The organism is Pedobacter humicola (assembly GCF_056490705.1).
The window spans coordinates 461371-519041 of the sequence record NZ_JBWJIG010000002.1; the positions used below are offsets into that span (position 1 = coordinate 461371).

General features: G+C 40.9%; 37 protein-coding genes (2 of these 37 only partly in view). 7 read left to right on the forward strand and 30 right to left on the reverse strand.

Going from position 1 to position 57671, the window contains the following annotated elements; all coding sequences use genetic code 11:
* Both AC04Q1_RS05500 and AC04Q1_RS05505 read right to left on the reverse strand, forming a co-directional pair.
* Nucleotides 1-1126, reverse strand: the 5' portion of a protein-coding gene (locus AC04Q1_RS05500; RefSeq protein WP_478362592.1) for a sodium:solute symporter family protein. The gene continues 575 nt to the left of window position 1, outside the view; the window shows 1126 of its 1701 coding nt (coding positions 1-1126); it begins with the start codon at nucleotides 1124-1126; the stop codon falls past the left edge of the window.
* A gap of 100 nt (nucleotides 1127-1226) precedes the next feature.
* A complete protein-coding gene (locus AC04Q1_RS05505) occupies nucleotides 1227-3695 on the reverse strand; it encodes a PIG-L family deacetylase (protein WP_478362594.1) in 2469 nt (822 codons plus the stop codon).
* Nucleotides 3696-3987: 292 nt separating this feature from the next.
* Here AC04Q1_RS05505 and AC04Q1_RS05510 point away from each other — a divergent pair, with 292 nt between their 5' ends.
* Nucleotides 3988-5325, forward strand: a complete 1338-nt coding sequence (locus AC04Q1_RS05510; protein ID WP_478362596.1) for a sigma-54-dependent transcriptional regulator — start codon at nucleotides 3988-3990, stop codon at nucleotides 5323-5325.
* Nucleotides 5326-5560: 235 nt separating this feature from the next.
* Here AC04Q1_RS05510 and AC04Q1_RS05515 read toward each other — a convergent pair whose 3' ends face one another.
* Complete coding sequence (locus AC04Q1_RS05515; protein WP_478362598.1) at nucleotides 5561-6013, reverse strand: substrate-binding domain-containing protein; 453 nt, start codon at nucleotides 6011-6013, stop codon at nucleotides 5561-5563.
* 47 nt (nucleotides 6014-6060) lie between these two features.
* Here AC04Q1_RS05515 and AC04Q1_RS05520 point away from each other — a divergent pair, with 47 nt between their 5' ends.
* Nucleotides 6061-7695: an ABC transporter substrate-binding protein gene (locus AC04Q1_RS05520; protein ID WP_478362600.1), complete on the forward strand. Its 1635-nt coding sequence runs from the start codon at nucleotides 6061-6063 to the stop codon at nucleotides 7693-7695.
* Nucleotides 7696-7703: 8 nt separating this feature from the next.
* On the opposite strand, the gene AC04Q1_RS05525 is transcribed toward AC04Q1_RS05520, so the two are convergent.
* The 17 genes from AC04Q1_RS05525 to AC04Q1_RS05605 form a co-directional block, all read right to left on the reverse strand.
* Nucleotides 7704-9788: a S9 family peptidase gene (locus tag AC04Q1_RS05525; RefSeq protein ID WP_478362602.1), complete on the reverse strand. Its 2085-nt coding sequence runs from the start codon at nucleotides 9786-9788 to the stop codon at nucleotides 7704-7706.
* A 107-nt stretch (nucleotides 9789-9895) separates the two neighbouring features.
* Nucleotides 9896-11329: a SusD/RagB family nutrient-binding outer membrane lipoprotein gene (locus AC04Q1_RS05530; protein ID WP_478362604.1), complete on the reverse strand. Its 1434-nt coding sequence runs from the start codon at nucleotides 11327-11329 to the stop codon at nucleotides 9896-9898.
* An 11-nt stretch (nucleotides 11330-11340) separates the two neighbouring features.
* Nucleotides 11341-14475, reverse strand: a complete 3135-nt coding sequence (locus AC04Q1_RS05535; protein ID WP_478362606.1) for a SusC/RagA family TonB-linked outer membrane protein — start codon at nucleotides 14473-14475, stop codon at nucleotides 11341-11343.
* A 320-nt stretch (nucleotides 14476-14795) separates the two neighbouring features.
* Nucleotides 14796-17252 (reverse strand): TonB-dependent receptor, encoded by a 2457-nt coding sequence (locus tag AC04Q1_RS05540; protein ID WP_478362608.1) that lies wholly within the window; start codon nucleotides 17250-17252, stop codon nucleotides 14796-14798.
* A gap of 281 nt (nucleotides 17253-17533) precedes the next feature.
* Nucleotides 17534-18772, reverse strand: coding sequence for a class I SAM-dependent methyltransferase (locus tag AC04Q1_RS05545; protein WP_478362610.1), 1239 nt, complete (start codon nucleotides 18770-18772; stop codon nucleotides 17534-17536).
* An 11-nt stretch (nucleotides 18773-18783) separates the two neighbouring features.
* The gene (locus tag AC04Q1_RS05550; RefSeq protein WP_478362613.1) at nucleotides 18784-19617 is read right to left on the reverse strand and encodes a DUF1365 domain-containing protein; all 834 of its coding nucleotides are present in this window, start codon (nucleotides 19615-19617) and stop codon (nucleotides 18784-18786) included.
* 52 nt (nucleotides 19618-19669) lie between these two features.
* Nucleotides 19670-20029, reverse strand: coding sequence for a four helix bundle protein (locus AC04Q1_RS05555; protein ID WP_478362615.1), 360 nt, complete (start codon nucleotides 20027-20029; stop codon nucleotides 19670-19672).
* A gap of 150 nt (nucleotides 20030-20179) precedes the next feature.
* Nucleotides 20180-21457 (reverse strand): NAD(P)/FAD-dependent oxidoreductase, encoded by a 1278-nt coding sequence (locus tag AC04Q1_RS05560; RefSeq protein WP_478362617.1) that lies wholly within the window; start codon nucleotides 21455-21457, stop codon nucleotides 20180-20182.
* 106 nt (nucleotides 21458-21563) lie between these two features.
* Nucleotides 21564-22595: an SAM-dependent methyltransferase gene (locus tag AC04Q1_RS05565; protein WP_478362619.1), complete on the reverse strand. Its 1032-nt coding sequence runs from the start codon at nucleotides 22593-22595 to the stop codon at nucleotides 21564-21566.
* A gap of 98 nt (nucleotides 22596-22693) precedes the next feature.
* Nucleotides 22694-23509 (reverse strand): DUF1295 domain-containing protein, encoded by an 816-nt coding sequence (locus AC04Q1_RS05570; RefSeq protein ID WP_478362621.1) that lies wholly within the window; start codon nucleotides 23507-23509, stop codon nucleotides 22694-22696.
* A 95-nt stretch (nucleotides 23510-23604) separates the two neighbouring features.
* Nucleotides 23605-24039, reverse strand: coding sequence for a DUF1475 family protein (locus AC04Q1_RS05575; protein ID WP_478362623.1), 435 nt, complete (start codon nucleotides 24037-24039; stop codon nucleotides 23605-23607).
* A gap of 409 nt (nucleotides 24040-24448) precedes the next feature.
* Complete coding sequence (locus AC04Q1_RS05580; protein ID WP_478362625.1) at nucleotides 24449-25177, reverse strand: acyl-CoA desaturase; 729 nt, start codon at nucleotides 25175-25177, stop codon at nucleotides 24449-24451.
* Nucleotides 25178-25315: 138 nt separating this feature from the next.
* Nucleotides 25316-25813: a cupin domain-containing protein gene (locus AC04Q1_RS05585; protein ID WP_478362628.1), complete on the reverse strand. Its 498-nt coding sequence runs from the start codon at nucleotides 25811-25813 to the stop codon at nucleotides 25316-25318.
* Between the two features lie 456 nt (nucleotides 25814-26269).
* Nucleotides 26270-27145 carry a polysaccharide lyase gene (locus AC04Q1_RS05590; protein ID WP_478362630.1) on the reverse strand — a complete coding sequence of 292 codons (876 nt, stop codon included), beginning with the start codon at nucleotides 27143-27145 and terminating at the stop codon, nucleotides 26270-26272.
* Between the two features lie 270 nt (nucleotides 27146-27415).
* The gene (locus tag AC04Q1_RS05595) at nucleotides 27416-28438 is read right to left on the reverse strand and encodes a LacI family DNA-binding transcriptional regulator (RefSeq protein WP_478362633.1); all 1023 of its coding nucleotides are present in this window, start codon (nucleotides 28436-28438) and stop codon (nucleotides 27416-27418) included.
* Nucleotides 28439-28565: 127 nt separating this feature from the next.
* On the reverse strand, nucleotides 28566-30446 hold the full coding sequence (locus AC04Q1_RS05600; protein WP_478362635.1) for a RagB/SusD family nutrient uptake outer membrane protein: 1881 nt from the start codon (nucleotides 30444-30446) through the stop codon (nucleotides 28566-28568).
* Nucleotides 30447-30457: 11 nt separating this feature from the next.
* Nucleotides 30458-33601: a SusC/RagA family TonB-linked outer membrane protein gene (locus AC04Q1_RS05605; protein ID WP_478362637.1), complete on the reverse strand. Its 3144-nt coding sequence runs from the start codon at nucleotides 33599-33601 to the stop codon at nucleotides 30458-30460.
* A 606-nt stretch (nucleotides 33602-34207) separates the two neighbouring features.
* Here AC04Q1_RS05605 and AC04Q1_RS05610 point away from each other — a divergent pair.
* The gene (locus AC04Q1_RS05610) at nucleotides 34208-35191 is read left to right on the forward strand and encodes an aldo/keto reductase (RefSeq protein WP_478362639.1); all 984 of its coding nucleotides are present in this window, start codon (nucleotides 34208-34210) and stop codon (nucleotides 35189-35191) included.
* 291 nt (nucleotides 35192-35482) lie between these two features.
* Here the strand turns inward: AC04Q1_RS05610 and AC04Q1_RS05615 are convergent, their stop codons facing one another.
* The 3 genes from AC04Q1_RS05615 to AC04Q1_RS05625 form a co-directional block, all read right to left on the reverse strand.
* Complete coding sequence (locus AC04Q1_RS05615) at nucleotides 35483-37039, reverse strand: RagB/SusD family nutrient uptake outer membrane protein (RefSeq protein ID WP_478362640.1); 1557 nt, start codon at nucleotides 37037-37039, stop codon at nucleotides 35483-35485.
* A 26-nt stretch (nucleotides 37040-37065) separates the two neighbouring features.
* Complete coding sequence (locus AC04Q1_RS05620) at nucleotides 37066-40260, reverse strand: SusC/RagA family TonB-linked outer membrane protein (RefSeq protein ID WP_478362642.1); 3195 nt, start codon at nucleotides 40258-40260, stop codon at nucleotides 37066-37068.
* Nucleotides 40261-40853: 593 nt separating this feature from the next.
* Nucleotides 40854-41582 carry a hypothetical protein gene (locus AC04Q1_RS05625; RefSeq protein WP_478362644.1) on the reverse strand — a complete coding sequence of 243 codons (729 nt, stop codon included), beginning with the start codon at nucleotides 41580-41582 and terminating at the stop codon, nucleotides 40854-40856.
* 530 nt (nucleotides 41583-42112) lie between these two features.
* On the opposite strand from AC04Q1_RS05625, the gene AC04Q1_RS05630 reads away from it, so the two are divergent.
* Nucleotides 42113-43642: a serine hydrolase domain-containing protein gene (locus AC04Q1_RS05630; RefSeq protein WP_478362647.1), complete on the forward strand. Its 1530-nt coding sequence runs from the start codon at nucleotides 42113-42115 to the stop codon at nucleotides 43640-43642.
* 66 nt (nucleotides 43643-43708) lie between these two features.
* Here AC04Q1_RS05630 and katG read toward each other — a convergent pair whose 3' ends face one another.
* The 7 genes from katG to kaiC all read right to left on the reverse strand — a co-directional run bounded on the left by katG (nucleotide 43709) and on the right by kaiC (nucleotide 52330).
* Entirely contained in the window at nucleotides 43709-45976 is a 2268-nt protein-coding gene (katG, locus tag AC04Q1_RS05635) for a catalase/peroxidase HPI (RefSeq protein ID WP_478362648.1), read from the reverse strand.
* 247 nt (nucleotides 45977-46223) lie between these two features.
* Complete coding sequence (locus AC04Q1_RS05640) at nucleotides 46224-47525, reverse strand: M12 family metallopeptidase (protein ID WP_478362649.1); 1302 nt, start codon at nucleotides 47523-47525, stop codon at nucleotides 46224-46226.
* Between the two features lie 336 nt (nucleotides 47526-47861).
* On the reverse strand, nucleotides 47862-48221 hold the full coding sequence (locus AC04Q1_RS05645) for a response regulator transcription factor (RefSeq protein ID WP_478362651.1): 360 nt from the start codon (nucleotides 48219-48221) through the stop codon (nucleotides 47862-47864).
* A 28-nt stretch (nucleotides 48222-48249) separates the two neighbouring features.
* Nucleotides 48250-49971 (reverse strand): ATP-binding protein, encoded by a 1722-nt coding sequence (locus AC04Q1_RS05650; protein ID WP_478362653.1) that lies wholly within the window; start codon nucleotides 49969-49971, stop codon nucleotides 48250-48252.
* A gap of 1 nt (nucleotide 49972) precedes the next feature.
* Nucleotides 49973-50290, reverse strand: a complete 318-nt coding sequence (locus AC04Q1_RS05655) for a circadian clock KaiB family protein (RefSeq protein WP_478362655.1) — start codon at nucleotides 50288-50290, stop codon at nucleotides 49973-49975.
* A 1-nt stretch (nucleotide 50291) separates the two neighbouring features.
* Nucleotides 50292-50579 (reverse strand): circadian clock protein KaiB, encoded by a 288-nt coding sequence (gene kaiB, locus AC04Q1_RS05660; protein WP_478362656.1) that lies wholly within the window; start codon nucleotides 50577-50579, stop codon nucleotides 50292-50294.
* Nucleotides 50579-52330: a circadian clock protein KaiC gene (gene kaiC / locus AC04Q1_RS05665; protein WP_478362658.1), complete on the reverse strand. Its 1752-nt coding sequence runs from the start codon at nucleotides 52328-52330 to the stop codon at nucleotides 50579-50581. The genes kaiB and kaiC overlap by 1 nt, the downstream gene beginning before the upstream one ends.
* Before the next feature lie 386 nt (nucleotides 52331-52716).
* Between kaiC and AC04Q1_RS05670 the strand changes: the two genes are divergently transcribed.
* The 3 genes from AC04Q1_RS05670 to AC04Q1_RS05680 form a co-directional block, all read left to right on the forward strand.
* Entirely contained in the window at nucleotides 52717-53775 is a 1059-nt protein-coding gene (locus AC04Q1_RS05670) for a DUF5694 domain-containing protein (RefSeq protein WP_478362660.1), read from the forward strand.
* Between the two features lie 145 nt (nucleotides 53776-53920).
* Nucleotides 53921-54301 carry a hypothetical protein gene (locus AC04Q1_RS05675; RefSeq protein ID WP_478362661.1) on the forward strand — a complete coding sequence of 127 codons (381 nt, stop codon included), beginning with the start codon at nucleotides 53921-53923 and terminating at the stop codon, nucleotides 54299-54301.
* Nucleotides 54302-54378: 77 nt separating this feature from the next.
* Nucleotides 54379-57671, forward strand: the 5' portion of a protein-coding gene (locus tag AC04Q1_RS05680) for a CusA/CzcA family heavy metal efflux RND transporter (protein WP_478362662.1). It continues 1069 nt past the right edge of the window; only the first 3293 of its 4362 coding nucleotides appear in the window; its start codon is at nucleotides 54379-54381; its stop codon lies off the right edge, out of view.

Genomic DNA, 57671 nt, shown 5'->3' on the forward strand with positions numbered 1-57671 from the left:
CTTCTACCCTACCATGAAGTTCTTTAACTTGTTGCTGGGTAGACTTGAAATTTTCTATCGAAGCGTTTAACGACGGTGACTGCTGCTCCTTTTCTACGAGGATAGTTTTTGATTGCTGATTAAATTTATGCGCTAAAGCGTCATGTTCTTTTTCAAATTTTGCGGCTTGCTCCGGTTGTGTTTCTTTTAAATATTGATAGGAACGCTCATTGAAATAAATCGGTGCGGGTTTTAAGGAGAAAAAAGCAAACAGTAACGCACCAATCAACAGAATGGCAAACTGCATTGGAATTTTAACCAGTCCGTTTAACAGCAATCCCATTTTCGCATTGGTATTGTCTTTCGCGGTAATGTATCTTCCAACCTGACTTTGGTCTGTGCCGAAATAGGAAAGTGCCAGGAAAAAGCCACCTATCAAACCGCTCCAGATGTTGTATTTGTCCTTCCAATCGAATTCGGTAGTAATTACGTTTAACTTTCCTGATTTCCCGGCAAGATACAAGGCATCTTTAAAACCGATGCCATTGGGCATGTTCTGTACCAAAAGATAACCGGCAAAAGCCATTGTTCCCAAAATAATCAGAAACTGCAACTTTTGTGTATGCGCAATGGCTTTTGCACCACCTACATAGGTATAAATCAACAATATCCCACCAGTTAGGATATTGGTTAAATAAATATTCCAGTTTAAAACGCTCGACAGGATAATACTTGGCGCATAAATACTGATTCCTGTGGATAATCCACGAGAAAATAAGAACAATAGGGAAGTTAAAACCCGTGTTTTTTTATCGAAACGGTTTTCCAGGTATTCGTAAGCGGTATAAACATTCAACCTTTGAAAAATCGGGATGAAAGTAATACAGATCACAATCATCGCCAATGGCAGACCGAAATAATATTGAACGAAACGCATCCCATCGGTGTAGGCCTGCCCTGGTGCCGACAAAAAAGTAATGGCGCTGGCCTGCGTAGCCATAATACCCAGTAATACAATATACCAGGGCATTTTATTATCGGCCTTTAAATAAGAGGCATTACTTTTTTGCCCACGGCCGATAAAAACGCCATAGGTGACTACGGCAAGCAAGGTAAATATCAATACTGCCCAATCGATATTACTCATGCCCAGAACTTAGTAAACAGATAATAAAATACAATCTGAAATACCAGCGCCAAAGCGAGTAGTATATACCAGGTATTCCAGTTTTTGAATTGATTTTTCATCACTTCCCTGCTGATAAAAAATTAAAGAACAGCCTTGCTGCGCCAACATTTCCGGCAGGCAATTGTCTGAAAAAGGCTAAAGGCGTATAAATAAAATTCCCTTTACCATATTTAGCATAAAGTGTTGATCCTTGCAATGCTTCTTCACCGGTGTCGTGCATTTCGAAAAGCGGTTCATATTTGGCATCCCATTGATCAGGGAAATAAGCACCTCTTTCCTGCACCCAACCTTTAAAATCATCCGCAGTGATTTTATTCGGGTAGTTTAACAGTTTATGCTCGGGCTTTAAAAATTTAACCTCGGCGTTTTCTTCAGTTACCCTTTTGCCCCCGATAGAGAATGGATAAATTCCGAAGTCCTGTAATGCCATATCCTGCGTGGTATTGTACTGCATCACAATGGTCCCGCCATTTTCTACATAGCTACGCAAAGCAGTTTGCCAGTTTTTAATTCTTTTCTCGGTATTGATTACCCTTACGCCAGTTACTATGGCATCGTAGCTGGCTAATTTTGTGGCATTGAGGATATCCGCTTCAGTCAAAACATCCACCTGTAAACCGGCCTGTCTTAAAAATTCAGGAATCAGATCTCCTGCGCCTTCTATATACCCAATTTTTTTCGCCAGTACTTTTACATCTCCTTTGATCAACCAGGTGGTGGCCGGCACAAAATATTGTAAGGTGGGCAAATGAGGGTATTGAATCAATACCTGGCCTCTTGAATACTCATTTGCTTCTGATGAGAAAACGGCTTCCAGTTTATTTTGGCTGCTTTTAATTTTAGCTAAATCTTCAATAGGAATCAGGAAGTTCATGGTATTGATCGTATTCTCGGCTAAATTGATGCCCTGAAAAGTTTTCACAATCTGGCTACCGATTTTAAAACTCACTTTTCCATAATTAATATTTTTATTTGCCCTTAAACGAAGGCTAACGTTCAAGGCTTCTTTTTCTTTGGCGAAATAAACCGGTTCGGTAAAGCTTAAATCGAGCGCCGTGATAATACGCAGGCCCTCTACAACGTCACCTTTAACCGGGTCTAATTTTTTATAAGAAAGCGGAAGTTTAATCTCAAATCTTTCATTTTCTATTTTTAAAGACAATAACACATTGAGCGGCGATTGCATTTCCGGCAATCCGATCAAGGTATCGTTGGCGACTCTAAAAGTTGCCGCATCTTTTGCCGGTTTGGCCAACCAGTAAGGTTCTGTTGGCACAGCATTGGCAGGAATCTGTATTTTTCGCTCAATGGTAATCAACGAATCGTTATCGAGCTTTCGGTTTAAGTTATCCGTTTGATTTAACCAATTTACACTTTCAACCGTAACCGGGGTAGCCGACCTCGAAATTAAGTTTAAACGGAAATTATATCCGTTACCCGCAATGGCTTCAGGCTGGTTGGTTACCACCTCCCCCATAAAACCTGCGCAACTTAAAATAATATTATCTATCGCAGCAAGTTTGTCTTTTCTCAGGTCTACATCCTGCAGTGCGGCAATTTTCGTTCTCAGCATCAATAGCCCATGCAGGCTCTTATCAGGTTGATTGTAATTAAAAGATAAGAGGATGATATCGATCAGTTCATCAATATCGGCAATACCTCTATCCGACCAATTAAGGCTTAAACCATCGAATAGAGTTCTTTTTGCAGGATCGCCCAAAACCGGAGTAAAATATTCGGAACGGACGCCAGCCACCGACTGCGTTCCTGCCCCCTGGCTTTTGTGCAAACTTCGGCTTAAGCCCGCCAGTTCACCATAACCCATTCCCAATTGTGCATCGTACTGACCAACGGTAGCTTTAAATTGATTTTCGGCGGTTGTGTTAACTGATCCAAACCTAAAGGTATTCCATAACAGTCTTTTTGGTTGCCAAACCGAAACATATTTAAGTTGGTTAGGGAACATATTTTTATCGGCGGCAGCTTTAAAAGCCTTCTCGGCCACCACAGCAGAAGCAGCATGTTGCCCATGACCGGCGGCGGCAGTAGGCGGAAAACGGCAGATCATTACATCTGGCCTGAATTTTCTGATCACCCAAACCACATCGGCCGTAATGCTATCATCATCCCATTGGTTAAAAGTATCATTGGTATTTTTAGAGAAACCAAAATCAATTGCCCTGGTAAAAAATTGTTGTGCCCCGTCTAATCTGCGGGCTTCTAAAAGTTCGTGCGTTCTGATCAATCCCAAAGCAGCACCCTGTTCGGTCCCCAAAAGGTTTTGTCCTCCATCACCTCTGGTTAAGGATAGATAAGCCGTTTCTACATTCTGTTCGTTAATCAACCAGGATAATAAACCCGTATTTTCATCATCGGGATGCGCAGCTAAGTATAAAACCTTTGGCAGGTGTTTTAAGGTTTTGAGTTCTCTATAAATCTCTGAAGATTTTGCCGGGCGTACCTGTTGGGCAAAGCAAAAAACAGCCGGAAAGCAAAATATGAATATTGCGGTTAGTCTCTTAAACATAGAATTTGTTTTGCAAAAATCAAATATGCTCAAAAAGCTTTTAATTAACGCCTCGGAAACGAAAAAGGTACAAAATAAGTCCCGAGTCTGAAGTCCATAGTCCTTACTCTAAACCCCTGCCCCATCCACGGTATGTATTCTCACAGACCATTCATTTCTCTATTCTTTCGTTCCGCGAGGACACAAACGGGAAGAAAATCCCAAAACCGGTTAATTAAAAAACATGTTTTTTTATCCAAATTTTATCTGCCTCGGTATTTTTATACTTAATATTGCAGCATAAATTCTACCTATGAATGGCATGGTGCTCATTATCGACGATGAAAAGAAAATCTGCAGTTTACTTTCCAGGATTATAGAGCTTGAAGGCTTTAAAACCCTACAGGCCAATACCGGAAAAGATGGACTTAAATTACTTAAAAACAATGATGTCAGTATCGTAATCAGCGATGTTAAGCTACCCGACGTTAACGGTGTTGCATTGGTTAAAGAGATTAAAGCCATAAAACCTTACATAGAAATCATTAACCTAACCGCTTATGGAACCATTGCAGACGGTGTTTTGGCTATTAAAAACGGTGCATTTGATTATCTGGTAAAAGGTGATGATAACGATAAAATTATTCCGCTTTTATATAAGGCGATGGATAAATCGAATCTGCAGCGCAGGGTTACAGATCTGGAAAACAAAATCGCAAAGAAACATAGCTTCGAAACCATTATCGGTCAATCGAAAGCATTAAAGGAAGCGATTGATCTGGCCAAAAAAGTAAGTGCAACCGACACCACCGTATTGTTACTCGGCGAAACCGGGACAGGTAAAGAAGTTTTTGCACAATCTATCCATTATGAAAGTCCGAGAGCGGCAAAACCTTTTGTGGCTTTAAACTGTAGCGGCTTTAGTCCGGATTTGCTGGAAAGTGAACTGTTCGGCTATAAGGCCGGGGCTTTTACAGGCGCGAATAAAGATAAAAAGGGCTTATTGGAAGAAGCCAATGGCGGTACTTTGCTATTAGACGAAATCGGGGAGATGAACCTCGATTTGCAGGCCAAACTATTACGCGTGCTAGAAAGCCAGACCTTTATAAAAGTGGGTGATACTTTAACCCAACAGGTAAATGTAAGGATTTTAGCAGCTACCAATAAAGATTTAAAAGCAGATGCGGCCTCTGGGAAATTCAGATCAGATCTCTATTACCGGCTTTCCGTTTTTACCATCATCCTCCCTCCACTTCGCGAACGAAAGGCAGACATCCCGGCTTTGGCTAAACATTACCTAAAGGAATTTGCCGATAAGGTAAACCGTTCGACACCAAAAATGGATGATAAAATACTGTCAATATTAGCCGATCATAGCTGGAAAGGAAATATCCGCGAGCTTAAAAATGTAATTGAACGTTTGGTTATTTTGTCGGATGGAGATACTTTGAGTGCAACGGCCTTACCTCCTGAATTTTTCGAATTTGCACCGATAGAAAATGATTATAATCTACAACAGATCGAAAAACAGCACATTCAAAAAGTGCTTATTCATACCAAAGGAAATAAAACGGAGACTTCGAGGCTGCTGGGGATCGGCTTAACTACTCTTTACCGTAAGATAGAGGAATATCAGATAAAAGAGGTATAGAGGGGGTAAAGCCGAAAAATAGAGGGTTCTAAAGTTTTAGGTTGAAAAGCAGGAAAGTTTTGGGCCTTCCCGTGCTGTCAGATATTATCATCTGACAGAAAGGCTTTTTTTGAAAGAAGTTGGAAGCTTTAAACTTTGCTGCATACCCACCGAGCAGGTTAAAATTTAGCTGGAGCTATTTCTAAGGAGAAAGCAGGGTTATCATCTTTGCATTCTTCTCAGGCTTCAAATCTCCTTAAGCGCCAAACCTGATCCACTTATCGCCCTCATGTCCAAAAATAAAAGACCCAGGGTGCAACATTTCTGCAATATCTTCTACAAGTGATACTGCGTTTTCGGCAGTTCTTTCTCGGTTTACATCATCATTCAATAAAATAATGCGGTTGTTTTGTACCGCTTGCCAATCCGTATCCAATGCCGCAGGCACCTCTCTCATTAAATCAGTCAGGCTTTTGCCCGGCTGGTAATAAATGATGAAAACCGCGCTCAGCATATCAGCTTCCACCATTCCGCCAGCTACCGAAATTTCTTCCGATAAAAGATACACCGGATTATTCCCTGTATCCAGACAAGCTACAGGCATTTTATCCATAAATTTAATCTTGTGCTCTACTAAATCTAAACGTTCCTGTAATTCTTCCTGCTTAGCAGCATCAAGGCCAATAAATAAATCGTTTAAAAAAGACATCTGCATTAAATTTTATTAATTTGTGCAAAAATAACATTCCTGATCGCATGCAAGGCTCATTTAAGTATATATTTTGGATTTTTTGTGTCACCTTATCTTTTTCATGCAAGGAAAATACCGCTCATCGAGACAAAAAAGTCTTCAATATCAATCTTGATCAGGGCTTAACTTCTATCGATCCTGCCTTTGCACGCAACCAGAATGCCATTTGGATGACCAACCAGATTTTTAACGGTTTGGTACAGATCGATTCCTCTTTACAAACCGTTCCATGTATTGCCAAAAGCTGGCAGGTTTCTAAGGATGCGCGCACCTATACTTTCAATCTGCGTAATGATGTTTACTTTCATGACGACCCGATTTTTAAAAACGGAAAGGGAAGAAAAGTTGTTGCCCGGGATTTTGTGTATAGCTTTTATCGCTTGATCGACCCAAAGGTAGCCTCATCCGGAGGATGGATTTTTAGCGATAAGGTAAAGGACGAACATAATTTCATTGCATTAAATGATTCCACCTTCCAGATTAAACTGGTGCGCCCTTTTCCACCTTTTATGAGTTTGCTCACTACACAATACTGCTCCGTGGTACCTATGGAAGTGGTAGAGCATTATGGCAAGGACTTTAGAAGTCACCCCATAGGTACAGGCCCTTTCAGGTTCAAGTATTGGAAAGAAGGCGAAATCCTTGTGCTATTGAAAAATGAACATTATTTTGAAAAAGATGCCAAGGGAACAGCCCTGCCTTATCTTGATGCGGTTAAGGCCAGTTTTATTACCGATAAACAAAGTGGATTTATGAGTTTCCTAAAAAAAGATCTGGACTTCTATTACAACGTAGACGGGAGTTACCGTGATGATATCCTGACGAAAAGCGGAAAGATGACCTCAAAATATAAAGGGAAGTTTACGCTGACCAAAAGCCCTTACTTGTGCACGGAATATGTTGGAATATTGGTCGATACCAACCTTACGATTGTTAAAAATTCGCCTTTACGGTTAAAAAAAATCCGGCAGGCAATCAATTACGCCATCGATCGCGACCGCTTGATCAAATATTTAAGAAACGGGATCGGCGTTGCCGCAACATCAGGTTTCATTCCGAAGGGAATGCCGGGTTTTGATAGCCTGGCTGTTCGTGGATATGCGTATAATCCAAAACTTGCTACTAAACTTTTGGAGGAAGCCGGTTTCCCTGAAGGCAAAGGCCTGGCAGAAGTAACGCTGAACACCACCACTACCTATAAAGACCTCATTGAGTTTATTCAGGGGGAGCTTACCGCGATTGGCATTAAAACCAAAATTGATGTAAGTCCAAGTGCCAGTTTAAGAGATTTAATGTCGAAAAACAATGTCAATTTTTTCCGTGGTTCCTGGCTGGCAGATTATGGTGACGGCGAAAATTTCCTTTCCATGTTTTACTCTAATAACAAAGTACCATATGGACCAAATTATACTGCATTTTACAATAAGGACTTTGATCAGCTCTTTGAAAAAAGTTATTACGAAACCAATAATGAAAAACGGTTTGAACTATACCGCAAAATGGATCAGATGGTGATGGATTACGCCCCAGTTGTTCCATTATTCTACGATCAATCGGTTGTAATGCTGCAGAATAACATTTCTGGCTATTCCTTTAATCCATTAAGTCTGATGATTTTAAAACGGATTAAAAAGAAATAGAAGTGATGTTATTTTTTATCCATTAATTTCCGTTTAAGAAACTCAGCTGTTGCTTCGCTCACCTTTAAACCATTTGAAAATTTCATCCAGTGGTGGGTATCATCCGGGATGGCCAGAAACTCAAAATCAAATTTTTTATCTTCAAAACGTTTGGCCAGATCAACACTCTGGTTAAAGGCGACATTCCGGTCATCATCCGCGTGGATAATCAGCGTTGGGGAAGTCCATGTGGCGATATAACTTACCGGTGAGGATTCATCAGCAACCTTTGAAGCGAGTTGTGCGTCTGGTGCGGGTTTTCTGTTTTCCTGATCCTGACTTGAAAATCTATTGTTTACCCCATGAATATCCACACCAGCGGCAAATAGTTTAGAATCCTTTCCAAGCGCCAATGCGGTTAAATACCCACCATAAGAGCCGCCATAAATCCCTATTTTTTCTTTATTTATGTTGGTCTGTGCAGCAAGCCATTCGCCAGCAGCTTTAATATCCTGATATTCAGAAGCGCCCTGTGCCCCTGCATTTAAAGGTTTATGAAATTCATAACCATAACCTATTCCTAATCGGTAATTTACGGACAGCACAGTAAAACCCAGGTTCACCAGATATTGGTTTAAGGCATAATCGATCGAATAATAATCCATCGGGTTCCAGCCCAAAAACATCTGCCTTTGTGGCCCGCCATGCACATAAACAATTGCGGGATGATTTTTAACGGTCTTTTTTGGAGAGAACAACTGGCCGTAAACAGTCTTTCCATCTGGGGCTTTGAAGCGAACGTGCTTGGGTGTCACCATTTCTTTAAGCGGGAAATCCTGGGGAATAAGCGATTCACCAATCAGTTTTAATGGTTTTTTACCGTTGATGATTACCGGCAATAACGGTCTTTCTGCAGTAGAGCTTAAACAGAAAAAGGTTTGGTTATCACCAGCAATTACCGGATAAGCTTCTATGCCCTTGCCAAAACTCAAAGCCTGCATATTTGCCTGATTAACTGAAACTTTGTAAATATGCCTCCTGTCCAGGTCATCTGTATCATCACCAGTATTGGCTGCAAAAACCAATGTTTTTTTATCACTGCTCAATTTGACGTTTTCCACAGCAAAATTTCCCGGCGTAAGCAACAAATGTTTTGATCCATCTGCATTGATGGCGTACAGGTGCGGCCAGCCGTCTTCGTAAGAAGTAAAAATAATTTTTCCATCAGCCCATAACAAATTTGCCCCTCCATCAACCGAAGGAAAAGAACCCCTCAGTGTTTCGGGAGCTTTCCAGATCTGTTTCCCGGCGCCGGTATTGACATTAACCGTCCAGATTGCCCAGGGCTGATGCTTTTTTGCTAAGATAGAATCTGTTTCGCCACCCGTCCCAGCTGTTCTAATAAATGCAATATCATTGCCATCCGGCGACCATACCGGCGCATTGTCTTTTGAAAAAGAAGGCAATAGCCATTTTATCGGCGTTTGCTGATCGGTATAAACACCCAAAAAAGCATGATCTGTACGGTTGGAAATAAAAGCCACTTTCTTTCCATCTGGCGACCACTTATAGCCCCCATTAATCCCCTTGGCATAAAATAAGCTTTTCGCTGCTGATGATCCATCAATAGTTGCGACCATGACCTGGCCAGCTTTGGCAAAAAGCACTTGTTCACCATTCGGCGAAATTACAGGGTTATCGCCCTCTCCTATTGTTATTAACTTCCCACCATCGAATGGAATAGCAAACACCTGAACTTTTGGCGCAATCGGAGAAGAGTTTGCATTAACCGGACCGCCATCCCGGCCGCCATGATCTCCACCACGCACAAATACAATCCATTTACCGTCGGGAGAAATAGATAAACTGCTCAGTTCCTGCCCGTCATCTTCGTTATAATCGGTTATTTTGATTGCCTGATAATCGGGTGCCTGCGCCGTGTAAATGTTTCTTTTCCCTTGTTCATTTGCCGCCCAGGCAACTTTAGCACCAACAGGCGACGCCACCAATTGAGTTGGAAAGGGATAAGAAAGAACCGATTTTAAGCTAAAAGACTGCGCAAATATATAGGAAGTAGAAAGTAAAATAAAAAGGATAAACAATAATTTTTTCATTCATTAAGTGTTTGGCGGTTAGCAAATAGCGTTTGACGAAAGGTATATAAACACTTTCCGCCAAACGCTATTCGCTTTGCTATATTTTTAACTTCTTACCAAGACTGTTACTGATCCCACCACAATTTAGTGGTTCTTAACACATCTGCCGGAACATTTGCTCCATTTTTACTTCTTTCGCCCTGTGGATAATCTAAGCGGCGGATAAAATCCGGAAGTGCTTTATTAACAGGCAGGGTAAAATCCTTGTACTTGTAATCGAAACGACGCGCATCGTTCCAGGCTTCAGGATTTAAGTAGGTTGCAATATATTTTTCTTTAAAAATCAGATCTTTTGTCAATGCCGCAGCGCCAACATTAACCACAGGGTTTGCCAGATAAGCATCTCTTGCTGTAGTCGAAACCGTTAATTTATCCATATTGGCACTAATACCAGCCAAATACGCTGCATAAGCCTTGGTTTTATCGGTATCGAAATAAGCTTCAGCTTCAATAAACTTCAGCTCAGCAAAAGTAACAATCAGTAGAGGGGCAGTATTGCTTGTCCATGGGGAGTTACTCGAAATATAACATTCATCTTTAGTGGTATTGGCTCCAGGCGCCCTGTTACCAGCACCATTTACGGTTCCGATGTAAATATTATTCACGGTTTTATCGGTAATCTTATCTAAACGCGGATCTACCACTCCAGAAAAAGTTGTACCGTTCAATGCATCGATCAACTGCTCAGAAAGCCATCCGCCCAGCGATTGCTGCGAATTAGCCAAAGCCACATTTGCCCATGGATTCCGCTCTTTAAAGGTAGCCATGCCTGCATCATCACCATTTCCGGTAAAGGAATTGCTTAATGCGGCGATTACTGTTGTTGGATTATAAGATGCCGTTTTACTTACCTTGATCAATAACCTGGCTTTTAGTGCGTAGGCCATTTTTAACCAGTTTGCCCTTTCGGTGGTCGATTTTCCATAAATTAAATCGCTGGTTGCTGCCAATTTAACTGTTGCATTGGTCTTTCCCAGTTCAACAATGGCTTCATCTAAAAGTGCGATGGCCTGTGTATAAACTTCCTGCTGTTTATCATATTTAGGATTCAGGTTATTGATATTGAAGGCTTGCGAAAAGGGGGCATCTCCCCATAAATCATTTACCAGGCTAAGGTTATACGCAATTATAACATCGGCCACACCTTTGTATTCGCTCGAACCTTGTGCCACAGCCAGTTTTTTCATTTCGTTGGCATCTGCCATTGCAAAATAAAGTGCATCCCAGGTTGCTGTAAAATCAATTGCCTGATAAGTATCACCTGCACCATTTGCTGCCGGGTTGGCGGTATATTGCACGTAAGGGGCCACTATACTGCCAATCAGATAATTGTTATTTCCAATCTTATAAGTGGATGTAGCCAACAGGGTACTGAGGGTGGGCACAGGAACCTGATTCGGATTATCAGACAACTTATCAAAGTAATCGTCTTTACAGCTTTGCAAACCTAGTGTTGCAATTAAAGCTGCGCACAATGTAATTTTTATATTTTTTTGCATCGTAATTCTTTTTAAAAACCAACATTAAGGGTGAACATGATTGTACGGGCAGATGGATAGGTAAATCCGGCTGAACCATCATTATTACTACCCGAATCGTAAGAACTCGATTCCGGATCCACACCATAATATTTCGTCCACAACCATAAATTATTTCCGGTAACAGATAGTGAAGCATTTTTGATCGATTTTGCAGGCAACCAGTTCGCTGGTAAATTATACGTTAAACTTGCAGAACGTAAACGTACCCAAGAAGCATCACTTACAAAAGGCTCAGAAACGTTACGGTAATAGATACGGTAATATCCTTCACCATAATCAACACCATCCGGGCCTAGTTTTTGCCCCATATAAACGGGTTTAGTATTCGGTTGTCCATTAGCCAATACCCCATCAAATACTTTCACTGTTCTTCTATCAACGGTATAATCAGGTAATCCGAAAGCCGAATAGAAATCTTCTAACCAGTTGTATTTTTCAAAGCCTAAACGGGCATCAAACAATACGTTTAAACTGAAATTTTTATACCTGAAAGTATTGCCCATACCAATGATATAGTTTGGCTGAGAATTACCGAGTAACTTTTGTTTTCCGCCGGAAATGCTTGGAAATCCGTTTGCACTGATGAGCAAAGGCAGATTTTTATCGAGAACAATTGGATCTTCAGGTGTGGTTCCATAATAACGGTTAAAATAACTGCCATAAATATTGCCATAAGGTTGCCCCTGGATCAGTTTCATGGTTACACCAGCATTGCCATAACCTCTTGCCGCACCATATACAATTTCAGATATTCCGTTAGGCATACTCAGCACCATGTTTCTATTGGCAGAAAGGTTCACATTTACATCCCATTTGAAATCCTTTGACACAATAGGCTTACCATTCAACACCAATTCGACGCCTCTGTTGCGGATATCGCCGGCATTGATCGATTTGGTTACATAACCCACAGCTGAAGAAATCTGGGTTTGGATAATCTGATCCTTGCTTAATGAATAGTAGTAGGTAAAATCGAAACCTAAACGGTTTTTAAAGAACGACATTTCCAAACCAGCCTCATAGGTATTGGTAAACTCTGGACGAAGATCGGGATTACCCAGGTTTGGCGCAATTGTTAAACCGCCAGTTCCAGTTGGCAGTGAAGTATATGGCGAATATCCGGTAAATGTTGAATACTCAGATGCATCTTTTCCGATCCTGGCATAAGACAAACGCAACTTGGCCTGACTGATCACGGTAGGCAATTTAAACTGATCAGAGAACACATAACTTAAACTTGCTGAAGGATAGAAAAACGACCTGCTTGCTTTTGGAAGCGTTGAAGTGATGTCATTTCTACCTGTTAAGGTTAAGAAAAGGTAGTTTTTATAATCAAAAGTCGCTTCTCCAAAATAACCGATCAATCTTTTTTGTTTCAGCGTCTGCGTTGGTGTAAGTACCCCTGCATTGGCTAAATTGAAGAAATCATAAACACCGAGGATACTGCCCAAAGTACCGATTTCCTTAGACTTACGGTCGTAAAGTTCTTGTCCGAGCCTTAAGGTACCGGTAATGTCGTCTGTTAGTTTAGAGGTAAGCGTGGCAACTAAAGTACTGTTGATGGTTCTAAATTTGGTATTGTACTCACCATAAAAACCCTGCGCATTATCGTACATGGCTTCAGTAGCGTACATTGGACCGCGGGCGGTACGTACCCGGTTATCATTATAGGTATCTATACCTAAGCGATAAGAGAAATTAAGCCATTTGGCAGGATCATAACTTAAGCTTGCTCCACCGATAAAACGGTTCACATCACCTTTAAACCTGTTGTTTGCTGTACCCCATATTGGATTATTGGTGCCAAAATATTTTTGTGAGCCATCAGCATTCTGATAATCTGCTACATCGTAGCGTGGCGACCAATAGGCCAAACTTTCGCCAAAACGGTCTGCACTATAACTATATCCGCCTGAATTGGTGAAATTCATATTCACTGAGGCCTTAAACTTTGGACTGATGGTAAAGTCCGTATTTAAACGGCCCGAGAAGTTTTTGTTATCGGTATTCGGCATCATTCCTTTTTGGTAAAGCTGCGAAATAGAAGAGAAAAATTTAATTGCCTCACTTCCACCGGTAACCGTCAACGAATTTTTAACCTGTTGGCCAGTACCAAAAGCACGGTCATAGTTATTGAACAATTGATCTGGATGTGTCGGATCGATCAGTTTCGCTTCGGCAATGGTTGGTCCCCATGCCGGACCGATACCCCCTGGCGGATTGGTATAAACACCCAATACGCCCTGAGTATATTCTGTTTGTACATCTGGCGATTTCAACACTTGGTCAAAACCATAACTGCTGTTAAAATTAACACTAACGCCATTCTGCTTACCTCTTTTTGTAGTAATCACCACTACACCATTAGCACCTCTTAATCCGTAAAGAGCAGTAGCGGCACCTCCTTTTAAAATATTGATGGTTTCGATATCTTCCGGATTAATGTCTGAAGCCCTGTTGGTTACCCCTCTCGAACCAAAAGCGCTTCCATCGGGATTGGCCCCAAGGGTAGAGGTTGAGTTGTCAATCTGCACCCCATCAATCACATATAATGGATCGCCAGAAATATTCGGATCGATAGAGTTAACCCCTCTGATCCGGATACTTGCACCCTGGCCAGGGCCTCCACCCGTACTTGAGATGGTAGCACCGGCGATTTTACCTTGTAAGGCATTAAGCAGGTTAGGCTGGTGATTATAATTAAGATCTTCAGATTTTACTGATTGCGCGGCATAACCTAAAGATTTGGCCTGACGGGTAATCCCCAATGCAGTTGAAATGGTAACTTCCTGAAGTTCCTGAGCATCTGAAGCGAGCACTGCATTAACGGTTGTTTTATTACCCACGGTAATTTCTTGTGTTTTATATCCCAAAAGGCTAAATACAAGTACTGCATTTGGTGATGGCACCTGAATGGTAAAATTGCCATTCCCATCGGTAGAAGTACCTGTTGTGGTCCCCTTAATTTTTACACTTGCACCAGGCAATGGGCCTCCATCATCAGAGGAGGTTATTTTTCCCGTCATTGTTTTTACCTGGGCCAGAGCTGAAAGGCCAGTGAGTAAAATACACAGAAAAAAAAGTGAGGTAAAGATTTTTCTCATATCTTAATTATTTAGGTTAAAGATTTGTTAGTTATTGCAATATAAGTTTTTTACGCACAAGAAGACGCATAAAACAGAACTAATAGTGCTAAATTTCGTACAATTTTTGATACAAAAAGACTCAGTCCCGCAAAAACACGCAAAATTGAGGATAAAAAAATGCAAAATAACAACTAAGCTACTTATACTCACCAAAACAAGAAGGCTACATCCCAACTTATTGTACACTTTACACCATATACAAATAGCAACCCTCTTAAAACAAAAAAGTCTTCCCAAATTAATGGAAAGACTTATACTATATATATAAATTGGGTTTTTTATTGCTGAACGCCACCGCCCATACCACCACCTTGCTGCTGTTGATCTTGTTTTACATCGTCATTTTTGATCTTTTTCTTTTCTGTAAACTTAAGCTTACCAAAAGAATAGCTGAAGTTAACACCGAAAGAACGTAAAGGGTAATAAATATTAGTGCTTTGGTAAAGTGTACTTACCTTATCACCAAGCGTTGTAACAGAGTTGTTTACGGTTCTGATGTGTAAATCGCGGGTAAATGGATTTAAGGTATTGATACCGATTGAACCTTTTTTATTCAGAATATCTTTTTTGAATGATGCGCCATAAAATACCATCGCATCTGTTTTACCCTGATAAGTTCTTCTAGGCGAATTTACTACACCAAACAGCTCGAAATTGTACCCTTTACCGAATCCGTATGCAGAACGGCCAAAGATGTTATAATTCAAATAAGTACCTGTACTAATATTGGTTAACGAGTTGCTCACCTCGTAGGTATTAACCCCAAGATTGGTCATTAAAGTCCATTTTGGTTTCGGATTGTATGATGCAAAAATATTAGCACCATAAGTTTGAGCTACCCCCACATTAATGTATGTAGATAATGTTTTTTCAAATCCATTTTCTTTTAACGGAGTGATTGAACTTTCAATTACACCACCAGTACGGCGGTAAAATACCGATGCATTAATCACAGATCCTTTAATAAAAGTTGAATAACCAAGTTCCAGATTATCGCTTAACTCCGGACTTAACGTTGGCTCTCCTTGTCGGATATTAAACTGATCGCTCTCATTACGGAAAGGATTTAAATACGCTAAACTTGGTCTTTGCACCCTGCGGTTGTAGCTTAATTTTAAAGTCGCATTCCCTTTAAGGGTTTGCGAAATAATGGCACTTGGGAATAAATTGAAATAATTATTCTTTTGGATACCCGGTGTTACCGTATTAAAATCGATACTGGTATATTCTGATCTCAGGCCGCCTTTAAAGTTCAATTTTTTACTCAATTTAAAGCTGATTACCCCATAAGCAGATGCTACATCCTGGTTGTATTCAAAATCCTGGTTTGCATTATTAGAAAATTCACTATTAATGTTTCTGAAAATTCCTTTTGCCCCAACTTCTAAAATGGTCGATTTGCTAAATGGATAAGTATAGTCAGTTTGAATGGTATACTCTTTATTTTTACCGGTATTGTTATTATTTACAGCAGGAAATGAACTGCCAATAATTTCGTTCTGAAAGTCTGTTGTATTCCGTCCTGATGATAACTGACCCGAAATCGTAAACTCCTCGCCTTCTTTTTTGCTGGTGCGCTTATAATCTACGTTCCAATCGAAGTTATTGAAGCCCATATCCATATCACTGATATTTTTAAATGGGACACCATTTAAAACATAATCTGCACTGCCAGGCCCACCATTGGAGAAATTATTATATTTCAGGTTTGAGCTTAAGTTATTGTAAGCGTTAAAATCATAATCTACACCTACACTACCATTATAACCATTACGGCTCCACTTAGAAACCCCATCCTGCATGATATTGGTAATGGTGGTTTTGGTAAGCGAATCCGTACGTGTGCTGTTTTCAAATAAAACCCTCGAATCCTGAGCATAAGCCAGGTTTGTACCCAAACTTGCATTTACACTTAAACGTCCGGTTTTTGCGGTTAAGTTGAAAGCTCCGTTGTTTTGACGGGTACCAACCGCTGCGTTTACCGTACCACTTACCCCTTGTGCATTTGATTTTTTAGTAATGATATTGATGATACCTCCAGAGCCTTCAGCATCATATTTAGCCGATGGACTTGTGATCACCTCAACACTTTTAATCTGCTCTGCAGGGATCATTTTTAAAGCATCCGAAACACTGCTGGCCATCGTACCAGAAGGTTTACCATTGATCAAAACACGAACAGCACCACCGCGGAGCTGAACATTTCCATCAACATCTACGGATAGCATGGGTACTTTACGCATCACGTCTGTAGCATCACCCCCGGCATTTGTACCATCAGCTTCAGCATTATAAACCATTCTATCGATTTTATTTTCGATAACCGCTTTTGTTCCCTGAACCTGAACATCGGCCAAAGTATTTTCCGATCCTGAGATATAAATGGTGCCAATATTGTTATCCGGTTTTGAAGGTGTTGTGGTAACCAGAACAGATTTTGTTTTGTAACCCATAAAACCGATCATCAGCTTATAAGAATCTGGTGATACATTTTGTAGGTTTAGTTTCCCTTTTTCGTCGGTTACACCACCATTTACAGATTTATTGTCCTTAGCTGTAACCAACGATACGGTTGCATAATCAATAGGCTTTTTTGTTAATGAATCGAGTATAGTGGCAGTAATACGTCCGGTAACAGTAGATTTTTTTGGCCCTCCGCCAAAGCCACCAGGAAATTGAGCCTGTGCGGTAAAAAATAATCCAAGGGTGAAGGTCAATAGTAAAAGTTTTTTCATGTTAAGAGTTAGTCTTTTGTAATTAGTCTACGCAAATTGCATTTTGTTACAAAGATACGCTATACTTTTTACGCTAACCCCTATCAATTGATCGGCAAACAACGTAGATTGATCGGTGAATGAAAAGTTCATTGATTCATTAGCCATTCGTTCATTGGTCAAATGGTTCATAGCCGATGGTTTATGGTTAAGTGGTTAATTGACGCCAAACGCTCAATCCCAGGTTCCGCCACTCATTAACTCGACTCCGGACTAAAGACTACAGACTTAAGACTATATCTCTATCTCGAAATATTGTTTGGTCGCGAATAAACCATCTGCATCACATTAATGTTCCGCATAGCAAAGGCTGCCTCACAATAGTTTAAATAATAGTTCCATTTACGGATAAAGGTATCGTCAAATCCAAGGGATTTAACCTTATCGAGGTTTTTATTAAATTCTATAAACCATAAATGTAATGTTCGGGCATAATCTAAACCCATATCCTTTAAATCAACCAGGGTTAAATCGCCTGTTTCATTTATGGCTCTGTTCATCGCTGCAACCGAAGGTAAAAGCGAACCCGGGAAAATGTGTTTCTGGATCCAGTCTACGCCGTTTCTCAGTTTATCATATCTGCAATCGGGCGAGGTAATTACCTGAAAGGCAAAGATCCCATCAGGTTTTAAAAGATCCTGACATTTTTCGAAATAAGTTTCCAAATATTGGTGACCAACAGCCTCTAACATTTCAATAGAAACAATTTTATCAAAAGTACCTTCAATTTTACGGTAATCCTGAATGATGACAGAAACTTTATCTGCCAACCCTTCGGCCTGTACGCGCTCCACCGCCAGCTTCTGTTGTTCTTTCGAAATGGTAACCGAAGTTACTTTACAGCCATAATTTTTTGCTAAAAAAATGGCATTACCGCCCCAACCGCTGCCGATTTCCAATACATGATCGCTGGCTTTGATTTTTAACTGTTTTGCTAGTCGGTCGTATTTGGCATATTGGGATTCTTCTAAACTTAAATCTTCAGGATTAAAATAACCGCTCGAATAGGTCATGGTTTTATCCAGGAAAGTAGCAAAGAAATCGTTATTCAGATCGTAATGTGCTGAAATATTTTTTTGCGATCCGGCCAGGGTATTGGCCCTGCGTACATGGTAAATCTTATTTACCCATTTAAAAACATTTAAAGCAATAGATTTTACCTTGCTTCCTGTTATTGAGGGTGCATTTTCGATGTTGAGGATTACCCATTTGATCACATTGGTAATGTTTGTGGTATCCCATAAACCTGCAGTATAACCCTCGCCAAAACCGATATCACCGTAAAGTGCTATCGATTTAAAAAAATCCGGATGGTTCACCTGTATGTGCGCTTCTATTTTATGTTCACCGTTTCCAAAAACTAAAGTTTCGCCACTTGGCAGTGAAAGTTCTAATTTCCCCAATGTCATTTTAGAAAGTGCATTAAGCACAACTCTTTCGAAAAAACCTGTTGATGTTCTGGTAGCGGTAAGCGTATTCATAATCGTTTGATCTATTTGATTTGTGGTTTATAGGGTTTATATACGTTGCGTTGCAGCGCAGGGTTTTCGGCTTTTGGATGAAAAGGTATTTTTTTTATCCAGAGTTTAAAAGCCTGCCAATGGATCATGCCCATAATCTGCAGCGGAATAAAGGGTATAGAGAAAAAATACCGTAGCATATTGCCGTTAGTTAAAGGCTTCTTCTCTCCCTTTAAGGTACTGATAAAAAACAATTTGCCGTTTTTATCCAGATCATCAATTTTAATATCAAGTGTATCTGCAGGCACTTTAAGTTTAAAATCGAATGAATCATCATGGTCTATAAATGGCGAAACATAAAAATATTTTGTGGTGATTTTTTTAAAGGTATCGCCATCCAATTCGTCTTTTCCGAAGAAAAAAAGTTTCATTTCGCGGTAAGTATTGCTGATTTCGGCGATACAGCAAACCGGATTTTCCTGCTGGTCGAAACAGTAATAGAACGAAACCGGATTAAAATTATAGCCTAAAACATTAAGGTTGGTAAGCAGTCTAATTTTAAGCTGGGTTCCATCTACACCATTTTCCTTTAAATAATCTTCTACATGCTGACGGGTATTTTTGCTTTGATCGGGATTTTCCTTTGGCAACTGAAGATGTTCTGCATCCCTAAAAGAAAAGAGGTTAAATTTATTCCTGCTGAACCAGCGTAATTTTTGGCTGAGCAAATCCAACTCATCCAGATCGATATAGAACATATACACCCTATACCAAAAATAATGTTTTTTGGGCGCCAGGCGATGGTGCATCACCTTTGCCGTGTAGATGTTTGATGTAAGATGTAAAATGGATGATGGACTTTTCATGTATGGTGTAAAATGGCAAATGAAATACTTAAATCATATCATTACATACGAATTATTTGCTGGATGAAATCTTAATAGAGGTAAATATCTTTTTTAGCTCAACATCTTCTGCTTTAAATTTTTCAAAATCTAGCTGGTATTTTTCATCCTGATATAATTCGTTCAATGTACGTAACCAATAAATACTTTCTCTGGCCTCTCTGTAAGAAATTCCTATTTTGTGACTAAAATCCCTTTTACTCGCCGCCCCCTGTGCTTCTTCGTAATTGGCACCAATAGAGGCCGCACTCCTACTTAACTGTAACATTGGAACCTTATATATGAAATTATAAGGTAATGTGCTTAAAAATTTTAAAACATCTACGCCAAAGCGAAACGTTCTTTCCAGCAAATGAATTGTTTTTTCGTTCATCTTAAAAAGTTTAATCCGTAAAGTTTCTAAGGATGATCTAGTTAAAATTAATAAAAAAAACACAAAATCTTTAATGAAAGCAAAGTTTGAAAATATATAATCTTACATTGGATATGCTTGATAAGTCTTCATCAACGCCTCTAGTACATCTTACATAACATTATCCATCTTACCTCTAACATTTTCCATCATGGAGCATAGCTCCACCGCACTTTTATACGCGTCTTCATGGAAACCATACTTAAAATAGCTTCCGCAGTAATAAATTGGCCCTGTTTCGTTCAATCTGTGCAATTGCTCCTGTGCCTGCATGGCTGGAACATCGAACAAAGGGTGATGGTAATCGATTTCCTTTACAATTTTTTCAGCGTTTAAAGAATCTGTCGGGTTAATGGAAACAAAATAATTCTGCTTTTTAGAAACGCCCTGCAAACTGTTCATCCAATAAATGGTGCTTGGCAATAATTTTTCGCCCTGTTTTTCAACGCGGTAATTCCAGCTGCTCCAGGCCAATCTGGCTTCAGGCATTTGCTTTTCATCGGTATGTACCACGGCTTTGTTTAGCTGGTATTTGAATTTAGAAAGCAATTCGGTTTCGAGGGCCGTTTTATCTTTTACGATTTCGAAAGTCTGATCAGCATGACTCGCCATAATCACCTTATCAAATTCAAATTTCTCTCCCTTTTGATTTTCTACTTCAACCCTACCGTTTTCCAAACGCTTTACAGAGATGATTTTAGTATTGATTTTAATCCTGTCGCGAAAAGGGGCAATTAGTTTTTCTCGGTAAGCCTGACTCCCATTTTGCAGGGTGTACCATTGATGCTGGGTATCTAAACCTAAAAAACCATGATTTTTGAAGAAACGGATCAGGGTAACGGCAGGAAAATCGAGGATCTGTTCCATCGGTGCGCTCCAAACCGCAGCACTCATCGGAATGAGGTATTGCCAGAGCATCTCGTCGCTATAACCAAACTCCTTAAAAAACCTGCCAATAGAATAATCCTGATACTCCGGTTGATCCAAAATTTCGATACTCTGCTTGTTAAAACGGTTAATCTGCATCAACATTTTTAAATAAGATATATTGAACAGGTTTTTTCTTTGCGCAAAAAGGTGATTTAAGCTCGAGCCGCTGTATTCCAATTTTTTAGGCAAAAACTGAACGCTGAAAGACATATCCGTTTTAATTACAGGTGCATCAATCTCTGCAAACATTTCAGTCAAATTCGGATAAGTTTGATAGTTAAAAACCATAAAACCGCTATCCAGATAAATGGGTTTACCATCTTCTTCAAGCGTAATGGTATTGGTATGGCCACCAATATAATCTAATTCTTCGAATAGGGTAATATCGTATTGATGCTGCAGTTTATGGGCACAACCCATGCCTGCTATTCCGGTGCCGATGATGGCGAGAGTTTTCATAATGGAAAATGTGATATGGATGATGGAAAATGTGATATGGAAAACAGAGGATGGATGATGGGCACTTCGCAGCCCCAATTATCCATCTTCCATTCTAACCTCTTAATTATTTGTTCTTTTCGAACAAATAATGACATACCATCCATTCGTTTCCTTTATTATAATTAAACAGTTCGGCGCACGACATATAAAATAATCTCCAGTACACCCACCATTTCACGGCCTGATCTTTACCATATGTACTTTCCAAAATGGGCATAATTTCTTTTTTATGTTTGTCCATATTGCTTAACCAGGCTTCGGAGGTTTTGCCATAATGGGTTCCGTTTACCACCCAGTGTTTATCGATTTTAAGATCATCATTGAAATAGAAAAACAAGTGATTAGAAGGCATAATTCCACCGGTAAAAAAGTATTTGCTCATCCAATCCGTTTCATCAATTACCTCAAATTTATAGGCTAAGGTTTTGTGCGTAAAAATGTGCACAAACAATTTGCCATCCGGTTTCATAAACGAAGCTACCTTATTCAGCAGAAATTTATAGTTGCGCATATGCTCAAACATCTCTACCGAAACCACCCGATCAAATGTATCGGCAATGGTAAACGTGTTCATGTCGGCCGTTAAAACCGTTAGGTTTTGTATTCCCCTTTGTTTTGCCGTTTCATCGATAAAGATCTTTTGGGTAGCTGAATTAGACACTACGGTAAAAGTACTTTCCGGAAATCTTGCCGACATATAAAGTGAAAGCGAGCCCCAGCCGCAGCCCAGTTCCAAAACATTCTGACCGTTCTGCAAATCAGCTCTTTTGCAGGTCAAGGCCAACATATCATCTTCTGAGGTATCAATATCCTTAACGCCGGGTTTCCAGTAGCCACTGCTATACTTTAAATTTTTCCCCAGGCAGTACTGAAAAAATGCTGTAGGCAATTCATAATGTTGTTCGTTGGCATCGGCAGTATTTACCGCAATCGGCGATTGCTTCAATTCGGCAACCAGGTTCATAAATTTTTCCTGTTGTAATTCTTCATCGCCCAATGTTTCATCATCTAAACGCTGTTTACATAGTTTTCTAATGCCGATACGCAAGGCGGTATCCGGAAGTTTGTCGTTTTCTAAAAGTTTATCGTACCACATAATATGGAAAATGTAAGATGGTTAATGTATAATGGAAATGGATGATGTACGATGTAAATGGGATGATGGATTTGCGAATGGCATAGTCTATCTTCCATTTACATTTTCCCTCTCCCCTCCTTTTTTCCCCAGGGAAAAAAGGCGCTTGTTGTTTGTTGATATTTTTTATAAGCTACAGGCTTGCTCCTTAAATTCTGCTCTTCGTTGTTCGGAACACCAGTAACTTTGGTTAATAGATATAAAATAATAACCGGACTGATAATGGCCAAAATACCCCAGGGCGAGGCCAGTGCGAAAATAAAGTAAGCCATCCAGGTTAACCATTCGAAGAAATAGTTTGGATGGCGGCTGTAATACCATAATCCGGTATCACATACTTTGCCTTTATTACTGGGGTCACTTTTAAAAGCTGCAAGCTGCCGGTCAGCAATCATTTCTCCGAAAAATGCAATTGCCCAAACCAAGGCACCAGCAAACTCTAAAAGAGAGATAGACTGCGAAGGATTTGCCGTAATGATAAAAAACGGGATGGCCAGAATCACATTGGATAGGGCCTGAAACTGAAAAAACACGAAGAAATTGCGGTCGGCTTTATCGCCCCATTCTTTACGGAGTTGTTCATACCGGCCTTCTTCTTCATCCAAATGACCAATAACGCGTTGCCAAAGGTGGATACCCAATCTCAGTTCAGCCAGCAAAAACATCCCGCAGATTAAAATTTTTCGGGGATCAAACCCATCCGACAGAAAAAAAGTAATCAACGTAATTACAGGGAAATTCAATGCCCAGAACACGTCGACCACACCTGCGTTTTTGATTTTCTTTGCCCAGAGCCAAACCATGGCCATGATAAAGCAGCAGGCAATTAATGAAATGAGGGCGATGAAAAGTAGATGTCCTGTTTGGAGCGGCATAAGGTTTAAGGTAAAAGGTTTAAGGCCAAAAAGCCAATTTAGCTTAGCTTCAAATAAACACTCAGTAAAACACCCTACACCTTAAACCCTACGCCCTATGCCTTACTAAGTAGTTCCTTAACACCCTCGCCATCTTTTAGTTTGAATAAATGCACTAAAACATAAGCTAAGGTTGCTATGCTTCCTAAACATACGAACAAAATCACAATAGAGATTTTAAGAATAATGCTTTTTTCTTTATAAAGCATCCAAAGGGTGATAATGAAGATGTTAGCATAAAAATCCCATAATGTGGCCTGCATCCACGGAATGCTGCCCAGAAAATCCCATTGTTCAAACAAGTTGCTTTCGAGAGAAGTGCTGATAACCTTATAACACATAAACACAAGCAGGGCAGAGAAAACAATTTTAAGGAAGTTGATCATGAAATGAGAATTATTTTTGAAAAGCTTTCTACAATATACGCTTTTACGCAAAAGAAAGATTTTAGGGGAAAGAAATTCTGTGTCTGTAATGTTATCGCCCTTCAACTATGCCAAGGGTAACAAACTCCAATTGAATCTTTCGCGCGCTACAGATAGCACCTCATACATTTTGGGTCACAAGCAATCCGTGATTTCCGAGGCAAAAGAGATAAACAATTATTTTATTAATTTGGAAAGCAGGTTCCTATCCGTTTAGGTGGCGACAGTCCTGCCATTCGCTTTACTTCACCCGATGAAATATCGGGTTCCGTGCCCGCTCCTGTCAGGTTTAACCAACATAAAAAGTGCAGTGAACAAATATATTTCACCGCTGCACAAAAAAACAATATGATTATAACTAAAACGGCCTGTGGAGACACAGACCATGGAATAATATGGCAACCCTTCAACTACGCTAAGGGTACAATTAATCGGAACAGAAAAACTATAAAATTTTAATCTTTAAACCTTAGCCTTATACTTTCCTGATTTTAATAATCCTCATCCAATGCAAAACCTTCATTACCGGATAGGTTGGATCAAATTCCCACCATTTGCTCGCAAAATTGGGACTGTTCGGTTTTTTGTGGTGATTGTTCTGAAAAAGCTCGCCCATCAATAAAAAATCCCAGGGCAAGGAGTTTTTACTATGGTCATCATTGTCGTGATTTGAGTAACCATATTTATGACCACACCAGTTTACGATCGCACCGTGTAAAGGTCCCATTAAAAAATGGATTGGCAATAAAATAAACAACCACCAATGATTGGCAAAAGCAACATAAAAACCAATGTAAAACAATCCACATGCGATTCTCCAGGCCCACGAATTACCAATTTTATCTACAATAGGCCATTCGGGATAATTTCCCTGAAAAGCTGGCTCAGGTTGTATCTTAAACTGCAGATAATTCATGTACATATTCTTTGTCGCAATCATCATCCCGAAAACATCCTTAAAAAAATGTGGCGAATGCGGATCTTTTTCAGTGTCGCTGTAAGCATGGTGCATCCGGTGCAGAATGGCATATGCTCTTGGGTTAAGAAATGATGAACCCTGCGAAATCAGTAATATTAAATAGAAAACCCGCTCCCAAAAAAGCTCCATTTTAAACATCTTGTGTGATGAGTAACGGTGAAGGAAAAAGGTTTGACTAAAGAGAGATAAAAACCAATGGCAAAGAAAAAAAATGAAGATGATCATGTATGATGTGTATACTTTATAAACGGAATTTGAGGGCGTTTAGTTTTTAGGAGAATAGAAAAACGCTTTGAATTAAGCATTTAGACAAAAAGAATCCTGTTCCAAGGTAATAGAACAGGATTCCATTTTAATTATTTATTATCTACCGAAGTCGTCCTGAACACGCACGATATCACTTTCGTCTGATGGGTTCGAAGCATCGGTATGTTGCCAGATTTCGGCCACCACGCCCCAATCTTCCAAGCCAATTAAACGGTGGCGTTCGCCCTGTTGTAATTTAATCTGGTCTTTTGGCCCATATGTTTTCACCTCACCTTCTTCGTCGGTTTGGCTGGTTTTAATTCCAACGGTACCCGTTACCACTTGCCATATTTCAGCTCTGCGGTGGTGATATTGCCACGAAAGACGTGTATTAGGTGAAACGATTAAAATTTTCGGACTTAATTTACCACCAATTTTAAGGTCTTCTACATTTAAGCCATCAAAATAAGTATCAGCAAATTGTTGTGCCTGTGCTTCGTCTATTACAAAGAAACCACCCCAAGGACGGGTTTCATCGCGGTTTACTACATTAAAACCTTCAATTTTTAAACGTTGTGCTACGCTTTCGAATATTTCTTTTTTGTCGTTTGTCATTGATAAAATTTGTTTTCTAATGATTGTCGAGGTTCATAAACATGATCAAATCGCGCTTATGTGGTTCTATAATTGCCGCAAAAATAAGCCTAATAAATTAAAAAAGCCCCTTCGGGCCTTTTATTTTTTCAATAACCAGTAAAATAAAATACAGATATTTAGTTTTGGCACATTGAAGCTAAGACAAAGTTCTCAAGCTAGTTTCTAATGATAACGTTTGCTGTACCGATCGCGTTAGAAGGGCCATCATTTCGACCCTAGCGTAGAAATCTTTGAATTTAAAGATTTCTCTCCCGACCAACTTCGGGACTGGGCTTCATCCGAGCCATTGGATTTAAAGGTCTTCATAGGAGGAAAGATGCTGAAATGAATTCAGCATGACGGCAAGAATAAAAAACACCATGAAATAGACAAAAATCTAGCTCATGATGTTCTTTTCAAGCAAATCCTTTCTGATTAATTGATCTTATTTACTACTAAATCATCAAAATAGATGTAACTGGTTTGACTCGAGCCCCATACCGCAACATCTTTTCCGCCTCTAAAATTATGGAACGACAACCTGTTGATCAATCGCTGTGCATCGTTGGTGGTCCAGCGGATAGCCTGATCTAACACCGTTGTTCCATTGATGATTACCTGTACCTGACCGTTTTTATTCGAACCGGTATTGCTTTTAACATACAGGTGAACGGTGTAGGTATTGCCTTTTACCAGACTACCAGAAGAAGGGTAAGATTTACCGAAAGTATCGCCACAAGGGCCGGCCATATCCCTATGGTAAACATAAGGTTGAAAAAACACACGGCTACCGGTATTGTACCACATTAAACGCAAGCTACCACCATTACCATCGCTGGCGATATCGCATCCGGTATTTCCTTCCCCGATCAGGAAGCCGAAACCAACTTTTCCGCCCCTGCTCCAATCAAACTGACTGTGGAAACGTACTTTGAAGGTGGCCTCATAGGCCGAACCGTCTGATATATCTGCCCCGGCAATTAAACCGTTCGAAACGGAATTGGGTGCAAGCGTAGCCCTAGCCCAGTTGCCAGAAATATAGGCCCTGCTTTCGTTCCAACCGGTTAGGTTTGCACCGCCAAAATCGGCACTGGCCTCGCCATAGGTATAAGTACCATCGGCTTGTGTAAAACCGGTATTGATGTTGCTTGGATAAGCCTCTGTAGTTGCTTTGGCATATGATTGTTCTACAGCATTAATGTTTTCGGGGATTGGTTCTGCTGTTTTGTCTTTCTTACAACCATAAAAGCTAAGGGAAAGTACCAGCACTACGGACGCAATAAAATGCGTTGGATTCATTTTTTGACTCATGTTAATTTTAGTTTAGATTTAAATTTGGTTAGCTGTTTTGAAACGCAATTCACTATCCTTGATGGCGCATTGCAGGTTTTAGATTAGAAGCTTTTTTTATTATTTTGGTTAGCAATTATCTGATATACTAACCTAATAAAAATTGTAGATCAAAACATACATCAACCACATTAAAAACAGCAAAACGCGGCCCGTTTGTTGTTACAACGATTGAAATAATGATTGTTAAACCTACTAAATACATAGTCGATAATACTATCTTACAGGAACTTATGGATGATCATGAATTTTCAGGTTACAATTTACGATCACTTTTTTATAATCCTTTGCATCAATGTCTCCGTTGATGAGCTTAACCAATAAAGTAACAGCCTGCTCGCCCAGAGATTCGGGATTTTCTTCAATTGATGCAACGGGAGGTGAACTGAGATAACTAATAATCGGGTCGTTACCAAAGCCGATACATTCGAGTTTTTTATAGTCAGGATGTTGGATTGACCTTAGGAATTTGATGGTATCGAAAAGTAATTTTTCCTTAAAAGCCACCAGTGCAGTTGGTCCGTTTTCTGGGTCTCTAAAGAGATTTTTAATCGCAAAGAGTGTATTTTCATCATCAAAATCGGTATAAGCTACGTGCTCGGCGTTAAAAGGGATATTGTTATCCTTCAATGCATTGATGTATCCCGAAAAGCGGTCGTGACTAAAATTCACCATTTTCGGCCCTCCAAGATAGGCAACACGTTTATGCCCTCTATTAATGAGGTACTCGGTAGCCATATAACAGCCTTGATGGGTATTTCCTAAAACCTTGTGGCAATTAAGGTTAAAACTGGGGTTACGGGTATAATATACGACCGGGATGCCGATTTTCTCGAACTGATCGAGATGCGAAAAATCGGAGGTGTGTTTCGAAATGGCCACAATTAATCCATCTACCCTTGAGCCTAAAAGCGTTGCCGCGGCACTTACTTCCATTGCAAAATTATCATGCGACTGGCTGATGATGATATTGTAACCATTGGCCGTAGCCAATTGTTCCATTCCATAAATGCTTCGGGTAAAAAAATGATCGGAGAGGTTGGGTAATATGATGCCAATAATGCGGGATTTTCGGTCTCTTAGCCGTAATGCAGAAATATCAGGTGTAAAATTTAACCGTGCGGCCAGTTCTTTTACCCGAAGTTTCGTACTCTCTTTAATCCGTGGGTAATCTTTCAGCGATTTGGAAACAGTAGATATAGATAATTTAAGTTCTCTGGCAATTAGTTTTAATGTAACAGGTTTATTTTCCATAGGTGAAGGATGTTAAGCGTTACAATGTGGTGGGCGGTTGGCGTTTAATATCCCGCAACCTTTTTATAGGTTAGAGATTAGGGGTTAGCGTTTATAAGAAACCGCTAACCCGCTAAACAAATAATGGCTATGGAATCTTATCCAATGCCGGAACATTGGTTTCGTATCCTGTATAACCTTTATTCTGGTTTATATGCCCTCCGGTATTGAAACGCTGTGCAGCAGCAGGCACAGGCCAAAGTACATGGTATGGTGAAATTTTAAAATTCACCCCTGATATTGTTGGCACTTTATTTCTGTAGAAATCATTTTTTTCAATAATCCGGTCGTAGAAGAAATTATTATCTGAAAAAGCTGCAAGGGTATAGGTTTTACCATTGTAGGCCGTTTTTCCCGTTTGCGCAAAAATATAGGCAATACGGGTCAATTCTGTTTTACGGGGTTCTTCATAGTAAAGTTCTCTTGCTCTTTCGTCTAATATCGTACCAATGGTAATTGCCGAAGCATCGGTTAACAAAGCTGCATTGGCCCTCGACCGTACCTGATTTAAATCGGCCATTGCCAGGGCTAAATCCCCTTTCCAATAATAGGCTTCTGCCCTCAGCAAATAAGTTTCCGCCAAACGGAAGATGTACCAATCGGTATTGGTTCCTCTTGGTGGTGTCCAGTATTTATCAACGGCCAATGCATTGGTAGAGTTAATAAATGTTTTATAATGCGGCCAGCCAAAGAAATGGCGGATGGTATCCAATCCTTTGTTCAGGAACATATTGTTCACATTGGCAGGCGTCATATCAACCAGTGGTTTACCATATAGTGCTTTTTCGGTTGGATTAGTAGAGGTTTTAAGTGCCGGATTGTTATATACCAGGTCGGTCATGTTCATCCACATGCCGGGCGCATGGCGATAATCGGTATTATCTGTCCAGATGTTTTTGGTGCTATAGGCTGTACCACGGTAACGGCCAATTCCTCTTCCGTACATTAAAGTTAAAGGTATTTCCACGTTTACCCCATCAACAATCGCCTGCGTAGTACCAGAGGGTGTTTTTAAATTGGCGAAATGCCAGGCCGGCACGCAGTTACGCATCACCTGTGAGCCCAGATCGGTAGCGCCCTGTAAAGTTTCTCTATCAATGGTTAAAAACAATGCCTCCCGGTTGGCTGCAATGGCTTTATTGTCCATGCGGTGAAGGTCCCAAATTACGTTTTTGGTGGCATCGCCGGCAGTGCTGCCAAAACGGTTGCGCATTAAGCTATAGGTACCACTGTTAATCACATTGCTAGCAGAGGTAATGGCTGCATCAAAATCCCCAAGCGCAAGGTTAACCTTGGTCAATAAATGGCTACAGGCCCCTTTGGTTACATCTCCACGGTCTACTCCATCCTTTAGCCACTTTTCGGCAAACAGAAGGTCTTCCTGCATTTTTTTCAAAATCACTTCACGTTTGGTCGAATAATAATCCAGTTTTGGTGCAGTAATATCTTTTAAGTTCAAGGGTACATCTCCAAACTGGTGTACCAAACGATAATAGTAATAGGCACGGTAAAAATAAGCCGCACTTAGAATGGCATTTCTTTCGGCTTCATCTTTAAAGGTTACGTTGTCGATATAGGTAATCACCGTATTTGCCATACGCACCCCTCTAAAACCTTCCGTCCAATAAAATCCGATCCTGTTAAAATCCGGATTATCGAGGTTGGCATCCGGTGTTACCCGGGTATCCATATCCTGCGCCTGTGTACTTTTATCGGTTGTTCCATCAACAGCCACCTCCGAAAATATAGATTCGGTAACAATGGGGGCCATATCGCCTGTAAATTCTTTTCTTACATTGGCTCCAATACCGGCAATGGCTGCCTTCATCGCCGCTACACTCGTTAAAGCGGTTTGAGGTTCCAACTTCGATAGTAATTCTGAATCGAGGTCTGATTTTTTACATCCATTTGCCGATAACAGAATGGCTATAGCCACAAATGGAATTATTCTTTTATATGTGATATTCATCTTCATCATTTTTAAAGGGTAACATTCAGTCCGAAAGTGTAAACTCTTGGTGTTGGCACGGGGTTTCCGTTGCCATCTGCGGTTTGGGGATCCCACTGGTTCCAATCTGGCGCATACACCCCCAAATTGCTTACATTGGTATATATTTTTGCACTCTGTATCCTCAGTTTGCCAAGAAAATCTTTTGGCAAACTATAGGCAAGAGCAATGGTATTTAGCCTGATGAAAGAACTTTTGCGGTAGGAATTAAAGCTTACACCACTTAAGCCAGAGTTTAGACGGGCATAATCGTTAATTGGATTACCAGGGGTCCAATAAGGCACCACATAAGAGCTCGAACGGCCGAAACCTACACTTCCAGGCTGATTTTTGGTCTGGTTGTCGGCCCTAAGCTGCCCCCAGCTCGAGATCAGCTGAAAGGAGAAATCGAAGTTTTTGTAAATATTAAAATCATTACGGACCGACCAATTGAACCGTGGACTTCTATAACCGATAAACTGTTTATCCAGATCATTATACACATAATTGCCATCTACATCCAATAATTTAAAATCACCGGGTTTAATGCCTTTGTTAAATTTATTGGCTTCTGCTACTTCATTTTCCTGCCATACCCCTAAAATTTTATATTCCCAGATCACATCGATGTCTTTACCGATAAACCATCCGTTTCCAGGATCATCATTCGGTGTTGCCAGGGCTACAATCTTATTCCGGTTAAGTGAAAGGTTCGCTGTAGTACTCCAGGTGATGTTTCCACCGGTAAAATTTTTACTGTTAATGCTAAATTCAAAACCCTTATTATTTACACGGCCCAAATTGGCAATTACATTTACATAGCCCGAAACATTAGGTAAGGTTTGACCAATTAACAGATCTGAAGTTTTCTTGTCATAAAGTTCAAGCGATCCACTGATGCGGTTATTCAAAAATCCAAAATCTAAACCAAGGTTTAAAGATTTGGTCTTTTCCCATTCGAGGTTCGGGTTCCCCAACCGTGAATTATTTACCACAGTATTTACTTCACCAGGGGTACCACTGCCATTAACAGACTGGTATTTACCGCCATCTAAAGTTTGAATGGATACATAAGGATCGATTACGTTGTTATTATCACGAATCTCCCTGTTTCCGTTGATACCGTATGACAAGCGCAGCTTTAAAAAGTCGATCCATTTAGCTTGTTTTAAAAAGCTTTCCTCGCTCACCGTCCAGGCTACTGCAGCAGCCGGAAAATTGGCGCGTTTTTTTGAGGCACCAAATGCAGAATAACCATCTCTGCGGATAGACCCCGTTATTGCATACCTACCTTTATATGAATAATTTACCCTGGCCAATAATGCATCGCCCGTGTACACTTTATCATCGCTGCTTACCGTTGGTTTATTACCACTTTGTATATTGTGGTAACCCAATACATCTGTTGGTGCAAAACCTTCATTACCTGCTATAGTATACCAGGTAGAATATTTTTCGCCATTTACCAATAAGGTTACATCTAGGTTATGGTCGGTAGCAAAAGTTTTGTTCCATTTCAGGAGGTTATCCAGCTGCCAGTTGTACCTCGTTTCGGTTGCCCTCGTTGCCGAACCGCCCGGAGTAGCCACATTTGGGTTTTTGGAAGACAGGTGGTTAAAGGTACGGTACTGATCTAAACCCGGACTAAAATTGGCCTGATAGGTAATACCGAACGGCAATTGCACTTTAGCGTAAATACTACCGAATAGGGTGCTCTGTTTTTGTAACCTCGAATTATACGTTTGATCCAGGAATGGATTACGGGCATTAAGGCCATTGTCATCTGTTGGGATCCTCCGTAAAGATCCATCTGCATTGTAAAAATCGCCATAAGGAGATAAATCAGGCAGTTGCGAAAACTGTGCTTCAATAGCACCTTCATCACGGTCGGCAAATTGAAGGTTCATGCCCAGAGTTAAAAACTTAGCGGCCTTACCTTCCAGGTTCAATCTGGTACGGAAAGTACTGAACCCGCCACCGGCAATAATGCTTTCGTTTTTAAGATATCCTAAAGACATATAATACGAAACCTCTTCTTTTTTCCCGCTGATGCTTAAGGTATGGTCCTGACGCTGTCCGGTAACAAAAAGCATATCGTACCAGTCAGTTGTTTTTCCATTAAGATAGTTGGCCTTCTCGTTGGCCAATAAGCCTAAACGGCTTAACCAAAGATCAGTTGGGTTGGTGGTGGTTTGTCCGTTTAGCCATTGGGTTAAGGTTACCCCCTCCGGCAGGTTATTTGGATCATTATAAATATATGGGGGATTAACACCGCCACTGCGCTGTACATCGGCACGCCAGTTTAAAAACCCCGGACCGTCATATACAGGCTGATCCTGTGCCAATGTAGCCATCCCAAAGTTTGTATTTACAGTAATGGTTGGCGCACCGCTTTTACCCTTCTTAGTCGTGATGGCCACCACGCCTGTTGCCGCTTTTGCACCATAAACAGCAAGCGAACTCGCGTCTTTTAATACATCTACCGATTCGATATCGTTGGGATTAATGTCAGATAACTGGCCGATAAAAATAACACCATCCAATACGATCAATGGCGTGGTGGTACCTGTAAGGGTTGTTTTACCCCGTACCAGGAGATCTCCACCACCTTTGGCACTGTTGTTAAAACCCACAGTTAAACCTGGGATATTGCCACGGAGTATATCGGTAACACTATTCGGATTTTCATTTTCCAATTGAGTAGCCTTGATACTGGAAACAGCACCTGTTACGTCTTTTTTCTGTGCAGTACCATAGCCAATTACCACCACATCGTTAAGCCCTTGCGAGCCATCTTCCATGGTAATGTTGATGGTAGTACGCCCGTTTAATGCAACTTCTTGCGTGGTAAAGCCGATAAAGGTGAATACCAAAGTCTGATTGGCTTCGCTTGTTTTGATGCTATATTTACCTGCTGCATCTGTTAAGGTTCCAATCTGTGTGTTTTTTACCCTTACGCTTACCCCTGGAAGGGTTAAACCTTTATTGTCTTTAATGGTACCCACAACGGTAGTTTGGGCATAGGCGCTAAAACTCCCGAAAAATGCCAGGAGCGAAACCGCTAAAATCTTTGCTTTCCTCACACTCATGTGCTTGAGGCATAACAATACTCCTCTTTGGTTGTAAATTCTACTCATAAATTATAGTTTAGTTAATGATTGTCTGTTTAAAAGGTCTTATCAACTCAGAACTGACCGAATGCTCTTTTTCAACGGTGCATAACACTTAAATAAAGAGCTAAGGCAGAAAGAATAAGGATAAAAGGATATCGGAATAATTGGAGTTATCAGCCAGAAAAAAAATGAATAATACCACTGCGGGAATACATGGGTTTAGGTTTGTACATAGGATAATTTGGTTAGGCTTATTTTATCTAATATAAAAACCAGTAGCACCAGATGTAAAAAACTATAATCGGAAAACGGCCAAAATGCGCCTCAGGGTGGATTTCCAACGATGTAATTAATTTCAGGATTTAACCTGATTCGCATTCTTTGCTATACCTACCTGGCCTGTCAGGGCGGGGATGCCCTCAGATAAACATCAGTTTTATTGAAGTCTTTTTGATAGTTAACTGCATATGCAGCACCGACTATCAGGATAAGCATCTACACCAAGATCATATAACTACAGTTCCACTAGATCTTCTACTATCATTTTTCTGATACCAACACCCAATTTAACTTATTTTGATAATAGCAGCTATTTGTGAAATTTTGTACCGGTAAACAATAATACATATCATGGAATACAGAAAATTAGGAAATACAGACCTCAGATTATCCACAATTGCATATGGAGCCTTTGCCATCGGTGGCAACATGTGGGGAGGAAATGAAAAAAAGGATTCAATAGAAGCAGTTAAAGCATCAATAGAAAATGGCATTACAACGATCGATACCGCACCATTTTACGGTTTTGGCTTAAGTGAAGAAATTATTGGTGAAGCCATTAAGGGTTACGACAGAAGCAAAATACAGCTGCTCACCAAATTTGGTTTAGTTTGGGACGGAAGCAATAAAGGGGCAGGAGAACATTTTTTTGATGCAGAACATGATGGAAAAAATGTGCCTGTTTACCGTTATTCTACCAAAGCATCCATCATTAAAGAGGTGGAAGAAAGTCTTAAACGACTTGGCACCGATTACATTGATCTTTTACAGCAACACTGGCCCGATCCCACTACGGCTATAGATGAAGCCATGGAAGCCATAACGCAACTGATCAAGGATGGAAAAATCCTTGCTGCCGGCCTTTCGAATGCAGACATTCAACTGATGGAGAAAGCTAGTGCGATACATCAACCCGCATCCAATCAGGTATCTTTCAGCATGCTCAACAGAGGTATCGAAGAGGACCTGATCCCTTATGCACTGGAAAAAAACATTGGAATTATTGCCTACAGTCCGATGGAAAGAGGACTTTTATCTGGTAAATACTTCAGCAACGAAAAACTTAAAGCGGATGATCACCGCAACGGCTATTTCAATCAGTTTGACCTTGAAGCCGTGAAAACATTTTTGGATAACATTACACCGTTGGCAAAAGAAAAAAATGCGAGTATTTCACAACTGGTTTTGCGTTGGACAACCCTGCAACAAGGTATTACCGTTGTATTGGCAGGCGCCAGAAATACCGAGCAGGCCATCTCAAATGCAGCAGCAATGACTCTGAAAATCAGTAAAGAGGAACTTGATTTTATTAATGGCAAACTGGGAAAACTATAGTATTTATTAAAGTCGGTGAGATGGCAACCATAAGTAGAAAAAACATGAATACATCCATTTTCCCTTCAACAATATGCGACAAATAGAGGTTTAGGAAATGAACGGACAGTTTTCCATAGGTACTGTACTCCCGCCATAGGCTTTATCCCGATTGAAAATAATCGGGATGCCCGTTGCCGCCGGGTTTATAAACAAAGTAAAATAAAATAAAATGGGGTGCCTGATCAGGCACCCCATTTTTGGTAAAATAGTACTTATAGTCGGTGAGCCACCGATCATTAGAAATACCTGCTAATAGCCCGGATTTTGGGTCAAATTAGGATTATTCTTGATTTCTGGAGTAGGAATCGGGAACAATAAGTTTTTGTTTTGCAAAGCCTGGTTTACGCTTTTATTGATATGACCAACAAAATTATCAAAACCGTTGGTGGTTTCATTGTATACTTTACGCAAACGCACCATATCAAACCAGGTTACACCCTCGTAACATAGTTCGTGCCAGCGCTCTCTCCAAACGGCTTCTTCAAACTGTGTTTGGTTTAGGCCTGCGAGATCGGCCAATACGGCCCTTTTCCTTATTGCATTTACCGCAGCATAGGCTGCAACATTTGGACTACCGTCTGCCCTGTTCTGGGCTTCAGCATAAATCAATAAAGTTTCAGCATACCTGATTTGTGGAATATTCAGGTCACTTCTGCTGGTACCTTCTACCCCTAATGTGCCATTGGCAATTACATCAAAGTGTTTAAGAATATAAGGTTTACCACGGTTAATCAAAGGCAGTTTAAAGCCATCGGTATAATAATCGGTAAAGAAATAACCCTCTCTATTTTTTGCCCTTAAATCTCCTGCCTCGTAAGAAGCATAAAAACTTGCTGTAGGAATGGAGGTTCCGATCCCATCAATTTTAGAAACCAAAGGCTGGTGCAAAGGCAGATACGAAGATTGCAATGGGTTACCAAATCCTGCAGCATCATTATATTGGATCTCAAATAAATGCTCCGTTTTATTATCATTCTTTGCATCGCGTATGGCAGCATAAGTTGGGAATAAACCTAGCGTTGTTGGATTTGCAGTCGAATAATCGATCACTTCTTTCGCCTTATCAGCAGCCAACCTGTAATAAGCCGCTCCTTTATTTAAGGGCTGACCGGCCATGGTTAAATAAACTTTTGCCAATTCTGATTTAATGGCGGCCGTAGAAACGCGTCCACTGGCATCCATATAAGGTAATCCTGCAGCTTCTGCCAAAACCAGGTCATCCACAATCTGTTTATAAACCTGTTCTTGTGAAGCACGTGGAGGTGAAAAATTAGGATCGTTAGGACTTGTAATCGGTTTGGTGATCAAAGGCACATCGCCCCATAAACGTACCAGATAAAAATAGGCCCATGCCCTGATAAAGGAAGCTTCGCCCAAAATCCTTTTTTTCTGTGCAGCATCCATCGGGTTAATGCCCGGAACCTTATCCAGCACCAGATTGGTTTGGGCAATTACCTTATAAAAACCATTCCAGTTTTGGTTGACATGAAGATTTGATCCATCATAAATAAGTGAATACAAGTTGTTTAAATCAGAGTTCTGTGCGGTTTCGGTAGATTGTATCCCTGTTGGCGCATCAAGCATCTGAAAGTTGTTTGAAAAAATCCCGGCACCTCCGCCGATAAACCTGATCTCTGCATACACAGCGGCAATACCGGCTTCGGCATGCTCTGGCAAAGTGTAAAAACTGTTGGGTGCAAGATTGGTGGGATCTGTTTCATCCAAAAACTTCTTACATCCCGAATTCCCGATGATGGCACCACCCAGCAATAACAGGGCAGCGATATTTTTTATATTTATTTTCATTTTGATATCCTTTCTTTAGTTAATGTTTACAATCCAATATTTAAGCCTACCATAAAAGTTGTTGGCTTTGGATAATCGAAAAATGTTTGTCCCTGTGCAAATACATTACCATAAGTGGTTACTTCCGGATCGTTACCGGTGTATTTGGTGGCCAGGAAGAAATTCTGAACAGATGCATAAACACGGAGCTTGCTTAAGCGCAGTTTTTCTACAAGCGATTTATTAAAGGTATAACCCAGCAACAGGTTTTTGCCACGGATAAACGAGCCGTCTTCTAACCAGTGCGTATCTACATTGGTTACATATCCGGCTGATTGATCCCTGATGGCCGCTATCGGCGTATCCTGGTTTTGAGGCGTCCAGGCATCTAATACGCTGGCAAAACTGTTGGCCTGTACCTGTCTGTCTTCGCCCGAATGGTGCGTCATATTCAACACATCGTTCCCATAAGAATACTGAAGTTCTACAATCAGATCTAAGTTTTTATAACGGAAGGAGTTGGAAAATGATCCCCAGCCTTTTGGCGAACCACTACCGATAATCTGGCGGTCGGCATCTGTAATGGCATGGTCGCCGTTTACATCTAGATATTTAATATCACCAGGAAGCAAGGTTTTACCACCACGGTAACTTACATATTTGGCTGCTTCGGCCCTTTCTGCCTCGCTCCAGGTGCCTAAACGTACAAGTCCCCAGAACGAACCTACAGGCTCACCCACTCTGATAATCCCGGTTTGATTGGTGAAATTAGGGTTACCTACACCAAAAATATCATCAGGTGTGGCCAAAGAAAGTACTTTATTCCGGTTAAGGGAGATGTTAAAGCTGGTTTTCCAGGTAAAATCATCAGTTTGAACGTTAACCGTATTAATTCCCAGATCCAGACCCTTATTCTGCATCGAGCCCACATTCTTTCTGATTACCGAATATCCCGTAGTACGTGGTACAGGGGCATCCAGTAACATATCGGTTGTTTTTCTGTAATACAGATCGGCCTCTAAATTAATGCGGTTGTTAAATAAACCCAATTCCAGACCCGCATCAACCTGTGCCGTTTTTTCCCAAACCAGATCTGGGTTGGCCAACCTACCAATACCGATACCCGTTACTTTACTATCGTTAATAATGGCCGAATTGTTTACCAATGTGGCTAACGACTGGTAAGCAGGGAGCTCAGAGTTACCGCTTAAACCATAACTGGTTCTTAATTTTAAGTTAGAAATTGTTTTATTTCCTTTAAGAAAATCTTCATCTGAAGCTTTCCATGCAAGGGCCGCAGAAGGGAAAAAGGCAAACTTATGGTTATCTCCGAATTTCGACGATCCATCTACCCTACCGGTAAAGGTAACCAGGTATTTATCCTTAAAGGCATAATTTAACCTGCCGAAATAAGAGTTGAAAGCAGACCTGTTTCTGTTCGAACCTACGGTAATGGATTTACTACCCGACCCCATGTTGTTGTTGCCATAAAAATCGGTCACAAAATTCTCTGCATGCATGGTACTGCTGAAGAAATTGCTGGCCTGCCACGAAATACCCAATAAAGCATTAATGGCATGCGATTCGGCAAAACGTTTGTTGTAGGTTAGATAATTTTCTAACGACCAGAAAGTTTCGCGGTCGTTGGTTACGTTTGCTGTACCATTTTGACCATCCGATATGCCATATAATTGTTTTGCATTATATTCATTGATGTTACGGCTTACCACATTGGCGCCCAGTTGGGTACGGAATTCAAGATCTTTGCTGAAACTGATTGTTGAATAAAGACTTCCCAAAGCTGTTTGGGTGATCATGCCATATCTTTGGTCAGTTAAGATGTGCACAGGGTTAGAACCCCCTTCGGCCCATGGGATCAGCTTATTGTCGCCCCATTTTCCATCTGCCAATTTGATCGGAAGAAAAGGAAATGCTTCAGTAATCATACGAACAGAGTTTAATCCTCCCGTTCCCTGGTCTACAATATTTTCGTCTTGATTATTGTAACTTAAATTACCGCCAACTTTTAACCATGGCTTAATTTTACTGTCGAAGTTAAACCGGCCAGAATAACGTTTTAAATAAGAGTTTTTCAATAATCCTTCATCATCGCGATAGCCTGCAAAAACGCCGTAAGTATTATTTTCATTGCCTCCTGTAAAACCCAGCTGATGGTTTTGCGAAAGTTTGTTCTGCGTAGATTCTTTTAACCAGTCGGTATTGTATAATGGATTTCCATTGCTGTCGAAAAACTGCGGAAGGGCAATCCTGGCCGCTTTTGGAACTGGTGTAGAAGCATAGTTCCCTGCTGCCCAGCCTACCGGATCGTAAACTTTGATGTTATCGTAAGCCAGATCCTGAACCTTAACATATTCGTAGGCATCAAGCATTTTTACGTGGTGCGGGGCCAATGTGTTGATCCCGAAATCCGCATCGTAGGTAATCCGTTGTGCATTTGCAGTTCCTTTTTTAGTGGTGATGAGAATTACACCATTGGCTCCCCTCGCGCCATATATCGCCGTTGAAGAGGCATCCTTTAATACCTCTACAGATGCGATATCGCTGGGGTTAATATAATCAATTGCATTACTGTTCTGTGTTTGTGAAGCCACGGGTAAAGCCACTCCATCTACCACATACAGTGGGTTATTACTGGTATTGATGGAACTGAAACCGCGGATTCTGATGTTTGTCTGTCCACCCGGCCTTCCCGAGTTCGTATTCACCTGCACACCGGAAATCCGTCCGGCCAAAGCCTGGTTTAGGGATGGTGCAGGACGTTCTTGCAGTTCGCTGGCTTTTACCACCCCAACAGAACCCGTTAAATCACTTTTTTTAACACTACCATAACCGATAACCACCACTTCGTCGAGTTTATTGGCTTCGGCAGGTGCCATTTTAACACTGATATTGGCCTCGCCACCTACGGTAACATCTTTATTCTGATAACCCACATAAGAGAAACGGATTACCTCGCCAGGGTTCGCGTCGATGCTGAACTTACCCGTTTCACTGGTTACGGCGGTTTTACCCGAAGAGAGGTTCTTGATCCCCACACCAGGAATGGGCATGTTTTTCTCGTCTAACACCGTTCCGGTAATTACTTTTCGATTTTGAATGTGCGTTAATGGTACATTCGGCACTGAAAGTCCCCCGGATTTTTCAGCACGTGGATTCATTGAAAAAGCAGGACTATTGAGCAAAAAAAGCACAGAAAGCCCTGAAATCTTGAGTAGATTCATTTTCATTAGTTTTAGTTTAGTTAATGGTTAATTAATATATATACTTAGCCGTAAATAGCTAAATCGTTTTATCAATTACTCAAGCGAATAATTGAAGGGAAATAATCATCATTAATCAGAAGGCTTTTCACGATAGGCAAAAATGTTAACTGGAATTACATTTTTGGAAAGAATTAAATATACATACAGGTAAATTACACAGCTATACACTGCATAACAAGGAGTAAATACACCTAGGCTCATCATCATATTTGGTTTTGGATAAAACGATTTATCAACTCAATATTAAATATTTTAGTACAAAATCAAGAATATAATTTTGACGGCCATAAGCTACTTAAACATACAGATCAGATTGCAGTATGATTACTTTTACAGTGAGTTAAATTTCTGAACAAATATCCAAACTAAAGTTTAAAAGGATCATTCGTCACGCTTATATCATCGCTATTTTAAGACCTTTTTTTAATCTGGTCTAAAAAATTTGATAATTTTTAAAGCTGGGTTAAGATTTCTTTTTAAAAAACCTCAACCCATCTTTATTATGATCAAACCGTATATTGCCTTTCTCAGTCATCAACATGACGCTTACATCAAAAATCTAACGACAAATACGCTTCAATTGATCGGTATTTTGGGATTTTCTTCCGATTACCGTATTTTGCCATTGAATGATAGTACCTCCGTCCATTATAGCCACGCCCATAAGCTAAAAAATACATACGCGGTTCTAGGTGACGTGTTTGGATATGGTTAGCAATCCTGTCCAGCTCGCTTACAATATCACTATTCATTAACTTCTTATGTGTGATCATATGAGGTGCAACTTTTAATTTATACCTCCATGGCTCCGTAAAAACATATTTGATTTCCTGTCGGCGTGTTTTAACATCATACGTTTCTATCTGGTTAAAACAGCCCCTTTCCTGTTCTGAAAGATCCAGTTTACTGCTATTCCATAAATACGGTGTTAGTTCGCGTAACGACTGCCTTTTAATTTCATAGCCATATCTTCCCCTACGTCGTTTTTTTCGTTTAAATGTTTTATCGTGGTGGTACTCGAAAGTATTTATTTTGTTAAGCAGTATACTGTAAAATTCGGCTCTTGGGCTATGGGCAACATCTTCTCTTAGCACAAAATATCTTTTCCAGCCCCTTTGATATGGATTTTCAAGAGGCACAACAGGTAGCAACCTTTGTTGTTCCCAAAGTTCAGACCTTCTTTTACTCAGCTTAATTAGTTGTTTATCGCTGTCTGTTTTGACCAGACGTTTTTTTCTGCGTACAGATTTAATCCCGTACGGCAATTCATATGTGTCCATTGGACTTCCATTTAATTTCCTTTAACTTAATGTAGATCTCAATTCATCCCTGAATAAGGATATACCCCTCTGAGCTTAGAAATAAATGTAACGCAACGGTGTAAACCAATAGCCTTTAGGCTATTCCCATTAAACAATTAGAAATTACTTTATTTTATCGCCTTTAGGCAACGTAAGAAGGGGATGATATGTAAATATATGCTGTCATATTTCCTAAACGTTAAAAAGATTGATCATTAGGAACGCAGCAAAGGTAATAAATTTTCAGAAAATTAGCTATAAGACATTGATCCTATCGCATTTGTACAATTTCCATGCTTTTGCTCAGGTAAATTGGCAAGTGAAGGATGCAAAGATCGAAATACGAAAAATATTGATGGCACCATAACAACTGTAATCAAAGAGTAAAATACAATATCCTCGAATTTACTACGGATATAGCTCCGCTAACTTCTTAATTTCATTCATTACGCAGACAACTGTAACCTGTTTTTCAATCTGGTGGTCTTAAATCCTAAAACCATCATTAAATGATTTCCTATTTCCAGCCAAAGTACCGTAATGCCGTTTTATTTATAAGTTTTATGGTAATCAGCATTTGTTGTGCACTCACTTATCCGCAGCAGACCGAATGGGTAAATAAAAATGACTATTACCAGAATAAAGCTGCCAAAACATGGAGTGATTCGCTCGATTTCGTACTCAACCGTGTCAAACAATCGTTAGGTGCTACGGATATCGATTTAACTTTGGGTGTGATCAGGGACGGCCATATTTTCTTAAAAAAGAATTGCGGTTATTCCAATCCTGAAACAAAAACATTATTTTCAGACCAGACACAAATCTATCTTGCCTCCACTTCAAAATCGTTAACAGGAACGCTGGCCGCTATCTTGAACCAGAAAGGCTTGATTAAACTGGATAAAACGTTAACCGATTATCTTCCAGAACTTACATTCGACGACAAAAATATCCATCCGGATAAAATCACCATACAATCGTTGATGACCCACACCCACGGGATTAAAAATAACGATGCCGTGGTTTGGACGGCTTTTACAGGCTATAAAGACACTGCTCAACTCCTCACTTTATTAAAAAAATACAGTACGGCATTACCCAATCAAAATTTCAGTTATTCCAATTTAGGGCCAGTGATTTATTCCATCATTGTCGAAAAACAGATGGGTAAGCCCTGGCAGGAGGTGATGGATCAGTATCTTTTCCGGCCATTGGCTATGCATTCTACTACGGCTTATGTTTCGAAGGTTGCCCCCAAATCTGCCAGTTATGTAATTGACGGATCGGAAGGAAAAGTAGCGGCTGTATCAGACAAGGCAGATAATTCGATGTCGGCTGCTGGCGGTCATTTTAGCACAGTTAACGATCTGTTAAAATATCTCAACTTTTTTATCAGTGAAGGAAATCCGGTTAAAGGCATTCTGAATAAGGAGGAAATTGATTTTGCTACCTCAGCCCTCGTTGCGCAACAGAACCGTTATCAGTCTTATGAAAGATTTGGTTATGGACTGGGATGGGAACAATCACGGTTTAATGGGGAAAATTTAACATCACGGATGGGCGGTTATAGTGGCATTTCCTGTCATCTCTCGTATATAAAAGAAAAAAAGATAGGCATTGTGGTGTTTGGCAATAAAAAAGGCATGGAAGCTTTACCGCACTTGGTTGCCAATTACCTTTACAATGTGATGCTGGGCAAAGCAAACAAGAACAGTATACTGGAGGAAAACCTTAAATCGTTAAAGAAAAATTTCGATGCTGATCTTCAGGAAACAAAGGAAGTAACGGAGGCGATGCGTACACAGATCAAGCCAAATCCCGCATTAGCCGGCATATATGATGGGGGTGAAAAATCGGGAGCCATGGAAATCAACAAAACTGGTAGCGTTTCGTGGGGCAATCTGAAGGGACAATTGTATTTATCAACTGATAGTACCGGATTGATCAATTTCAAAACCATGTTGCGTTCATTTTCGGTGAAGAGAGAAAACAATGACATTGTGGGCGTATATTCGAACGACCGGTATTTTAAGCGTTAATTACGTCTTAAACAAAAGGGCATTCCGGAATGGAAATGCCCTTATATTTTTGAATTATATTTCAGATTACTTCAAATCAAAGCGATCGGCATTCATCACTTTATTCCAGGCAGATACGAAATCTTTTACAAATTTCTGCTGCGCATCCGAACTTGCATACACTTCAGCAATGGCCCTTAGTTCTGAATTGGAACCAAAAACAAGATCGGCACGGGTTGCGGTCCATTTTGGCTGTCCGGTAGCACGGCTGCTACCCATATACAGTTCTTTATCTTCGGCAATTGCTTTCCATGCGGTTTCCATATCCAGCAGGTTTACAAAAAAATCGTTGCTTAACTGCCCTGGTTTATCCGTTAAAACGCCATTTTTTGAACCGTCAAAATTGGTAGCCAATACACGTAAACCGCCTACCAATACGGTTAATTCGGGTGCGGTTAAGTTAAGCAACTGGGCTTTATCAATTAAAAATTCTTCAGTAGAAACCGGAGATTTTGATCTGCGGTAATTCCGGAAACCATCAACAACCGGCTCCAAATAACCGAAAGATTCAATATCGGTCTGTTCTTGCGAAGCATCTGCCCTGCCAGGTGCAAAAGGAACCGAGATGCTATGGCCTGCAGCTTTTTCTACTGCCGCGGCACCAGCCAATACAATTAAATCGGCCAAAGAAACTTTTTTGCCATCAATCTGCGCACCATTAAATTCCTGTTGAATTTTTTCGAGCGCAAGTAATACTTTTTGCAATTGCGCCGGATTGTTCACTTCCCAGTCTCTTTGAGGCAATAAACGGATCCGTGCACCATTGGCGCCCCCACGTTTATCAGAACCGCGGAAGGTTGAAGCTGAAGCCCATGCGGTAGAAACCAGTTCGGTTACACTTAAACCGCCCGACAACACTTTTTCTTTCAATACAGCAATATCACTATCATTGATGAGTGCATGCTGAACTGCCGGGATCGGATCTTGCCAAAGCAATTCTTCCTGTGGCACATCAGGACCAAGATAGCGGGCTATCGGGCCCATATCGCGGTGGGTAAGCTTAAACCAGGCTTTGGCAAAAGCATCAGCAAACTGATCGGGGTTTTCTAAGAAACGTCTTGATATTTTTTCGTAAGCCGGATCAAGTCGTAACGCAAGATCGGTAGTAAGCATGGTTGGCAAATGTTTTTTCGATCCGTCAAAGGCATCAGGAATAATGGCTTCTGCATTTTTAGCAACCCATTGGTGTGCACCGGCAGGGCTTTTCGTTAATTCCCACTCAAATTTAAAAAGGTTTTCGAAGAAATTGTTGCTCCATCGGGTTGGCGTGGTGGTCCAGGTTACTTCCAATCCGCTGGTTATGGCATCGGCACCTTTACCAGATGCATAACTGTTGTTCCATCCTAAACCCTGGCTCTCTATACCGGCTGCTTCAGGCTCTTTTCCAACATGATCGGCCGAGGCTGCACCATGAGTTTTACCAAAGGTATGTCCGCCTGCAATTAGCGCAACGGTTTCTTCATCATCCATGGCCATACGGCCAAAAGTATCGCGGATATCTTTAGCGGCAAGAATTGGATCCGGGTTTCCGTCTGGTCCTTCGGGGTTCACATAAATCAATCCCATCTGTACTGCCGCAAGTGGTTTTTCTAAATTACGGGAGTGCACATCACCATCTGCATCATCATCCGTTACCACCACACCGTGTGCCTTATTGGCACCGTCCGAACCATGTGCATAACGAAGATCTCCACCCAACCACGTGGTTTCCGAACCCCAATATACCGATTCGTCTGCTTCCCAAACATCCTCACGTCCACCGGCAAAACCAAAGGTTTTAAAACCCATCGATTCTAAAGCGATATTACCAGTTAGGATCAATAAATCTGCCCAGGAAATTTTGTTTCCATATTTTTGTTTAATTGGCCAAAGTAACCGGCGGGCCTTATCAAGGCTCACATTATCCGGCCAGCTGTTTAGTGGTGCAAAACGTTGTAACCCTGCACCTGCCCCTCCTCTACCATCGCCTACACGGTAAGTACCGGCACTGTGCCAGGCCATACGGATAAACAAACCACCATAATGACCAAAATCTGCTGGCCACCAATCTTGCGAATCGGTCATTAGTGCATGAAGGTCGGCTTTAAGCGCATCCAGATCAAGGCTTTTAAAGGCTTCGGCGTAATTAAATCCGCCTTCCATTGGGTTGGATAAGCTGGAATGCTGACGCAGAATGCTCAGTTTTAACTGCTTTGGCCACCAGTCGTTATTTCTGGTACCGCCACCACCTACATTGCTTTTCATGCTGCCGTTGTGAAATGGGCATTTACTGATATCGTTTGCTTCGTTTTCCATATGTATAATTTTGTTAGTGAATTATTATTCGTCCTGATGGGTTTGACAGGAATATTATAAATTTAGAAAATTGGAAGAACTAATCACAATCATTTAATTCTATAACGAAATAGTTAGAATCTATTAGGTTTATGTACCAGCGGTTTATAGCAGATTGAAAGCGGATATCAACTGAAAATAAAAATGCCTCCATCAAGCATTAAACTTTTTGGAGGCAATTGAAACAGAGATATATGGAGATGATTTTTTAAAAAGTATTAAATTTAAATTTCTGGTTATTCGCTCCGCCATAACTCCAGATGTTAAGTAAGGTGCTATTGGCTGTACTGCTTCCGGGAACATCAACATTTTTGGAAGGCACACTGCGTGGCGAAATCAGATAATAACCGCCCGCTTCGGGGGTGATGTTAAACTGTTGTGAAGCGGCACCCGTATTGGTCCTTATTTCCAGTTTTGTGCCATTTGCGATCCCATTGCCCACCACGGTAAGTGCCTTGCTCAGCGCATGTAACGGCGACAGCTTATAATACCCTTCGGCGTTCTTGGTGAGGTTCCACCTGGCATTGTTGGTGTTCCCATCAGTATAAAGAATAATCTGGGTACCGTCGGCAGTGGCACTGCCCGGTACATTTAATAGTTTAGTATTGTCTAATGCGGTAGCAATTTCGTAATTGGTGTTTGCAGCCAGACCCGTGTAGGTAAAGCCGGTATACAGCTGGTTGATGCCCGATATATCTGTTGGCGACATATTGGCTGCAGGATAACTGGTTTGATAAGTAGAGCCATCGAGCCTGGTAATGGTAGGCTGCCCATTGCTGGAGAAGGCATAAGGTTCGTACATCATAATGGATTCGAAATCGAAGTTGCCGTGATCGGTATAACTGGTAACCGAAACCTGGTTAAAATTGAATTCTTTATCATCGGGAATGTTTTCGGGATGAATCACCACATTGCTGCTCTGATCGGTTCTGCATTGCTCATGCATCACACCCAGGGCGTGGAATATTTCATGGATGATAATCCCGGGGGTGTTGTAATTGTATAAATTAAGGGTCTGGGCACCGCCAACCATGCCTACAGCAGAATTGTTGCCTGTAGATTTAACGAAATTGATGTAATTGGCTTGGGAACTCCGCTGAACAAAGGTAAGTGGCGACACCCTGGCAATGTACTGCATCGCTTTTAACGATGAAGCGGTATCTGCGCCCAGATTACTGAGATTGTAATATACTATCGAATTTGTCCAACGTTTAACCAACGAATTCATAATTAATGCCCTTGCTGTAGTAGACATGGCTGCATTATTATTGGCTTTTAACAGATTAAATTGTTGTTCGGTTAGGATCATATCATCTGAGAGATAATAAATACCTTTATCTTCCTTGATCAGGATTTTGTTGCCGCCAAAGTTAAATTCATGCATCTGATCGTTTTTTCTCGCATCGGTTTCTGCATTGTTTTCGTTGATCTGTTTTTTACAACTAAAAACTGACATTGCTAGCAGGATGGCTGCAAATATGCCCAGGCATTTTTTTTTGTTTGTTTTCATGTTTTGTTTATGGTTAGATTGATGATTATTGTGACCGCATTGCTTAACCTTTCCTCTGCCGTTAAGCTCCGGAACCAAAGATTTATGTACCCCTGAATTCTTTCAAAAAAAGCAGTTTACCATATAAAAAAATCAGCCCCGCCCACTTTCACACCACAGTAAACTCACTATACTACAGCTATTTACAAAAAAACATAAACGAAGTTAACAAATACTAAACACCTAAACAGCAAATTATTAACCAAAACAGACCGGATTTTGATTAAAACAGACAAACAAATCAGTCAGATCATAATTATTTAAGATACAGACGGATATGTGCTTCAAAAAAGGTGTTTAAACCAATACCTTTCTAACCCTCATGGTGAGGTCGTCGATATCAAAAGGCTTGGATACGAAATCATCCGGATGACAATATTCTTCCTGGATGGATTTTGCCGCGTGGCTGGCAGAAATCATAATGACCGGAATATGGGAGGTTTTTGAATTGGATTTGACCAGGTGACATAAATACCGGCCATCTACATTGCCCAACAACACATCAAGCAGGATTACGTCGGGTTGATAAGCCGCAACCAATGATTCCATTTCAAGCCCGTTTTTTATTCCAAGAACCTCGAAACCCTCCAGTTCAAAAATCATGACAATGAGTTCCAGAATATCAGTATTATCATCAACTACCAAGATTTTTTTCATGTTAATTTTATTTTCCGTCAAATACGATTTATTCATTTAAAGGAAGTGTAAACGAAAATGTTGTTCCTTCGTTCACCTTGCTCGTTACACTAAGTTTACCACCATGCCTTTCGATGATCTCATGGGAAATATATAAGCCTAAGCCAAGCCCCGAAACCTGTTTCCCTTGTGGGTCTACCTGATAATAGCGGTTAAACAGTTGGGGCAGTTTATCTGCAGCAATACCCTTACCGAAATCTTGTACTGAAATCTCCACACATTTCTGCTCCCGAACCACTGATACTTTAATAATCTCTGATTTAGGGGCATATTTTACGGCATTATTGAAAAGATTAATAAATACCTGCTCTAACCTTTGCGGATCTGCATATACCAGAATCTCACTTTCGCCTTCCAGAACAAGCTTTAATGATGTATCGTGAAAAGCCTGATCGGCGCAGGAAATTACGAGTGTTGCAATATTGATCATCGCTTTATTGAGTGGAAGCGGCCCGTGCTGTATTTTGGAAACATTCATCAGATCTTCAACCAGGTGCACCACCTTGCCGAGGTTGGAATTTGCTTTTTGGACCAGCACAGGAATTTTATCGGAGGTTTGACCGCTCTCCATGACCCGGGTAAGCAGCTGCATAGAGGCTTTAAGCGAAGTTAAAGGCGTTTTAATTTCGTGACTGGCCACGCTGATAAATTCATCTTTTTGCAGTGCCATTTTTCTGCGGTTGGACACGTCGCCGAAGGTCATAACGGTTCCGATAAAATGATTATCCTCCAATAAAGGGCTGGCATTTATAGAAATATAAACCGATTCATTTCTGGCATTTATAATCCTGATTTCCTTGTCATAAATGGTTCCTGACGATTTACCCATTAATGATATTGGATGTTGATGCTTTTCGAGCTGCTCTCCTGCCAGTGAAAAACATGCCTGCTGAAGGGTGAAAAAGTTGCGGGAAGTTATTTCATGATCATTAAGTGCAAATAGTTCCTGAGCTCTCTTGTTGGCAAAGGTTACCTGCCCGATACTATCCAGGATGCATAAGCCCTCTCCCATGGTATGCAGGATACTGGTTAGCCGCTGCTCATTTGACCTTAATACTTCTTCTGCACGGATTTTATCTCTGAGGGTTGATTCGAGTTCGCCCGTTCGCTGTTGCACTGTTTTTTCAAGATTATTATTGAGTTCTTCCGTTGCCTTCCGGGCCGCCTCAAGTTCTTCATTCCTGACCTGCAAAAGTGATTGACTGTATTTTAAATCGGTAAGGTCAGTCAGGATTATGCTGAGCGATGTTCCATCATCCAGCATAAGTGCTTTGAGCGAAATCTGCATGGGTATTTTTTCGAGCCGGCGGTTTTCAAAACTCAGCTCAGCCCGCGTATCTACGTCCCAGGCACCGGCAATTACTTCTTTGGCAAAAACGCGGTCTTCCTCTGTTACCAGATCCAGAAAATAAAGCCCGATAACCTTTTCGAGCGGAATACCCATCAGTTTAGCAAACTGCGAATTACAATAGAGGATCCTTTCCGACCGATCGAGCGTAACCGCACTTTCTGTCATCTGTTCAATAAAAATCCTATAGGTATGATCGGCACTCTTGAGGGTAAACAACTGGTGCCCGTCTTTTCCATTCACCACAAGCGCATCAACTTCACCCGATCTGATGGCATCGATCACATCGTTAGCCTCTTCGAGTGCTACCTCAAGCTGCAACAATCTTTCCTCCAGCGCTATATGTTCTTTAGATTTCGCCATCTTATCCAATTCTTATACCCAGTCCTTTTAATACTTTTTCACGGTCTGAAAAATCACCAATCAATCTTTTTTTAGGATGTGGTGTTTTTTTGATCAGCATCGGAATAGCGGTTATATCCTCATTTTTAACCATTAAAGGCTGCTGATGTGCATCAATGATCTCGAGGTCGTAACGGCCTGTTAAAAATTCTTCGCAGATTTTACGGATATTCTGGATCGCCCTTACCGAAACAGGCGAAGCTCCGGCAATAAAAAGCCTGAGCGAATAAAAATCTTCACTACTATTATCTTCACCATTGCCCCCGATGTTTTCCGCCATATTAACCTATCGTTTTTGAACGGATATCAAGTCCTACCAGTACCTTTTCTTCATTGGAAAGATCGCCAATAATTTTTCTCACGGGCTCAGGCACCTTTTTTACCAAAGTAGGGATGGCAAAAATCTGGTCTCCCTCTGCCAGTTGTGGCTTCACCAACAGGTCAATCACCTCGATGCTATATTTCCCCTTTAAATGTTCTTCACAGATTTTTTTCAGGTTTTCGAGTGCAACAACCGATTTACTTGTTTTCCCGGCTACGTATAGCCGGAGTTCATATAATTTACCCACTATCTTTTCTTTGTTTTAGACGCCTGCTTTCCTGTTGAAGCAACATCCGCGCGGCGAAGATCCGTAATTTTCGACAGGGTTTCGCCCATAATCTGTTTCTTTAAAGCCTCTTCTACATAAACCTTGTTCAGTTCTTCCTCGGCCGATTCGTATTCCGATCTCAGTCCTTCAATCTTTGATTCCAGTATCCTGCGTTTGCGGATGAGTTCACGGTCTTTTCTGCTCACCGCCTGTGCATGGATAATCTCGCCTGTTTGTTCCAACAATACCCTTGCTTCCCTTGCCGAACCGGTTAACACTCCGTCTTCTGATAAAAATACGTCTACCAGATCGAGGCCATGATCGGTCATCACAAATTCACGGATCTGATTAGAATGTTTCATCCCCCTCGATTTCATGATGTAAAGACCACGGTTACGTTCGCCATTGCTTTCGATGTCGCGGATCAGTAACCATGCATCCACCAGTGAAGAAACCCCTTCATCAGTCTGTTCGTTTACGATATTGTTTAGGGTAAGTGCAGTAAACATCACCGTAATCTGCTCAGCCTGTAAAAAATCAATTAAACGTACCAGCATCGTTTTCACTTCACTAACCGAGCCGATAGTAATCAGATTGGTAATGGGATCGAGTACTACAACAGCAGGTTTAAATTTTTTGATCGCTTTATGTATGGCCACCAGATGCATCTCCAAACCGTAAAGCGTTGGGCGTGAAGCGTAAAACTCAAGATATCCACTATCTACATGTTTCTGCAGGTCGAGACCGATCGAACGCATATTCCTGATAATCTGTTTTGGCGATTCTTCAAAGGCAAAAAACAGACATTTCTCTTTTCTTAAACTGCATGCATGCGCAAAACTTGCCGCGATACTGGTTTTACCGGTACCCGCTGTTCCCGAAACCAAAATACTGCTTCCTTTATAAAAGCCTTTATTTCCGAGCATCTTATCCAATGCCGAAATCCCAGAAGAAAGACTTTCTGACGATACCTCTTTATTAAGTTCGAGCGAAGTAACCGGAAGAACAGATATGCCTTCATCATCGATCAAGAACGGATATTCATTGGTTCCATGGACCGATCCGCGGTATTTCACAATGCGCAGCCTGCGGGTAGAGATCTGATTGATAATGCGGTGATCGAGCAGGATCACACAATCTGATACATATTCTTCCAGTCCCTGGCGGGTGAGGCTCTTTTCGCCCCTTTCGCCAGTGATAATGGCGGTAACACCTTTTGATTTCAGAAACTGGAACAGTCTTCTGATTTCGGCACGGATGATGCCTTCATTGCTCATGCCCGAAAACAGGTTCTCTATTGTATCGAGCACTACCCGTTTGGCACCGATACTGTCGATGGCGTAACCTAAACGTATAAATAAGCCTTCCAGATCATATTCTCCGGTTTCCTCTATTTCTGAGCGGTCGATATGTACATAATCGAGTCTGATTTTTTTATCCTTCTCCAATTGATCAAGGTCAAAACCCAGGGAGGCTACATTAGTTTTAAGTTCATCAGCTTTTTCTTCAAAGGCCATAAAAACCCCTGGCTCGTTATAAGATAAGGCTCCCCTAACGATAAACTCGATTGAAAAAAGTGTTTTACCTGATCCGGCTTCGCCACATATCAGTGTAGGCCTACCCGTAGGAATCCCTCCTATCGTAATTTCATCCAGTCCGGATATTCCTGTTAATGTTTTTGAGATTGCGCCCGAAGATTGTTTTTCTAGCTGCATTTTGGATTTAGCCATTCAATACCTTTTAATTGTTAAAACCATCGGATTGCCAGGGCTACCCAAAAGTTATTCTAAACAAACAGGAAATTCAGACAAATGTTTTGTCAGTCAAAAAACTAGATGTTATCCTTTACAGATCATAGTTATAGATAACAGCTAGAAGAAAATGCCAATTTATCCGGATAGATTGGCTTATGAAATAATGTAAACCGACCATTGCTAAACAAAACGGGATCATCAGACATTCATGAATCTCTATACCGGGAAAGATTGGAAAACTTTATTCTTTTCTCATTACATTTTTTCTTCATCAGAAATTTCTATAGATTTATTTAAAGGAACTTAAACGATATCCTTTACGTTGATCAAAAATTAACAGGGCTATACAAATACCTCAACAAATGAAATACGCACACTTACTGTTTATTACCCTGCTCCTGCCTGTCACTATTTATGCGCAAAAAGTAGAGATCTTATTGATCGGTGTTTCCCACAATTACAGCACCTACCCTAAGCAAGATTTTTCGGGTATCTACCAAAAAATTAAAAAGTTTAAGCCGACTGCTTTCTTCGGAGAATTTTTAAGTAAACAAGATGAGCAGAATATTATGGACTACTGGTGTAAGCAGGATAATATTAAGCGCCTTGAACGGCTTAAGAAAAACCGGGATATAAAGCCTGAAGCTATTACAAAAACAATAGACAGCTTAAAAAAGTTAGCTGGAAGACGACCTGAAGACTTTCGCATCAAAACAGATTTGGCGCATGCCTATTACCTAAACCAGGATGTTTCGAATGCCCATTACCAGTTCTGGCAAGTTTACGAAGCGCTCCAGAAATCACCTAACGCTGATCTTGAAAATTATGTAAACAAAATACTGAGCCCAGGTTTGGATACCACCGGCAGAAGTATGAAAAGGCTGAAAACTTCTGAATATGCACGTATTGCTTTTCCACTGATGCAGGAAATGGGAATTACTGAACTGCTTCCGATGGACAGTCAGGAGTATGATTTAAACTGGAACGCATCATGGGCCGCCTTTGATAAAAAATTTAATCTCTTCAGGAAGGAGGCTCCCGTATCTGTTAAAGATGAATTGAAATCCAGTTTAAATAAAATCAATAAAGGATTTGAAAAATATGAGGAAATTGAAAAGACTTCAGAAAAGGTAACCGAATGGTTAAACACAGATGAAGCGGCGATGATTTCTGCTTCAGGAGATTTTTACCTCCCGGAGATGTACCAGCTCGATAATTTCCCTAAAGAAGAGATGCTTTCCAAAATCCATTGGTGGCTGTTGAGAAACAACACGATGTGCGCTAATGTGGTAAATGGGGCGAAAAAGGCAGGTGCGGGGAAAGTAGTCGTAATTGCAGGTGCTAACCATAGAAAATATATGCAGGATATTTTTAAAACCATGCCAGGTGTTAGCGTGAGAAATATCAATGAATTGGATTAAACGTCTTATCAATATCCTCCCCCATCGCTCAAAGATGCTGTAATCGATTTAAATGACTAAACTGGCTTTTGATGGATAAGGTTAAGTAACAGACTTAATAGCTTTACCGGTTTGATCTTCGGGCTGCACTCCCTATATTTGCGGTGTGAACAAAGTTGTCATCTTCCTGATCTTCCCAGTGATCCTATTCAATGCTTCCATCCGGGAGCTTGCAAAGATGCCCCAGCTTATTTCCCATTTTATCCAGCACCATCATCTCGATTCAAATGTCAGTTTCGTCGATTTTCTCGAAATGCATTATTTTGGGGAGGACTTAAATGATAACGACGATGAAGAGGATATGAAACTGCCCTTCAAAAAAATTGATGGCCATCATGTGATCTCGATAGCTGTTCCGTCTGAAAAATTTACGCTGTTAAAAGCTGCTTGTCTTAATCTGTTAACAGATTTCAGCTTCAATTACGAACGCATACATAGTAACCCTACATTTGGAAGCCTGTTCAGGCCACCGATGCTTTTAGCATAATTTCTACTTATTTCTTTTTTTTCAGGGATGGTTCATCCCCCCTGAATATGATGTCGATCCTTTTTAAATAATTTATTATGCTAAATAAGATTATTGGCTTTTCCGTTCGGAATAAGCTGATCATTGCCTTATTTGTTCTCTCCCTCGTGGGTTGGGGAGCTTATGAGGTAACCAAACTACCCATTGATGCCCTGCCTGATATTACGGATAATCAGGTTCAGGTTATTACGGTTTCACCATCTTTAGGTGCTCCTGATATAGAGCGTTTAATTACCTTCCCAATCGAACAATCCTGTAGCAGTATCTCTGGATTAAAACAGATCAGGAGTTTTTCCCGTTTCGGATTATCCCTTGTAACCATTGTTTTTAATGAAGAAACGGATGTTTACTGGGCCCGGCAACAAATTGCAGAGCGCCTACAGCAAGTTCAGCAAGAAATTCCCCAGGGAATTGGCTCACCGGCAATGGCCCCTGTTTCTACAGGTCTGGGCGAAATATACCAATACGTTGTCCGCCCAAAAAAAGGTTATGAAGGGAAATATGATGCCCAGTCTCTCCGGACCATTCAGGATTGGATTGTGAGGCGACAGTTGCTGGGCACACCCGGTGTAGCAGAGGTGTCGAGTTTTGGCGGCCGATTGAAACAGTATGAGGTTGCAGTAAAACAAGACCAGTTAAAGGCTTATGGCTTAACCATTGCCGAAATTTTTGATGCCCTGGAAAAAAATAATGAAAATACCGGTGGGGCCTATATTGAAAAAGGGCCAACCGTGCTGTATATCAGAAGTGAGGGATTGACCACAAGTTTAGCGGATATTGAAAAAATTGTTGTCAAAACGCTCGACAATGGCATGCCTCTACTGATGGGGCAGGTGGCAAAAGTGCAGTATGGCTCGGCAATACGCTACGGGGCAATGACTTACAATGCCCAGGGCGAGGTTGCCGGCGCAGTGGTCATGATGTTGAAAGGTGAAAACTCGTCGGTTGTGGTAAAACGCGTGAAAGAGAAAATTGCCGAGATCCAAAAAATGGTTCCGGAAGGCGTGCTTGTAGAGCCTTTTCTGGACCGGACAAAAATGGTGGATAATGCCATTAGTACTGTAGAAACCAATTTGATGGAAGGCGCATTGATTGTCATCTTTGTTCTGGTATTCTTCTTGGGGAATCTTCGTGCAGGATTAATTGTATCGTCTGTAATTCCTTTATCGATGCTGTTTGCCATTATATTGATGAACAGATTTGGCGTTGGAGGCAACCTGATGTCGTTGGGTGCTATTGATTTCGGTTTGATTGTAGACGGATCGGTAATTGTAGTGGAGGCCATTTTGCACCGCTTTTCCCACAGTAAACATTTCAGGTCGTTGAACCGAATCAATCAGGATCAAATGGATAATGAAGTGGAGAAATCGACAGGCTCGATGATTAAATCGGCTGTTTTTAGCCAGATTATTATCCTTATCGTCTACCTTCCCATTCTATCACTCGAAGGCATTGAAGGCAAAATGTTCAAACCCATGGCCTGGACTATCGCTTTCGCCATCTTGGGTGCATTTATACTTTCTATTACCTATGTACCGATGATGTCGGCTTTATGCCTGAATAAAACCATCAGCCATAAAAAAAACCTGACCGATAAATTGATGGCCTGGCTGGAGCGCAGGTACCAGCCGTTGTTAAGTAAAGTGCTCAGGTATCCCAAAGCCATATTAACAGTTACCGTTTCACTTTTTGCCATCTCTGTCTTCATTATGGGTACACTGGGGGGCGAATTTATTCCACAGCTCGAAGAAGGCGATTTTGCAGTAGAAACCCGTTTATTAACGGGCAGTAACCTGAACAATACGATAGAAACAACACAAAAGGCTTCAAAAATCCTGCTGGGTCAATTCCCTGAAGTGATCAAGATCGTAACTAAAATCGGAAGTGCCGAGGTGCCTACAGATCCCATGCCATTTGAAGCCGGCGATATGATGGTGATCCTTAAACCAAAAAAGGAATGGACCTCCGCAACCTCATTTCCCGAATTGAGTGCGAAGATGACAAAAGCCGTGGAGGTTATCCCCGGAATTACCGTAGGATTTCAGTTCCCGGTTCAGATGCGTTTTAACGAACTGATGACGGGCGCAAGACAAGATGTGGTGTGTAAAATATTTGGAGAAGACCTCGATTCACTCGCCAGTTATGCCAAACGTTTGGGCGGGATCATCGGAACTGTTAAAGGTGCCATTAATGTGTATGAGGAGCAGGTTACCGGAATGCCACAGGTGGTGATCAAATATAACCGCGATGGCATGGCAAAATACGGCATAAACGTTGGCGATGTAAACCGGGTGGTAAATACGGCATTTGCCGGGCAGATTGCCGGTCAGGTTTACGAAGGCGAAAAACGTTTTGATATGGTTGTGCGGCTTGATGAAGCTGCACGGAAAAACATCAAAGATGTAGAAAATTTAATGGTCCTCACCAAAGCTGGTAATCAGATCCCTTTAAGCATGGTGGCAAATATTGATGAGGTCGAAGGTGTAAACCAGATTCAGCGTGAGGATACCAAGCGGAGGATCATCGTTGGCTTTAACGTTAAGGACCGAGATGTACAGTCGATTGTAGAGGAACTTCAGCAAAAGGCCGGGCAAGAACTCAAGTTATCAAAGGGGTATACCATTTCTTATGGCGGTTCATTTGAAAACATGACGGCAGCCAAATCCCGTCTAGCGATTGTGGTGCCCATTGCACTGTTACTCATTTTCCTGCTGCTCTACTTTGCATTCAGCTCTGTTAAACAGGGACTGCTTATTTACACCGCTATCCCTTTATCAGCCACGGGAGGAATATTTGCACTTTGGATCAGGGATTTACCTTTTAGTATCTCGGCAGGTGTTGGCTTTATCGCCCTTTTTGGTGTGGCTGTGCTAAATGGAATTTTATTGGTAACCGAGTTTAACCGTTTAAAAAAAGAGGGCTGGATGGATGTAAAACGAATCGTTATCCACGCCACTAAATCAAAACTCAGGGCAGTATTGATGACCGCCCTGGTGCCATCACTTGGTTTTATACCAATGGCTATTAGCACCGGAGCGGGTGGCGCTGTACAGAAGCCGCTTGCCACGGTAGTTATCGGCGGCTTACTGGTTTCTACCATGCTTACCTTATTTGTTTTACCGATGTTATACATTTTGTTCGAAAAAGGTTTTGGTTATTTTAAACCTAAAAGCAAACTGGCCCTTCTTGTGTTTTTTGTCTTTCTGGGGATAAACCAGTCAAATGCACAGCAGATCAATCTCGATGCGGCTTTAGATACCGCTGTTAAAAACAATGCTTCGCTCCAGGTAGCCAGAACCGAAGTTGAATATTATAAACAATTGAGCAAAAG

Bases quoted from the DNA above. Each gene is read 5' to 3' on its own strand.
- AC04Q1_RS05570 (WP_478362621.1), bottom strand. From the start codon at position 23,509: ATGCCGCTCCAAACAGGACATCTACTTTTCATCGCCCTCATTTCATTA.
- AC04Q1_RS05510 (WP_478362596.1), top strand. From the start codon at position 3,988: ATGAATGGCATGGTGCTCATTATCGACGATGAAAAGAAAATCTGCAGT.
- katG (WP_478362648.1), bottom strand. From the start codon at position 45,976: ATGGAAAACGAAGCAAACGATATCAGTAAATGCCCATTTCACAACGGC.
- AC04Q1_RS05600 (WP_478362635.1), bottom strand. From the start codon at position 30,446: ATGAATATCACATATAAAAGAATAATTCCATTTGTGGCTATAGCCATT.
- AC04Q1_RS05670 (WP_478362660.1), top strand. From the start codon at position 52,717: ATGAAATACGCACACTTACTGTTTATTACCCTGCTCCTGCCTGTCACT.
- AC04Q1_RS05605 (WP_478362637.1), bottom strand. From the start codon at position 33,601: ATGAGTAGAATTTACAACCAAAGAGGAGTATTGTTATGCCTCAAGCAC.
- AC04Q1_RS05560 (WP_478362617.1), bottom strand. From the start codon at position 21,457: ATGAAAACTCTCGCCATCATCGGCACCGGAATAGCAGGCATGGGTTGT.
- AC04Q1_RS05525 (WP_478362602.1), bottom strand. From the start codon at position 9,788: ATGAAAAAATTATTGTTTATCCTTTTTATTTTACTTTCTACTTCCTAT.
- AC04Q1_RS05615 (WP_478362640.1), bottom strand. From the start codon at position 37,039: ATGAAAATAAATATAAAAAATATCGCTGCCCTGTTATTGCTGGGTGGT.
- AC04Q1_RS05610 (WP_478362639.1), top strand. From the start codon at position 34,208: ATGGAATACAGAAAATTAGGAAATACAGACCTCAGATTATCCACAATT.
- AC04Q1_RS05535 (WP_478362606.1), bottom strand. From the start codon at position 14,475: ATGAGAAAAATCTTTACCTCACTTTTTTTTCTGTGTATTTTACTCACT.
- AC04Q1_RS05545 (WP_478362610.1), bottom strand. From the start codon at position 18,772: ATGAATACGCTTACCGCTACCAGAACATCAACAGGTTTTTTCGAAAGA.
- AC04Q1_RS05590 (WP_478362630.1), bottom strand. From the start codon at position 27,145: ATGAGTCAAAAAATGAATCCAACGCATTTTATTGCGTCCGTAGTGCTG.
- AC04Q1_RS05650 (WP_478362653.1), bottom strand. From the start codon at position 49,971: ATGGCGAAATCTAAAGAACATATAGCGCTGGAGGAAAGATTGTTGCAG.
- AC04Q1_RS05540 (WP_478362608.1), bottom strand. From the start codon at position 17,252: ATGAAAAAACTTTTACTATTGACCTTCACCCTTGGATTATTTTTTACC.
- AC04Q1_RS05550 (WP_478362613.1), bottom strand. From the start codon at position 19,617: ATGAAAAGTCCATCATCCATTTTACATCTTACATCAAACATCTACACG.
- AC04Q1_RS05505 (WP_478362594.1), bottom strand. From the start codon at position 3,695: ATGTTTAAGAGACTAACCGCAATATTCATATTTTGCTTTCCGGCTGTT.
- AC04Q1_RS05555 (WP_478362615.1), bottom strand. From the start codon at position 20,029: ATGAACGAAAAAACAATTCATTTGCTGGAAAGAACGTTTCGCTTTGGC.
- AC04Q1_RS05530 (WP_478362604.1), bottom strand. From the start codon at position 11,329: ATGCAAAAAAATATAAAAATTACATTGTGCGCAGCTTTAATTGCAACA.
- kaiC (WP_478362658.1), bottom strand. From the start codon at position 52,330: ATGGCTAAATCCAAAATGCAGCTAGAAAAACAATCTTCGGGCGCAATC.
- AC04Q1_RS05515 (WP_478362598.1), bottom strand. From the start codon at position 6,013: ATGTCTTTTTTAAACGATTTATTTATTGGCCTTGATGCTGCTAAGCAG.
- AC04Q1_RS05640 (WP_478362649.1), bottom strand. From the start codon at position 47,525: ATGAAAACAAACAAAAAAAAATGCCTGGGCATATTTGCAGCCATCCTG.
- AC04Q1_RS05595 (WP_478362633.1), bottom strand. From the start codon at position 28,438: ATGGAAAATAAACCTGTTACATTAAAACTAATTGCCAGAGAACTTAAA.
- AC04Q1_RS05655 (WP_478362655.1), bottom strand. From the start codon at position 50,290: ATGGCGGAAAACATCGGGGGCAATGGTGAAGATAATAGTAGTGAAGAT.
- AC04Q1_RS05585 (WP_478362628.1), bottom strand. From the start codon at position 25,813: ATGACAAACGACAAAAAAGAAATATTCGAAAGCGTAGCACAACGTTTA.
- AC04Q1_RS05520 (WP_478362600.1), top strand. From the start codon at position 6,061: ATGCAAGGCTCATTTAAGTATATATTTTGGATTTTTTGTGTCACCTTA.
- AC04Q1_RS05620 (WP_478362642.1), bottom strand. From the start codon at position 40,260: ATGAATCTACTCAAGATTTCAGGGCTTTCTGTGCTTTTTTTGCTCAAT.
- AC04Q1_RS05565 (WP_478362619.1), bottom strand. From the start codon at position 22,595: ATGTGGTACGATAAACTTTTAGAAAACGACAAACTTCCGGATACCGCC.
- AC04Q1_RS05630 (WP_478362647.1), top strand. From the start codon at position 42,113: ATGATTTCCTATTTCCAGCCAAAGTACCGTAATGCCGTTTTATTTATA.
- AC04Q1_RS05580 (WP_478362625.1), bottom strand. From the start codon at position 25,177: ATGATCATCTTCATTTTTTTTCTTTGCCATTGGTTTTTATCTCTCTTT.
- AC04Q1_RS05625 (WP_478362644.1), bottom strand. From the start codon at position 41,582: ATGGACACATATGAATTGCCGTACGGGATTAAATCTGTACGCAGAAAA.
- AC04Q1_RS05645 (WP_478362651.1), bottom strand. From the start codon at position 48,221: ATGAAAAAAATCTTGGTAGTTGATGATAATACTGATATTCTGGAACTC.